This is a genomic window from Chloroflexota bacterium (assembly GCA_015478725.1).
Lineage (GTDB): Bacteria > Chloroflexota > Limnocylindria > Limnocylindrales > CSP1-4 > C-114.
The window spans coordinates 57,672-109,568 of the sequence record JADMIG010000008.1 but is presented as its reverse complement, the minus strand read 5'-3'; the positions used below and the strand labels follow the sequence as shown (position 1 = coordinate 109,568).

At 71.8% G+C, this 51,897-nt stretch carries 45 protein-coding genes and 2 pseudogenes (1 of these 47 cut by a window edge); 16 read left to right on the top strand and 31 right to left on the bottom strand.

Translation table 11 applies throughout. From position 1 onward, the window contains the following. Positions 1-203: 203 nt before the first annotated feature. The 12 genes from IVW53_07770 to IVW53_07715 all read right to left on the bottom strand — a co-directional run bounded on the left by IVW53_07770 (position 204) and on the right by IVW53_07715 (position 12,368). A complete protein-coding gene (locus IVW53_07770; GenBank protein MBF6605462.1) occupies positions 204-1,298 on the bottom strand; it encodes a pilus assembly protein in 1,095 nt (364 codons plus the stop codon). A gap of 9 nt (positions 1,299-1,307) precedes the next feature. Next, complete coding sequence (locus IVW53_07765) at positions 1,308-1,853, bottom strand: pilus assembly protein (protein MBF6605461.1); 546 nt, start codon at positions 1,851-1,853, stop codon at positions 1,308-1,310. 8 nt (positions 1,854-1,861) lie between these two features. Continuing rightward, positions 1,862-2,929, bottom strand: a complete 1,068-nt coding sequence (locus IVW53_07760) for a pilus assembly protein (GenBank protein ID MBF6605460.1) — start codon at positions 2,927-2,929, stop codon at positions 1,862-1,864. Positions 2,930-2,980: 51 nt separating this feature from the next. Further along, positions 2,981-3,562 (bottom strand): hypothetical protein, encoded by a 582-nt coding sequence (locus IVW53_07755; protein MBF6605459.1) that lies wholly within the window; start codon positions 3,560-3,562, stop codon positions 2,981-2,983. A 212-nt stretch (positions 3,563-3,774) separates the two neighbouring features. Further along, entirely contained in the window at positions 3,775-4,368 is a 594-nt protein-coding gene (locus IVW53_07750) for a sigma-70 family RNA polymerase sigma factor (protein MBF6605458.1), read from the bottom strand. A 156-nt stretch (positions 4,369-4,524) separates the two neighbouring features. After that, positions 4,525-5,349 carry a class I SAM-dependent methyltransferase gene (locus IVW53_07745; GenBank protein ID MBF6605457.1) on the bottom strand — a complete coding sequence of 275 codons (825 nt, stop codon included), beginning with the start codon at positions 5,347-5,349 and terminating at the stop codon, positions 4,525-4,527. Further along, complete coding sequence (locus tag IVW53_07740; GenBank protein ID MBF6605456.1) at positions 5,346-5,993, bottom strand: non-canonical purine NTP pyrophosphatase; 648 nt, start codon at positions 5,991-5,993, stop codon at positions 5,346-5,348. The genes IVW53_07745 and IVW53_07740 overlap by 4 nt, the downstream gene beginning before the upstream one ends. Before the next feature lie 17 nt (positions 5,994-6,010). Further along, positions 6,011-6,748, bottom strand: coding sequence for a ribonuclease PH (rph, locus tag IVW53_07735; protein ID MBF6605455.1), 738 nt, complete (start codon positions 6,746-6,748; stop codon positions 6,011-6,013). Positions 6,749-6,761: 13 nt separating this feature from the next. Continuing rightward, on the bottom strand, positions 6,762-7,895 hold the full coding sequence (mazG, locus tag IVW53_07730; GenBank protein ID MBF6605454.1) for a nucleoside triphosphate pyrophosphohydrolase: 1,134 nt from the start codon (positions 7,893-7,895) through the stop codon (positions 6,762-6,764). Between the two features lie 10 nt (positions 7,896-7,905). Further along, entirely contained in the window at positions 7,906-9,660 is a 1,755-nt protein-coding gene (locus IVW53_07725) for a peptidylprolyl isomerase (GenBank protein MBF6605453.1), read from the bottom strand. Positions 9,661-9,801: 141 nt separating this feature from the next. Beyond that, positions 9,802-11,091: a nucleotide sugar dehydrogenase gene (locus tag IVW53_07720; GenBank protein ID MBF6605452.1), complete on the bottom strand. Its 1,290-nt coding sequence runs from the start codon at positions 11,089-11,091 to the stop codon at positions 9,802-9,804. After that, entirely contained in the window at positions 11,088-12,368 is a 1,281-nt protein-coding gene (locus IVW53_07715; protein ID MBF6605451.1) for a glycosyltransferase family 4 protein, read from the bottom strand. The genes IVW53_07720 and IVW53_07715 overlap by 4 nt, the downstream gene beginning before the upstream one ends. 26 nt (positions 12,369-12,394) lie before the next feature. Between IVW53_07715 and IVW53_07710 the strand changes: the two genes are divergently transcribed. Together IVW53_07710 and IVW53_07705 are read left to right on the top strand one after the other, a co-directional pair. After that, positions 12,395-13,261: an ABC transporter permease gene (locus IVW53_07710; protein ID MBF6605450.1), complete on the top strand. Its 867-nt coding sequence runs from the start codon at positions 12,395-12,397 to the stop codon at positions 13,259-13,261. Further along, positions 13,261-14,181 (top strand): ABC transporter ATP-binding protein, encoded by a 921-nt coding sequence (locus IVW53_07705; protein MBF6605449.1) that lies wholly within the window; start codon positions 13,261-13,263, stop codon positions 14,179-14,181. The genes IVW53_07710 and IVW53_07705 overlap by 1 nt, the downstream gene beginning before the upstream one ends. A 43-nt stretch (positions 14,182-14,224) precedes the next feature. Here IVW53_07705 and IVW53_07700 read toward each other — a convergent pair whose 3' ends face one another. The 9 genes and pseudogenes from IVW53_07700 to IVW53_07660 form a co-directional block, all read right to left on the bottom strand. Further along, the gene (locus IVW53_07700; protein MBF6605448.1) at positions 14,225-17,548 is read right to left on the bottom strand and encodes a glycosyltransferase; all 3,324 of its coding nucleotides are present in this window, start codon (positions 17,546-17,548) and stop codon (positions 14,225-14,227) included. Then, complete coding sequence (locus IVW53_07695; GenBank protein ID MBF6605447.1) at positions 17,545-18,807, bottom strand: glycosyltransferase; 1,263 nt, start codon at positions 18,805-18,807, stop codon at positions 17,545-17,547. The genes IVW53_07700 and IVW53_07695 overlap by 4 nt, the downstream gene beginning before the upstream one ends. Positions 18,808-18,844: 37 nt before the next feature. Continuing rightward, entirely contained in the window at positions 18,845-20,203 is a 1,359-nt protein-coding gene (locus IVW53_07690) for a glycosyltransferase (GenBank protein ID MBF6605446.1), read from the bottom strand. Next, positions 20,200-21,345 (bottom strand): UDP-N-acetylglucosamine 2-epimerase (non-hydrolyzing), encoded by a 1,146-nt coding sequence (gene wecB, locus IVW53_07685; GenBank protein MBF6605445.1) that lies wholly within the window; start codon positions 21,343-21,345, stop codon positions 20,200-20,202. Before wecB ends, IVW53_07690 begins: the two co-directional genes overlap by 4 nt. Positions 21,346-21,362: 17 nt before the next feature. Then, positions 21,363-22,799, bottom strand: a complete 1,437-nt coding sequence (locus tag IVW53_07680; GenBank protein ID MBF6605444.1) for a nucleotide sugar dehydrogenase — start codon at positions 22,797-22,799, stop codon at positions 21,363-21,365. Continuing rightward, a complete protein-coding gene (locus tag IVW53_07675; protein ID MBF6605443.1) occupies positions 22,796-23,854 on the bottom strand; it encodes a Gfo/Idh/MocA family oxidoreductase in 1,059 nt (352 codons plus the stop codon). The genes IVW53_07680 and IVW53_07675 overlap by 4 nt, the downstream gene beginning before the upstream one ends. Beyond that, the gene (locus IVW53_07670; protein ID MBF6605442.1) at positions 23,851-24,999 is read right to left on the bottom strand and encodes a DegT/DnrJ/EryC1/StrS family aminotransferase; all 1,149 of its coding nucleotides are present in this window, start codon (positions 24,997-24,999) and stop codon (positions 23,851-23,853) included. Before IVW53_07670 ends, IVW53_07675 begins: the two co-directional genes overlap by 4 nt. Positions 25,000-25,145: 146 nt before the next feature. Next, a pseudogene (locus IVW53_07665) lies at positions 25,146-25,661 on the bottom strand (N-acetyltransferase). Between the two features lie 119 nt (positions 25,662-25,780). Beyond that, positions 25,781-26,317, bottom strand: a complete 537-nt coding sequence (locus IVW53_07660) for a hypothetical protein (GenBank protein MBF6605441.1) — start codon at positions 26,315-26,317, stop codon at positions 25,781-25,783. A 143-nt stretch (positions 26,318-26,460) separates the two neighbouring features. Between IVW53_07660 and IVW53_07655 the strand changes: the two genes are divergently transcribed. Beyond that, entirely contained in the window at positions 26,461-27,654 is a 1,194-nt protein-coding gene (locus tag IVW53_07655) for a DUF3048 domain-containing protein (protein MBF6605440.1), read from the top strand. On the opposite strand, the gene IVW53_07650 is transcribed toward IVW53_07655, so the two are convergent. Both IVW53_07650 and IVW53_07645 read right to left on the bottom strand, forming a co-directional pair. Next, positions 27,643-29,244, bottom strand: a complete 1,602-nt coding sequence (locus tag IVW53_07650; GenBank protein MBF6605439.1) for an MFS transporter — start codon at positions 29,242-29,244, stop codon at positions 27,643-27,645. The two genes, IVW53_07655 and IVW53_07650, sit on opposite strands and share 12 nt — an antisense overlap. Positions 29,245-29,430: 186 nt before the next feature. Further along, on the bottom strand, positions 29,431-29,769 hold the full coding sequence (locus tag IVW53_07645) for a zinc-ribbon domain containing protein (protein MBF6605438.1): 339 nt from the start codon (positions 29,767-29,769) through the stop codon (positions 29,431-29,433). 325 nt (positions 29,770-30,094) lie between these two features. Between IVW53_07645 and IVW53_07640 the strand changes: the two genes are divergently transcribed. Genes IVW53_07640 through IVW53_07630 form a run of 3 tightly spaced genes read left to right on the top strand, consistent with a single transcriptional unit; the run spans position 30,095 to position 34,354 of the window. Further along, on the top strand, positions 30,095-31,264 hold the full coding sequence (locus tag IVW53_07640) for a DNA repair exonuclease (protein MBF6605437.1): 1,170 nt from the start codon (positions 30,095-30,097) through the stop codon (positions 31,262-31,264). Positions 31,265-31,301: 37 nt separating this feature from the next. Then, complete coding sequence (locus IVW53_07635; protein MBF6605436.1) at positions 31,302-33,494, top strand: AAA family ATPase; 2,193 nt, start codon at positions 31,302-31,304, stop codon at positions 33,492-33,494. Positions 33,495-33,502: 8 nt separating this feature from the next. Further along, positions 33,503-34,354, top strand: coding sequence for a DMT family transporter (locus tag IVW53_07630; protein ID MBF6605435.1), 852 nt, complete (start codon positions 33,503-33,505; stop codon positions 34,352-34,354). An 83-nt stretch (positions 34,355-34,437) separates the two neighbouring features. Here IVW53_07630 and IVW53_07625 read toward each other — a convergent pair whose 3' ends face one another. Next, positions 34,438-35,292, bottom strand: a complete 855-nt coding sequence (locus tag IVW53_07625) for a Rieske (2Fe-2S) protein (protein MBF6605434.1) — start codon at positions 35,290-35,292, stop codon at positions 34,438-34,440. Between the two features lie 92 nt (positions 35,293-35,384). On the opposite strand from IVW53_07625, the gene IVW53_07620 reads away from it, so the two are divergent. Continuing rightward, positions 35,385-36,623 carry an MFS transporter gene (locus tag IVW53_07620; GenBank protein MBF6605433.1) on the top strand — a complete coding sequence of 413 codons (1,239 nt, stop codon included), beginning with the start codon at positions 35,385-35,387 and terminating at the stop codon, positions 36,621-36,623. Here IVW53_07620 and IVW53_07615 read toward each other — a convergent pair whose 3' ends face one another. From IVW53_07615 to tkt, 7 genes are all read right to left on the bottom strand, one after another. Then, complete coding sequence (locus IVW53_07615) at positions 36,624-37,781, bottom strand: citrate/2-methylcitrate synthase (protein ID MBF6605432.1); 1,158 nt, start codon at positions 37,779-37,781, stop codon at positions 36,624-36,626. Next, the gene (locus tag IVW53_07610) at positions 37,778-38,614 is read right to left on the bottom strand and encodes an alpha/beta hydrolase (GenBank protein ID MBF6605431.1); all 837 of its coding nucleotides are present in this window, start codon (positions 38,612-38,614) and stop codon (positions 37,778-37,780) included. The genes IVW53_07615 and IVW53_07610 overlap by 4 nt, the downstream gene beginning before the upstream one ends. A 29-nt stretch (positions 38,615-38,643) precedes the next feature. Further along, on the bottom strand, positions 38,644-39,441 hold the full coding sequence (gene pgl / locus IVW53_07605) for a 6-phosphogluconolactonase (GenBank protein MBF6605430.1): 798 nt from the start codon (positions 39,439-39,441) through the stop codon (positions 38,644-38,646). Beyond that, positions 39,438-40,712, bottom strand: coding sequence for a glucose-6-phosphate dehydrogenase assembly protein OpcA (locus tag IVW53_07600; protein ID MBF6605429.1), 1,275 nt, complete (start codon positions 40,710-40,712; stop codon positions 39,438-39,440). The genes pgl and IVW53_07600 overlap by 4 nt, the downstream gene beginning before the upstream one ends. Next, on the bottom strand, positions 40,712-42,379 hold the full coding sequence (gene zwf / locus IVW53_07595; protein MBF6605428.1) for a glucose-6-phosphate dehydrogenase: 1,668 nt from the start codon (positions 42,377-42,379) through the stop codon (positions 40,712-40,714). Before zwf ends, IVW53_07600 begins: the two co-directional genes overlap by 1 nt. Positions 42,380-42,510: 131 nt before the next feature. Then, entirely contained in the window at positions 42,511-42,969 is a 459-nt protein-coding gene (locus IVW53_07590) for an RpiB/LacA/LacB family sugar-phosphate isomerase (protein MBF6605427.1), read from the bottom strand. A gap of 1 nt (position 42,970) precedes the next feature. Continuing rightward, on the bottom strand, positions 42,971-45,079 hold the full coding sequence (tkt, locus tag IVW53_07585) for a transketolase (protein MBF6605426.1): 2,109 nt from the start codon (positions 45,077-45,079) through the stop codon (positions 42,971-42,973). Between the two features lie 116 nt (positions 45,080-45,195). Here tkt and IVW53_07580 point away from each other — a divergent pair, with 116 nt between their 5' ends. From IVW53_07580 to IVW53_07540, 9 genes and pseudogenes are all read left to right on the top strand, one after another. Beyond that, the gene (locus IVW53_07580) at positions 45,196-46,218 is read left to right on the top strand and encodes a carbohydrate kinase family protein (GenBank protein ID MBF6605425.1); all 1,023 of its coding nucleotides are present in this window, start codon (positions 45,196-45,198) and stop codon (positions 46,216-46,218) included. A gap of 26 nt (positions 46,219-46,244) precedes the next feature. Further along, complete coding sequence (locus IVW53_07575; protein MBF6605424.1) at positions 46,245-47,174, top strand: pseudouridine-5'-phosphate glycosidase; 930 nt, start codon at positions 46,245-46,247, stop codon at positions 47,172-47,174. Between the two features lie 68 nt (positions 47,175-47,242). Beyond that, complete coding sequence (locus IVW53_07570; GenBank protein ID MBF6605423.1) at positions 47,243-48,325, top strand: ABC transporter ATP-binding protein; 1,083 nt, start codon at positions 47,243-47,245, stop codon at positions 48,323-48,325. 68 nt (positions 48,326-48,393) lie between these two features. Beyond that, positions 48,394-49,199, top strand: a pseudogene (locus tag IVW53_07565) (ABC transporter permease). 6 nt (positions 49,200-49,205) lie between these two features. Next, positions 49,206-49,913 carry an ABC transporter permease gene (locus tag IVW53_07560; protein ID MBF6605422.1) on the top strand — a complete coding sequence of 236 codons (708 nt, stop codon included), beginning with the start codon at positions 49,206-49,208 and terminating at the stop codon, positions 49,911-49,913. A 15-nt stretch (positions 49,914-49,928) separates the two neighbouring features. After that, the gene (locus tag IVW53_07555; GenBank protein ID MBF6605421.1) at positions 49,929-50,477 is read left to right on the top strand and encodes a hypothetical protein; all 549 of its coding nucleotides are present in this window, start codon (positions 49,929-49,931) and stop codon (positions 50,475-50,477) included. A 20-nt stretch (positions 50,478-50,497) separates the two neighbouring features. Further along, positions 50,498-50,653 carry a hypothetical protein gene (locus tag IVW53_07550; GenBank protein ID MBF6605420.1) on the top strand — a complete coding sequence of 52 codons (156 nt, stop codon included), beginning with the start codon at positions 50,498-50,500 and terminating at the stop codon, positions 50,651-50,653. Between the two features lie 92 nt (positions 50,654-50,745). Beyond that, on the top strand, positions 50,746-51,672 hold the full coding sequence (locus tag IVW53_07545) for a DMT family transporter (protein ID MBF6605419.1): 927 nt from the start codon (positions 50,746-50,748) through the stop codon (positions 51,670-51,672). After that, positions 51,672-51,897, top strand: partial view of an HAD-IB family phosphatase gene (locus IVW53_07540; protein ID MBF6605418.1) — the start only. Its footprint extends 533 nt past the window's final position; the window shows 226 of its 759 coding nt (coding positions 1-226); its start codon is at positions 51,672-51,674; the stop codon falls past the right edge of the window. Before IVW53_07545 ends, IVW53_07540 begins: the two co-directional genes overlap by 1 nt.

Genomic DNA, 51,897 nt, shown 5'->3' with positions numbered 1-51,897 from the left:
GGCGCCCGCGACCTCGGCTCCGACGCCCGCTCCAGCCGACCAGAACGGCGGCTCCACCTCGACCTCGGCGCCCGCGACCTCGGCTCCGACGCCCGCTCCAGCCGACCAGAACGGCGGCTCCGGCTCAACGTCGGCGCCGCCCAGCCCGACCCCGTCTGGCCAGAGCGGCGGCTCAGGCTCGGGGCAGTAGGCCGACCTTCGCGCTAGCGGATCAGCTGCACGCCGAGCTGGAAGCCGCCCGGTCCGGGGGTGTCCGTGACCGGCCCGACCGTCATGAGCCGACGCCAGACGCCGGTGATGTCCTTGCCTCCGAAACAGTCCGTCAGCTGGAAGCCTGCGAACCCGATGATGTGGTACCAGGCGTTGGCGCCCGTGCCGCCCGCCGTGTCCCAGACCGGGACGGTCACGACAACGTTGTTTTGGATGTAGTTCGAGCAGTCAGCGCTTGCCTTGTTGCCGGGCAGGCTCCCGATCTTGTCGGCACTCCCGGACAGTCCGACGCTCGTGCAGCAGCCGTAACTGTTCATCGGCGGGCCGATCTCGCTCTGGAGGAACGTCGCTGATTCCTGACACCCGTTGTTGGGATCCATCCCCAGCCCGAAGCCGCTGCACTTGCCGGTGGCTCCGAACTTGAGCCACCCGAAGCCGCCGGGGACATTGAGATTGCCTGGCGTCAGCCGCTGCGCGTAGCAGGGATCGGAGGGTGTCGTGGTGTTGATGGGGCCCGAGCAGTACGGATGGGTCGAGAAGAAGCTCGACGCGATCCCGGCCGGAAAGATGGCCCCGCTCGGCGGCGCGGTGGACCAGCCTCCCCTGGCCGTCGCATCAGCCGCGGCCGACCAGTTCCTGATCCCGGCGATCCCGAGGAAGAATGGCGTCCACGTCCGGCCCGAGGTCACCGTCACGCCGACGGCTCCGACCGGGATGGTCCCGTTGCCGACGTAGCTCGCGGCCGCTCCGGCACTTGGGACGATCGTCCCGTTGCTGTCCACGTACACGGGCCCGCCCGCTGTCCCGAAGGTGATCGGGGCCGCGCCGTTGATGTTGAGCGTGTTCGTGATGGCCAGCCTGACGTTGGCGTCCGTGCCGTTGGCCGTGTCACCGCCGATCCACTCGGCGATCACGCGTGCACCCGCGAGCGCCGCGAAGTCGGACGCGTTCTGGGAGGCGCGCCGCTGGGTCAGTGCGTAACCGCCATCGATGACGAGGCCGAGGGCGAGGATGATCGCCGTGGCCGAGAGGGCGAAGAGCGCAAGGATCTGGCCGCTGGAACGTGACCTGACGCCTCGACGAAGCATGTTCGACTCCTAGTTGATGACCATCGAGGCCGACCCGTAGATGGTCGTCGGTCCGATGACCTGTCCGACGATCGGGGTGAGCGGCTGGTAGGTGAGGGCGACGCGCACCGAGATGACATTGCCGGTGACGCCGGTCCCACCCGTCCCGGCGGTGCACGCGGTGCCGCTGGTCCAGGCGCCGCTGGGCACCGTGCTCGGTGGATCGCAGCTGATGTACATCTGCGAGCTCACGATGTTCGCGAAGGGCGTGACCATCCGATCCGCGGCGGAAAGAACATCCGCCTTGAGCGTCGCGGCCGTGGCCGGGCAGGTGGGACCGCCGGGCTGCCCGCAGCTCGGGTCGACCTTGCCAAGCCAGCTCGCCTCGACCGATCCTGTTCGCGCCCCCTCGCGGGCGGCCTGCGACAGGACACTGCTCATGTAGACGAACCGACCGCCGTCGATGATCCCGAAGACCATCAGGAGAAACACGGGCACCACGAGGGCGAACTCGACGAGACCCTGTCCGGACCGGCCGGCCCTCCGGTGAGCGTCGGAGGCTGATCGATGGCGCACGGCGATCGTCACTGGAGCGTGATCGTCTGTGTGGATTGGCCGCTCCCGGCGTCGTTCGAGACGGTCAGCCGGACGCGAACCGTCGTCCCCGGCGCGGAGTGCACGTACTGGTGCGTCGTGGTCGGGGCGTCGGGTCCCGTGGCGCCGTCGCCGAAGTCCCAAGTGTAGTGGGGATGGCAAGCCTCGACTCCCATGTTCGTGCTTGCCGAGGCGTCGAAGCCGAAGATCGTCCCGCTCGAGCCGGCGCTCCCGGTCGGCGGCGCGATCGAGAATGCCGCGTGCGGAGCAAGGCAGGTGGTCGACAGGGGGACCGTCACGGTCGAAGTGGTCGTCGCCGTTCCGCCCTGGTTGGTCACGGTCAGGGTCACCACATAGACGCCTGGAAACGCGTACGTGTGGACCGTTCCCGTGGCGTAGCTCACGTCCGTCGTGCCGTCGCCGAAGGACCAGTTGTAGCCCGAGATGTGGCACAGGCCGCTCGAGGGCTGGGACGCCGAGCCGTCGACGTCGATCGTCAGGCCGGAGCCGGCCACGGACATGACCGCGCTCGATGGGGCCGCACAGCCGGGCGGCTGCGTGGCCGAGCTGTTCGGCGCGAGGCCGAGGGCCACTGCGGATGCCGAGGTGGACATCGTGAAGTTGTTGCCGAGGAGCCCATTCATCCACGGCGTGAGGAAGCTGAACACCTCGCTCGCGGTCACGGTCACCGTGTAGCCCGGGCCGCCCCCGCCGGGGGCGCCGCTGCACGGGATCGTCGCTCCGGTCGTGTCGACGCACGCGGTCGTCACCGCGATCGGATGCTCACCGCCCTGGGCCTGGGAGTTGGCCTCGGCGGTGGCGCGGGTCGTGATAGCGGCGAGATTCGTGGGATCGACTGCCGCATAGGCGGCGCCTTCGCGTGCGGCGTTGGTTATCTGGATGTAGGAGAAGAAGAGACGCCCGAAGTCCACCGTGACGAGGAGCAGGAGCATGAACAACGGCAGCAGGACCGCGAACTCGACGACCGACTGCCCGGCCCCGCGTTCGAAGGCGAGACGTGCCGAGGATCGTGAGTCAGACCGATGGATAAGGGCCACGTTGCTGCTAACGAACGACGTGCCCTCCCGTTATGAGGGCCGTGCCTCGGTTCAGTGCGCCTTGGCGTGTCCGTTGGCGGCGGCGTTGCCGTTCCCGGGCGGGCTCGCCGTCGGCTTGCCGTTCCCTGGCGGGCTCGCCGTCGGCTTGCCATTGCCTGCGTCGGCGGGCTTCCCGTTCCCGGGCGGGCTCGCGGGCGGCTTCCCGTTCGCGAGCGAAGCAATGAGTCGGTCGAGGTCGCTCGTGAGCTGGCGGAACAGGTTCTCGTTGGCGGCGGGTATGACGCTCGCCATGGTCGACAGTTCGAATGCCTGGGACCGCAGGAGGATCCCCGCCGTCACGAGATCTGCGCCGGGCATGTGGAGCTCTGCCTCGAGGGCGGCCAGATCGGTCCCATACCTCATCAACACCGCAGCGAGCGCCGATGGGTCACCGGATCGAGCAGTCGTGGTCACGCTCTGGAGGTCGGCGGCAGATCGATCGAGATACGCCGTGATGCTCGCCGCCGTGGCGGCCACCGGACTGCCCAGTCCTCCAGCCGCGAGGCTGCTCGCTGGCGACGGCTCGCCCGGCCGGACGCCGGTCGCGACCAACCCGACGATGATGACCATCGCGAACGCGACGACCACCGGCATACTTCGCCGCGCTCGAGCGCCGGTTCCTCGAACGGAAGCGACTGTTACCGGCGCGAGAGCCGAACCCGCGATGAGTACCTGCGCGCGGACCCTCGCGATAGCATCGGGGTCGATACGAAACGCTCCGTCGATCCGCCTTGCAAGCTCACGCTCGGCGCGCTGGTGGGCGAGCCTGGCCAGGGCTGATCCGAACGGGAGGGATGCACGCCAGCTCATGCGCCGGCTCCCTCCGCGCCGGCAAGCTCGATCCGTAGTGCGAGGCTGCTGCGCAGCGTCTGCATCGCTCGGAACTGGAGTGCGCGGATCGTTCCCTCGCGCTTGTCCATGAGCAGGCCGATCTCGCGGGGCGAGAGGCCGGCGAAGAACCGATACACGATCACATCGCGCTGATCCGGCGTGAGCAGATCGAGGGCGGCGCGAACCGCGTCCATCTCTGCCGCCGATTCCGCAAGTTCGGCTGGTCCCAGCTGGGCATCCGACAGGTCAAAGACGTCGTCGAGCGAGGCGTGGTCGTGACGGGTCCGCTCGTAGTCAATGACGGCGTTCCGGGCGATCCGGAAGAGCCACGCCTTGAACGGCATGCCACGGGCCTCGTAGCGTGGCAATGCCTCGATCATCTTGAGGAAGATCCGCTGGAGGAGGTCCTCGGCGTCGGATGACCTGCGAAGCCGCTGAAGCACGAACCGGTAGACCCGACCGGCATACAGGTCGTAGATCTCGGCAAGCGCGGCAGAGTCACCCGCACGCGCCCGCGCGACGATTCGATCGACAACAGCCTCATGTACAGCATCAACGACTCGGAACACGAGTCGTTACGCTCGAACCGGGGCTTGCCGATCGATGTCGAGGACGGGCATCGCCTTTTCTCTGTCGGGGGACGGGCGGTCGGGGCGCAGGGAGGCCCGCGGATAGTGCGCCTCGGACCTTGCGCCGGACCTTTCGGCGGGGCCGGAACGCACCGCTCAGGACGGGCGCCGGAAGAGGAGGATCTTGCCGGACGGGGCCGCGCCCGTCCGCATGAGGGGGCGATCGACGAGCGAGAGGATCCGCCCGACGAGATCCGCCCGACGCGGTCCCTTGCGGGCCTCCCGGACCGCGGTCTTCCACGACCGGGCGAACCGTTCGATGTGCGGAAGACCGTGCTCGATCGGATTGTTCGCGACGACCGTGCTCGCCTCCGCGGCGACGAACGCGAGCCCGCCGGCCTCGAGCGCCTCCCGATATCGCTCGAGCGGGCGCGCCGTGGAGCTCGCACCGTCGCGGAGCGGGCGAACGGATGTGTCGAGGAGGAGGGCTGGCTCCACGAGCAGGACGTGGCCGCCGGGCGCCACGGCTCCGGCGACGTTCCGGGCGGCAGCCGCGAAACGGTCTTCGTCGATGATGTGGAGGAGGACGTTGATGATGGTGACGAGATCGTACGGGGCGTCCGTCGGGATGACGCCGCCATCGGCGATGTCGCCGGCGACGAACATGCCGTCCGGGAATCGCTCGCGGAGCCGCTCGACCGCCGACGCGGCGAGGTCGCAGCCGTCCACCCGGTCGGCGCCGAGTCGATGCCAGAACGCGGTCCAGTAGCCGGTGCCGGCCCCCACCTCGAAGACGCGCTTCGGCACCGGCCTCGCGAGTCCGTGGCGCCGGACGAACGCCTGGAGGTTCCGCTCGAGTACGCGATAGAGCCACACGTTGAGCTCGACCGGCAGGGCGGATTGGCCGACGGACCGGAGGGACCCCTCCGCGTGGAGGCGCGACCAGTACGCGCGCGGGTCGTACGCCTCCGGCGGCGTCACTCGAGGCCGTCCCGGAGGTGGCGGGCCATCCGCCGAGCGGCTCGGGCGCGGTGCGAGATCGCGTGCTTCTCCGCCGGGCTGTACTGGCCGAGGGTCCGGCCGCCTGGCGGCTCGGCTGCCGGCTCGAAGATGGGATCGTAGCCGAACCCGCCGCTGCCGCGCGGCAGCGAGGCGATCCTGCCGCGGCACGTGCCGCGCGCGGTCCGTACCGCCATCCCGCCCCGCGGCCCGGTCCGTGCCGGATCGGCGAGCACGAGGACGCAGACGTAGCGGGCGCCGCGCCGCCCCGGCGGCAGCCCGTCGAGCGCGGCGAGGAGCCTGGCGTTGTTCTCCGCATCCGTCGCGTCGTCGCCGGCGTAGCGCCGCGTCCGGACGCCGGGCCCTCCGCCGAGCGCGTCGACCTCGATCCCCGAATCGTCGGCGAGGGTGGCGATCCCGGAGCGTTGGGCGTAGATCCTGGCCTTGAGCCGGGCGTTCGCCTCGAACGTCATCCCGGTCTCCTCCACCTCGTCGGCGATGCCGAGATCGTCGAGGGAGACGAGGGTGGGCGCGATGGGCCCGAGGAGCTCGCGAAGCTCGCGGAGCTTGTGGGCGGAGCGTGTCGCGACGAGGAGCCGGCCGCCGCCGACGGTGTGGTCGGCGATGCCGGCGCGACCGTGCGTCACCGGCGGACCGTGGCGATCGCCTCCGCCTGGGCGGCGAAGAGGCGGTCCAGGCCGCGTCCGGCGAGGTCGAGCAGCCCGTTCATCGCCGCCCGATCGAACGGTTTCCCCTCCGCCGTGCCCTGCAGCTCGACGTACGTCCCGGCGTCCGTGCCGACGACATTGAAGTCGACATCCGCCCGGGAGTCCTCGCTGTAGTCGAGGTCGAGGAGCGGTCGCCCGTCGACGATCCCGACGCTGATCGCCGCGATCTTGGCGACGAGGTGGCGCTCCATGCCGTGGCTGATGAGGGCGGCCGCGAGGGCGACATAGCCCCCGGTGATCGAGGCGGTCCGCGTGCCGCCGTCCGCCTGGAGGACGTCGCAGTCCACGGTGATCGTCCGCTCGCCGATCCGGGCAAGGTCCACGACGCCGCGAAGCGAGCGGCCGATGAGCCGCTGGATCTCGTGGGTCCGGCCGCCGATCCGGCCCTTGACGGACTCGCGGTCCGTCCGCTCGGACGTCGCCCGCGGGAGCATCGCGTACTCGGCGGTGATCCAGCCCGTGCCCTTGCCGCGGAGATGGGGCGGGACGCGGTCCGCGATCGTGGCGGCGCACAGGACCTCCGTGTCACCGACGCGGATCCGGCACGACCCTTCTGCCCACTTCTGAACGCCCAGGGTGAACGTCACCTGGCGCGGTTCGTCCGGTCCGCGTCCGTCCGTGCGGATCGTCGGCGGTCGGTTCCCGATCGTCATCGTCGTATCTCCCTCATCCGGTCGCCGCCTTGGCAGCGTCCCACAGCGCATCGAGCGCGTCGAAGTCCAGGTCGCGGAGCGCGACGCCCCGCTCTCGGGCGAGCCGTTCGACCTCGCCGAACCGCCGCCGGAACTTGCCGTTCGCCTCGCGCAGGGCGGCCTCCGCCTGGATGCCGTGCTTGCGGCCGACGTTGACGAGGACCATGAGGAGGTCGCCGAGCTCCTCCCGCCGGTTCGCGTCCGAGTCGGCTGCGAGCAGTTCCCCGAGCTCTTCGTGGACCTTGTCGATGACGCCGTCGATCGTGGGCCAGTCGTAGCCGAGGTTGGCCGCCCGCTCCTGCATCTCCTGGCTCGCGGCGAGGGCCGGGAGGGAAGGGCTGATCCCGTCGAGTGCGCTCTTTGGGGCCTCGGCTGCCTCGGCCGCCTCGGCGCGCTCGGCGGCCTTGATCCGCTCCCATTGACGGTTCACGTCGCTCGCCGTGCGGGCCTCGGCGTCGCCGAAGACATGGGGATGCCGGCGGACGATCTTCGCCCCGATCGCCGCCTCGACATCCGCCAGGTCGAAGACGCCGGCCTCTGCCGCGAGCTGGGCGTGGAGGACGATCTGGAGGAGGAGGTCGCCGAGCTCCTCGGCGAGGGCTGGCGAGGCGCCGGACGCGAGGGCGTCGTACACCTCGTACGTCTCCTCGAGGAGATGGCCGCGGAGCGAATCGTGGGTCTGCTCGCGGTCCCACGGACAGCCATCCGGCGCCCGGAGCCGATCCGAGAGCCATGGCAGGGACCATGGGCTCGCCGGGGCGAGCTCCGGCGGGACCGGGGCGAGGTAGAGGGGTGCCGTGAGATCGTCCGGCACGAGGTCTCCGACGACGGTTCCGACCGCCACCCCGAAGCGCCCGACCGAGTGGTCGGCGGGATACAGGCGGCCGACGACCGCCAGCGGATCCTGGCCGCGCGGACCGTGGCGACCCGGCAGCGGTCGGACGGGGCCGTCGTTCGCGGTGCCGAGGATCACCGCCGGCACGACGAGGACCGGCCGCGTTGGATCGATCGGCGTCCCGACGAGTCGCTCGGCGATGACGACCTGGAGCCCTGCGGCGGGGTCAAGACCCCAGCGGACCCGCGCCTCCGCGACGAGCGCGTCGAGCATCGGAGGCCGGTCAGCCGCCGGGGATGCTGGAGCCGGAGCTGGAGACGGTGAACGCCGGATCCGTGGTGATCGTCGCCTTCGCCCGCTGGGCGTTGTACCAGTTCTGGAACGCGCTCGACTTGAGGGTCGCGATCTGGCTCGCGTCGGGCAGGCGCGTCTGCTCGTCGACCACCTTGTAGAGGTAGACGTTGTTGCCGTCCGTCACGACGGCGGAGACCTTGCCGACCGCGGTCGCGGTGATCGCGTCCTCCAGCTTCTGGCTCAGCTGGTACGGTGCGACCCAGCCCATGTCGCCGCCAGTGCTCGCGTTCGCCGCCGTCGAGTTCGCCTTCGCGAGGGCGGCGAAATCGGCTCCGGGTTTGGCGAGCTGGAGGGCCAGGCCGTTCATCGCGGTGAGCGCCGGCGGGCGCCGGCCGAGGAACTCGATGACATGCCAGCCGAACTGGGTCTGGACGGGGGGGAGGATCTCGCCCTTGACGAGGCCCGGCTTGAAGATCGCGTCGCCGAACGGCTTGACGAGGCCGTTCTGGCTCAGGTAGCCGAGGTTGCCGCCGTTTGCCGCCGAGCCCGTGTCCGCGCTGTCGCGCCTGGCGATCGCGGCGAACTGCGTCGGGTCCTTGAGGAGGGCGTAGTACGTCGCGAGCGCCCGCTGGTGGGCGACCTCCCAGCCCGGATCGCCGGACGGCACGGGCGAGCCATTGCCGCTCGCGCTGTACGGGAGGTAGAGGATGTGGGCTGCGTCCACCTGGTCGGTGAGGATCGGCGCCTTCGTCGTCTGGTCGATCTGCTGGGTCATCATGATCTCGAGGACGTGGCGCTGGAGGGACGGCTTCGTCGTGGCGTCGGCGACGATCCTGTCCGAGAGCGCCGTGCGGACGAGGTCGCCCTCGGCCGCCACGCGGTAGGTATCGAGCGAGATGCCAGCGGCCGTGATCGACTGCTGGTAGTTCGGGTCGATGGACTGCGGGATGATCTGGGTCACCCGACCGATGCGGAACGTCCCGTCCGCGCCCTTGATGACGCCCGTGAACCCGTTCGCCGGCAGCGCGAAGAGGGCGTTGAGGAGGGCCGCGTCGATGACGCTGCCGTCCTTCTCCGTGAAGCCCTGGTCGCCGGCGGTCGTGTCGTTGGGAGTCACCTGCTTCGCGACGGTCTCCCAGGTGGTTCCGGCCTTGAGCGCTGCCTCGGCGGCGTTGATCGTCGTCTGCGCCGTGGTCAGCTGGAGCGGAGTCGGCGTCGTCGCCGGGGCGGTCACCTGGGGCTTCACCTCGAGGATCCAGATGTGGCGGGCCTCGGCTGTCGTCGCCTCGAGGGCGAGGCGAGCGTCGATCTGGGCCGCCGTCACGGCGATGCCCTTCTGGCTCGCGAGTTCGTTCATGAGCTCGTTGTCGATGAGGCTCTGGAGCGACTGCGCGACAAACGTGTTCGTGTTCGTCTTCACCCGCTCGAGGGAGGCGATCTGCTGGTCCGAGGTGGCCTTGGACAGTCGACCGCTGCTCACCGCGTTGCGGAGCTGCGATTCGAGCGAGTTGATCCGCCAGGTGTCGATCGCGATGCGAGCGCGAAGGTCGTCCTTGGAGATCGAGTGGCCGTTGACCGTCGCCACGGGGGCGAGGTGGTCGCTGTAGTAGCTCACCCCGGCCGCGACGGCGAGGATGACGAGGGCGATGACGAGGATCGCCCCGAAGGCGAGGTTCGTGTAGAGCGTCCGGCGACTGCCGTGGCGTGAGCGATCGATCCGACGCGAGGCTGATCGGAGGGTCATGCGGGTTCAGTGATCCTTGTCAAGGAAGAGGGTCGACATCAGGGGGGTGGGTCGACGGCCGGTCGGCCGGACCGGACGGTATGCTACCGCATCGCTCCCCGGCGGCCCGGATCATGCCCCTGCCCTGGGGCGCGAGTCGTATCAGTCCGTCCAGCCGGCACCGAGCCGAAGCACCTGCCGGGAGCGCGTCCGCCGCCCGCGCGAACTGTCCGTCGTGTCGACGACGAGCGGCGCCCGCTCATAGACGGCGGCCCAGTCGATCGCCGCGTGCGGCGTCACGACGACAACGACATCACGGTCGGCGAGGATGGCGTCGAGGTCCACGGACTCGAGCTCCGCCCCGTCCGAGGCGGTGAAGCGGGCGACATGAGGATCGTGGTAGGCGACGACCGCCCCCCGCGCCCGGAGGCCGGCGATGATGTCCGCGGCCGGCGAGTTGCGTGGATCCCGGACGTTCGGCTTGAAGGCCACGCCGAGCACGCCCACCCGCGCGCCGCGGAGGGCTCGTCCGCGATCGTTGAGGGCCTCGGCCACGAGGTCGACGACGTGGCGCGGCATGGCGAGGTTGATGTCGCCGGCGAGCTCTACGAAGCGGTCGACGAAATCGAACTCCCGGGCACGCCAGGCGAGGTAGTAGGGGTCCACCGGGATGCAGTGACCGCCGACGCCGGGGCCCGGCCGGAACGGCATGAATCCGAACGGCTTCGTCGCCGCGGCGTCGATCACCTCCCATACGTCGAGACCCATCCGTTCGCAGAGCAGAGCGAGCTGGTTGACGAGGGCGATGTTTACGTTGCGGAACACGTTCTCCAGGAGCTTCGCGAGCTCGGCCGCGTCCGGCGAGGAGAGCTCGTGGACGGTCGTGTTGATCGTCCGGAGGAGGACCGCCGCGCGGGCCGTGGCCGCCGGAGTGCTTCCGCCGACGAGGCGTGGGACGTCCCGGCGGGCACTCGCCGGGTCGCCCGGGTTGACCCGCTCGGGCGCGAAGGCGAGGTCGAAATCGCGGCCGGCGAGGAGGCCGGAGCCCTCGAGGGCGACCCGGAAGGGTCCGCTGGTCGTGCCGGGGAACGTCGTCGACTGGAGGACGACGAGCTGCCCGGCGCGCAGGTGGGACGCCACCAGGTCGGCCGCGGCGAGGACCGGGCCGAGATCCGGATCCTTCGACTGGGTGATCGGGGTCGGGACGCAGACGAAGATGCTGTCGGCGGCGGCGAGGTCGGCATCCGCCGAGGTCACGATCCGGAACCCGTCGGCGAGGCCACGGCCGAGGCGCGCGTCGTCGATATCGTCGATGGGGGAGCGGCCGGCCTGCAGCTCCTCGACGCGGGGGCCGCTCGCGTCCACGCCGATCACCTCGTGGCCCGCCTCGAGGAAGGCGAGGGCGAGCGGCAGGCCGACGTAGCCGAGGCCGATGATGGCCACCCGGGTCATGGGACGGAGGATAGCGGCGCGGAGGGGCTGGAGGGGGCCGACGGCACGGCTCGGGACGCGAGGCGTTCGATCAGCTTCTCGAGCGCCTCGGCCGAGTGCTCCCACGAGAGCTCCCGGATCCGGGAGAGGGTCGTCGCGACGGCGTGGTCGCGAGCCGCCGCGTCGTCCACGAGGGCGAGGATAGACCGGGCGAGGTCCCCCGCATCGCCCGGCTCGTACGTCGCGACGCCACCGGACGGGAAGGTCCGTTCGACCATCGGCAGTCGCGACGCGACGACGGGCTTGCCCATTGCGCCGTACTCGAAGATCTTCGTGGAGAGGGACGCGTCCGTGAACGGATCGCGGCGGGTGGGGGCGAGGCCGATGTCCGCCCCGGCGATCGCGGCCGGGACGTCCTCGATGGGGATGCGGCCGGGGAAGGCGACCCGTTCGGCGAGACCGAGCTCGGCCGCGCGGACCTCGAGCGTGGCGGCCGAATCGCCCCGACCGTAGACCTTGAGTGCGACGGGCAGTCCGGGTCGGGCGCGCCGGAGGGTCGCGACCGCCTCGAGGACGACGTCGAGCTCGTAGGTCGGCGTGAGCGCGCCGGCGTAGACGAGGCGCAGCGTCCCGTCCGCCATGAAGGCGCGGGCCGGGTGGAGGGCCGGATCGAAGCGCTCCAGGGATGGGCTGTTGAGGAGGACCGTGATCCGGTCGCGGCGGACGCCCCGGGCGACGAGTCGATCGGCGAGGGCGTCGTTGACCGTCATGACGGCACTCGCGCAGCCGATCGAGATCCGCTCGGCGAGGAGGAGGATCCGATAGGAGGCTGGGTTCGCGAGGCGCCGGAATCGCATCCGGAAGAAATCCGGCATCGCCTCATGGAGGTCGAGGATGACCGGCACGCCGGCGAGGCGAAGAGGAAGCGCAGCCGCCACGAGGAAGTCCGGCAGGGTGTGGACCTCCGCGACCGCGTAGCGACGACGGCGGTGGGCCCTGGTGGCCGTCCAGCCGGCCCGCACGAGGAACGAGAGGTACTCGCGGAGATAGGTGACGATCCCGGCGCCCTGGTGACGCTGGACGTCGAGGCGAACGATGCGGACCCCGGCGAGCGTGCCGGTCGACGGATCGCCGGGACGGCGGAGGGAGTAGACGTCCACCGGTCGCCCGCGCGCAACGAGGGACTCGGCCTGGCGCCGGACGCGCGAGTCCTCGTCGTAATAGGCGTGGACGATCATGCAGACGGGCCGGGCGGGGGCCGGTCTCGGCCGTCCGTCGGCCTCGGGGCCGGAACTCACGGGAGCATGCTACCCTCCGGACGCGCATGGACATCACCAACGACATCCCGGTCGCATACCGGACGACGGCCACCCGTCCCGGACCGATCGGACTCGTCGGCGAGGCGCTGGCTGAGGTCAGGTCGCGCCGCCGCCTCATCGCCTACCTGGCCCGGGCGGATCTCAAGAAGAAGGGCACGGACACCCTCTTCGGGAACATCTGGTGGATCCTCGATCCGCTCCTCCAGATGGCCGTCTACGTCGTCCTCGTGACGCTCGTCTTCCAGCGCACGACGCCTGCGTATCCGCTCTTCATCTTCGCGGCGATCCTGCCGTGGAAGTGGTTCTCCACCTCCATGAGCGACTCGATCAGCTCCGTGAGCGGCCAGGACAAGCTCATCAAGCAGATCCAGTTCCCCAAGGTGGTCCTGCCGCTGTCCGCGCTCCTCAGCGCGGTCGTCCAGTTCGCCTTCGGGATCATCCCGCTCACCGGGATGCTCGTCCTGCTCTATCCGGACCGGATCCACATCACCCTGCTGTACATCCCGCTCATCGCCGCGGTCCAGTTCGTGTTCACCCTCGGGATGGGGTTCGTCGTCTCCGCGCTCAACGTCTTCTTCCGCGATGTCGGCAACCTCGCCCGACATCTGCTCCGCCTGTGGTTCTACCTGTCGCCGGGGCTGTGGGGCCAGCCGGAGTTCGCGTCCCTCGCCGACAAGCACCCCACGATCTTCCACCTCATGCAGCTGAACCCGTTCTTCTGGCTGTTCGACTCGTACCGCAACGCGATCTACTACGGGACCGCCCCCGACTTCGTGAACCTCGGTGTCGTCCTCGTCGGGAGCGCCCTCCTCCTCGTCGTCGCGACGATGTTCTTCAAGCGCCTCGAGCCCGCCTTCGCGAAGGTCCTCTGATGGGCCTCCGGAACGGCGGGTCGAAGAACGGGTCAGGAGCGGCCGCCGGGTCGAAAAACGGGGCCCTTGCCGGCCTCGCCGCGCCCTATGCGATCGATGTGCAGGACCTCGGCGTTCGCTACAACCTGCGGCTGACGAAGAAGAACACCTTCCGCCAGACGCTCGCGACGATGCTCCACCGGGGGGAGGGCGATCGGACGTTCTGGGCGCTCCGCAACGTCTCGTTCCGTCTCGTCCAGGGCGAGTCACTCGCCGTCATCGGCCCGAACGGCGCCGGCAAGAGCACGCTCCTCCAGGTCCTCGCCGGCATCATCACCCCGTCCGAGGGCGCGATCGACGTTCGCGGCCACATCTCGAGCCTGCTCATGCTCGGGGCGGGCTTCGACCAGGAGCTCACCGGCCGCGACAACATCCACCTCGCCGGTGCGTTCATGGGCATCGAGCACGACCAGATGGTGGACGGCATCGATCGGATCATCGATTTCGCGGACATCGGCCAGTTCATCGATGCGCCGATCAAGACGTATTCGTCCGGCATGCGGGCCCGCCTCGGCTTCGCGATCGCGACCTCGGTCGACCCGGACGTCCTCCTCCTCGACGAGGTGCTCGCGACCGGCGATCAGGTCTTCCGTGAGAAGAGCAGGGCGCGGGTCCTTGAGCTCGCCCGGGCAGCGAAGGCGATCGTCCTCGTCACCCACGATATGGAATGGGTGACGGCGTTCTGCAACCGGGCGATGCTCATCGAGCTCGGTCACGTGGTCGCCGAGGGCGACCCGGCCGAGATCGTGCGGATCCACCGTGAGCGCTCGGACGCGGAACGGGCGCGGAAAGCCGCCGAGGCGGCCACGTTCCTCGGCACGAGCGCGGAGACGGCAGCGGCGCTCGGCGTGCCACGCAGCGCGGTCGGGACGCGGCGGTAGCGGCGGAGCGGCGGAGCGGCGGGAACTCGGCCGGGCGCGACCTCTAGTGGTCCACCTCGTCCCAGCGGTCCGCGAGGGCGCGGAGGGTCGTCGGTTCGAGGGGCACCCCGTCATCGAGCAGCGGCGCGAGCGTCGCGACATCGTCGGCCTCGAGGGCGAGCAGCGGGCCGCGCTGCAGGCCGCGGGCGACGCGCTGGTCGAGGACGGCGGCCACCGCCGCAGCGCGGTCAGCCGCGATCATCCGGACGCGCCGGCCCGCGAGCGCGCGGAGGCGGATCGTGCGCATCGGATGGAGGACCAGGCGAAGCATGCGGCCCGCGGACCCGGTCGGGCGAACGGGCCCACCGGCAGCGACCACGGCGGCGCGGTGGGAGGCCTCCGCGTCCACGTCGTGCCACGTCGCGGCGGGCAGCGCATCCCCGCCGTGCGCGGCGGCGATGGAACTGACGATCTCGAGCTCGTCACGGAGGTCGACGGGCAGTGCCGCGATCCGCGTGAGCGCCGCGCGCCGATTGAATCCGACGACGAGCGGCAGTCCGCGGCCGGGAACCGAACCCACGGAACCTTCACCTGCCCGCGGTAGCCGGCGCTGCGGCGGGCGAGGCCTGGGCGTCGCCCCGTCCCGCTCGGTCCGGCCGAACTCGGCCCCGCCGAGCAGCCGCCGGTATTCGGCGATCGTCGCGACGGCGACGGCGGTCGGATTGAACGTCTCGGCGCGGGCCCGGAGTGCCGCCGCGTCGTACGTCAGCCGGCGATCGAGGGTCCGGCCGATCGCCGCGGCAAGGGCGCCGGCCGTCAACCCGTCGGCGACCGTCCCGCAGGTCCCATCCGTCCCGACGATCGATTCGACGCCTCCCGACGGGGTCGCCGCGACCGGCAGTCCCGACGCGAGCGCCTCCGCTGCCACCACCCCGAACGTCTCGCGCGGGCTCGGGTGGACGAAGATCGCTGCGTGCGCCATCGCCGCCGCGACCCCCGCCCGGTCCGTGGCCGGCTCGAAGGCGATGGCGTCGGCGAGCCCGAGCTCGCTCGCAAGGCCGCGGAATCGCGCCTCCTCGTCCGCTGTGGGCGCCGCACCGACGAGCCTGAGGCGAAGGAGCGGCCGTTCGGCGCGCGCGATCGCGAACGCCTGCAGGAGGGTGTCCGTGCCCTTGCTCGCCTTGCGCGCGCCGACCCACAGGAGCTCGTCCGGATCGCGACCGGCGGGCCCCGTCGAGGTGAAGGCGACGAGGTCGACGGGGTTCGGCACGACCCCGATCCGGGCCGGATCCACGACGAGGACCCGGGCCAGGTCGTCGCGGAGCGATGGGCTCACCGCGACCACCCGGCGTGGCCCTTCCAGCAGCGGGCGGTACGCATCGCGGAGGCGCCCGTCGGCAAGGCGGCCGACGATGAGCGAGTCGTGCTCGGTCACGAGGAGCGGGAGGCCGAGCCGATCGGCAAGCCGGCTCGCGGCGAGGCCGTCCGGGATCCCCGTATGGGCGTGGATCAGCGCATAAGGTCGTCGAGCCGCGACCGCTTCGCCGTACGGAACGAGCGTCGCCGCCTGCAGCTCCGCGAGCTCGAGCGGGTCACGCTCCACGCCCGCCACGCTCGGCACGATCGCCGGCAGGCGGACGACCGGCACGCCGGGTGATCCCCAGGAGCGCGGTCGAGCGGCGACCGCCGAACCAGCGACCGCAGCCCACCGCTCGCGCGCCGCCGCGACCGTCGTCGCGGCCTCCGCCGGCCCGTTCACGCCACGGGCGAGCGCCGGTTCCCACGACGCGATCTCGATGTCGATGCCGGCTTCGGTGAGCGCCGTGGCGAGGTCGGCCACGAAGATGCCACGCCCCGGATCGTCGTGGGCCGGGTACCAGCGCGCGGCGAAGAGCACCCTGGAGGGGATCGCGCTCGCCGCCGGCGACGCGATGGCGCCGCTCGCGGGGGATGGCACGACCTGGCCCGCCGGCGAGCTCGCGGTGGCCACGGGAGCAACGACCGTCGACGGCAGGTCCCGGTAGAGGGCGAGGAGTCCCGCCACCTCCGTCTCCCAGTTCCAGCGCCGATGCGCGGCCTCGAGACAGCGAGTCCGGAGTGCCGCACGGTCCGCCGGCGCCAGGTCGACCACCGAACGGATCGCCCGGGCGACATCGTCGACGTCGTCCGGGACGCACGTCGCTCCGAGGGGTCCCGAGGGATCGTCGAGGACGATCCGGTGCATCTCGTCGAAGTCGCTCACGACGACGGGCAGCCCGGCCGCGAGGCACTCGAAGAGCTTGTTCGGGGTGGAGAGACGATGGTTGCGGGTCGAGGCCTGGATCGCCATCACGCCGACGTCGGCCGAGGCGACCCACGGCAGGAGCTCGTCCGGTGGGACGGCGTCGAGGATGTGGAGTCGACCCTCGTACAGCGGGTCGAGGACCATCCGGTCGAGGAGCGCCCGCTGGGAGCCGTAGCCGAGGAAGACGGCATGGACCCGCTCGAGGCTCGGGCGGAGGATCGCCGCGGCGAGCTCCTCCAGGCCGCGGTGGGCCGCGAAGCTTCCGTGGTAGAGGGCGATCGGCGCGTCGACCGGGATGCCGGCAGTCGTGCGGATGAGGTCGGGTCGCGGCGTCGGCGGGTCCCACCTCGCCGGACAGTTGTGGACGACGACCGTCCGGCTCGGTCCGTACCGCCGACCGAGATCGTCCGCGAGCGACTCGTTCACGGTGACGAGCGCCGCGGCCTGGCCCACCCAGCGCCGCTCGCTCCGGGCGAGCCACGCCTTGAGGATCCGTGGCCGGCCGGCGTTCGTGCCGGACTCGAGGAAGATCTCGTGGCTGTCGCAAACAAGCGCTCCGCCGTTCCGGCGCTGCGCCCGCCCGGCCGCCTCGAGTCCGCTCAGATCGTGTCCGTGATAGACGTCCGCGGGCGGCGCCTCGTCGGCCACGCGGTCCGCCCAGCCGAGAACGCTCCATCGCCAGCGGACCGCCCAGTCGATGTTCGACCCGCCCGGCGGGACTCCTCGACCCCGGGCGGCGAGGTGGAACGGGGCCCGGATCGCCGCCCAGACGAGCGTCAGCGCGGCGGCCGCGGCGAGCCCCACCAGCTCGGCGGCGCCCGTCGGGAGGTGGTGGATGGCGCGATTGACGCGCCCGACCCACCAGCGCCGCATCCGCCACGGATAGCGGGCCCACGTCCAGAAGAATCGCCACCGATGGGGGACCGCCACCCGGACGATCTCGAACCCGCCGCGGACCTCTCGATCGCCGACGACGGCGACGGGGTCGCGAGGCCGGGCCATGATCGTGACGGTGTGGCCGGCGGCAACGAGACTCGCGGCCTCGCGGAGGACGCGGGCGTCGTTCCGACAGTCGTTGAAGACGAACATGACGACCCGGCTCATCGGGACGGCACCAGGGTCCGGACGAGCTCGAGGTACGACTGGACCGCGGACTCCCAGTTGTACACGTCGCGGGTGATGGCGAGACATCGCTCCCGCATCGCCGCGACCTCGGCGGGCGCACCGTCGAGCACCTCGCCGAGGGCGCGCGCAAGGTCCGCCGGATCGGACGGGTCGGCGACGGATCCGAGCCCCTCGGTCTCGACGATCCGGCGCATGACGGCGAGATCGCGTCCCACGACGACCGGCGTGCCCGCCGTGAGGCTCTCCCAGAACTTGTTCGGCGTGGAGAGGCGCTGGTTCAGCGAGCGGCCGGGGACGGCGATGATCGAGGCATCGGCGGAGGCGCTCCAGAGCGGGACGTCATCCGGATGGACGGGCGGCAGGGTGAAGTGGCGTCCGACGAACCGGGGGTCCGAGTCGCGAGCGCGAAGCCGATCGGTCCACGGCCCGAATCCGACCATGACGAGCGCCGCGTCGTGGAGGCGCAGCACCGCCTCGGCGGCCTCGTCGAGACCGCGATCGCGACCGAGACGGCCAAGGAACAGGACGATCCGCCGCTCGACCGGGATCCCGGTCGCCGCCCTGATGAGATCCGGCTCCGGATCCGCCGGCACCCATCGCGGCTGACAGTTGAGCAGGACGGTCGGCCGCGCCCCGAGCCGCCACGTCCGGACGAGGTGGTCCGCGATCTCCTCGTTGACGGTGACGACGGCGTCCGCGGCGGCGGCCCAGCGACGCTCGCGGATGCGGTCGGCGAGGAGCAGCGGACGCGGTATCCGCTCCACATTGTTCGACTCGAGGATCACGTCGATCACGTCGTACACCACCCGTCCCGCTCGCCCGTGTCGTCGGGCGTCCCGGGCCAGCGCGATCGCCACCGGCACGGTGAGGATGCCGAAGGCGTGGTAGAGATCGGCCGGCGGGAGCGTCTGCCGCAGGGTGCGCCACCAGCCCCGGACGTGGGCGGGCCAGGCGAGCGCCCGCACCGCGAGATCGGGGATCCGGCGGATCCGGTCGAGCACTCTGCTTCCGCCCGCCTGCTGCCGGCGATCGCGGGCATACCGCGCCCAACCGCCGGAGGGTGCGTAGCGTTCGATCCGCACCGCGCCGTCCGTCCCGGATCGCGGATGGTCGGCATCCGCGACCGCCGCGATCTCCACGTCGTACCCGGCCGCAGCGAGGCTCCGGGCGACGCGGAGCCCGCGCGAATACGGATCGGCTGCGTTCGCGACGAGGAGCACGGCCCGCGGCGGAGTCATGAGCGACCGGTCCGCCGACCGTCGCGAACGCGGCCGATCACCAGGGCCGTCCGGTCAGCCGCCCGTACTCCCCGAGCAGGATCGCGGCCTGCGACTCCCAGTTGTAGCGGGCATGGGCGACCGCGAGCGCCTGGCGAGCCATCGTCGTTCGCACGTCCGGTTCGAGGATCCGCCGGAGCCCGGCCGCCATCGCCGCCGGATCGGCCGGATCCACGACGAGACCAGCCCCCGTACCGAGGACGATCGGAGCCATGCCGGGCAGATCGCTCGCGAGCACCGGGACCCCGGCCGCCAGCGCCTCGAAGAGCTTGTTCGGTGTGGTGAGACGATGGTTCAGCGTCGACGACTGGATGGGCATCGCGACGACGTGCGCCGCCGCGACCCAGGCGACCAGATCCCCGGGCGGAACCGGCGGGAGCACCCGGACACGGCCATCCATGGCCGGATCGGCAGCTGCCCGTTCGATCGCCGCCTGGAGCCCGCCGTAACCCATGAGCACGAGGACCGCATGCGGAACGTCCGGGATCGCAGCGATGAGCTGCTCGATGCCGCGGTCCGGCGAGAAGCCACCCTGGTAGAGCACGATCCGCGTCTCCGGCGCCAGTCCGAGGCGCTCATGGAAGCGGCGGATCGGCGGGTCCGGGGGGTCGAACCGATACGCGCAGTTCATGACGACGAGCGGCCGCTCGCCCCACGCCCGGGTCATGACGTCAGCGTACGCCTCGTTCACCGTCACGGCCCGATCCGCTCGGCGGGCCCATCCGCGTTCGAGTCGCCCGACGAGCCAGCGGAGCGGCCCTGGGAGGCGGGCGAGGTTGCCGGCCGAGACATAGATGTCGCGAGCGTCGTAGACGACCCTCCCGCCGCTCCGGCGTCCGAGCGACAGCGCGACAGGGATCCCCATGTAGGCCATGCCGTGGTAGAGCTCGGCTCCCGGGTCCACCGTCCGACTCGCCCGGACCTGGGCCCGCACGGTGAGGACGATCGCGGCGATCCGGATCGTCGACCCGACCGCCGCGCGCCCGCGACCGACGAGGTCCGATCCGCGACCGACGAGGTCCGATCCGCGACGAAGCGCGGGCCCCGCGCCGGACACCCGGTCCGCTGCCGCGGCGCCGGAGGTGGCGGCTGACCGCTGGTGGACTCGTCGCCGGAGCGCCCGCCAGAAGCTTGGGAATGGGAGCGCATCCACCGGGTCGACGGCCACCCGGACGATCCGATAGCCGCTCGGGTCGGTCTCCTCGCTCGGCAGTCCGGCTCCGGCGCGGGCGAGGACCGTGACCGTATGGCCCCGACCGGCGACGGTGCTCGCGATGCGGTAGGTCCGCGAGTCGAACGCCCCGCTCGTCGGCAGGACGAGGACGAGTCGCTGCGGGTCGGCCGATCGATCGGTCACGAGCCGCGGGCCGTTTCCAGCCTGGCCACGATCGCCTCCGCCACGCCCGCGGATCGCAGATCGATCGTCGCCGCCCGTGCCCGTGCCCGCGCCGGGCTCGCCGTCGCCGGAGCCACCCGGCCGAGTTCGGCCGCGGCCCGCTCCCGGTCGAGCCCCACGAGCACCATCCGTCCCTCGGATGCCGCGACCGCCTCCACCCATTCCGTCGTCTCGCGGAGGATCAGGCACGGGACGCCGAGCCAGGCGGCCTCGCGCTGGATCCCACCGGAGTCCGTCATGACCGCCGCCGCGTGCAGCTGGAGGGCGAGTGTCGTGCGATAGCCGAGCGGTTCGACGACGTGGACGGTCGGTGGCAGGGCGACGCCCGCCGTCTCGAGTGCCGCCCGGGTGCCCGGGTGCAGGGCGAGGACCACCGTTCGATCCCGTCCGGCGTCGCCGAGGATCGCCGCCCACGCGGAGAGTGCGCCGGCTCGACGGTTCTCGGCCCGATGGATCGTGGCGAAGACGTACGTGCCAGGGTCGAGGGCGCGGGGTTCGAGGCCGAGCCGCGATCCGATGGCATCCAGGACCGCCGCGTCCCGGACTTCGGCGCTCGTCCGCGCAGCGAGTTCCCGCATGAGGTCGCCGACGAGGGTCACCCCGGCGACGATCCCCTCGGCGGCGAGGTTGGCGACCGCGGCCGGTGTCGGCGCGAGGCACCACGTCGCGAGATGATCGGCGACGATCCGGTTCGTCTCCTCCGGCATGGTGCGATCGAAGCTTCGCAGGCCGGCCTCCACGTGGGCGAGGGGGATCCCGGCCGCCGCGGCCGCGAGCGCCCCGGCGACCGTCGAGTTCGTGTCGCCGAGGACGACGACGGCGTCCGGTCGCTCGGCGGCGAGGATCGGCTCGAGGGCCACGAGCATCCGACCGATCTGCTCCGCCCGACCGCCGCCGCCGACGCCGAGCGCGTGATCCGGCCGAGCGAGACCGAGCTCCGTGAAGAAGTCGCCCGCGAGGGCATCGTCCCAGTGCTGGCCGGTGTCGACGAACACCTCATCGTGGCGTTCGCGGAGGACCGGCTGGAGGGCCGCCGCCTTGATGAGCTGGGGGCGGGTCCCGACGACGGTGACGATCCGCAGGCGCGGCGATGGATCGTCCATCCGGTCCGGCGCCGGGATCAGCGTGCGCCGACCCGCGACCTGCCGCGGTCCGGGGTCTGGACGCCGACGCCGTGATACGCGACGCCCGTCGGGAGATCGATCCCCCGCAGACTGTTCCGCCCGTCGTAGAGGATCGCGAGCTCCGGGAAGCGGTCCCAGGCGAGCGAGCCGAAGAGCACGTCCGCGGTCTGGGTGACGATCGCCCGGAACGGCCCGCCGTCACCCCAGCGGTACGGGGTCACCGACAGCCGCTCGACCTCCTCCGCCGAGAGGAGCGGATCGAAGGCCGAGACGCGGGCGCCGTGGAAGGCGAGTCGCTCCATGAGCGGGAGCGCCCGCGAGTAGGCGAGCTCGCGGACACCCTCCCGGTAGGTGAGGCCGAGGACGAGGACCGGCACACCCTCGAGTCCGCCGAGCGCCTTCTGGATGGACCGGATCGCGAGGCCCACCTGGCTGTCGTTCACGCGTCGCGAGACCGCGACGAGCTCCATCTCGGGCGCTCGCGACAGGAGGAAGTGCGGATAGACGGGGATGCAATGGCCGCCGACGCCGAGCCCGGGCTGGTGGATATGGCTGTACGGCTGGCTGTTCGCCGCCGCGATGACCTCCTGGATGTCGACGCCGACACGGTCGGCGTACCGGGCGAACTCGTTGGCGAGCGCGATGTTGACATCGCGGTAGGTCGTGTCGGCGAGCTTGCTGAACTCGGCCGCTTCGGCCGTGCTCATGCGGACGACCTCGGCGTCGAGGACCGACGCATAGAACGCGGTGGCCCGATCTCCGGATGCGTCGCCGATGCCGCCGACGAGCTTGGGGTAGGTGGCGAGGTTGCGGAGCGCCGCCCCGCTGTACAGGCGCTCCGGGCTGAACGCGACGAAGAACGACGCACCCGCCACGAGGCCGGAGGCCGCCGCGAGGCGCGGCGTGAACCGGTCGCGGGTGTCGCGGACAGGAAGCGTCGTCTCGAAGATGACCGTCGAGCCCTCGTGGACGCCCGGCGCGATCGAGGCCACGGCCGCGTCCATGTACCGGTAGTCCGGCTGCTGCTCGTCGTCGAGCATGACCGGAACGATGAGGACGACGACGTCCGCCTCTCGCGTGGCCGCCGTGCCGTCCGTCGTGGCGCGGAGTCGGCCCGCCTCGTGGGCGGATCGCACGAGGTCGGCGAGCCCCGGCTCCTCGGCGACATGGCTGACCCCCGCGTTGATCGCATCGACGACCGCCTGCTGGACGTCCACGGCGATGACAGACCAGCCGTGGCCGGCGTACTGGGCGCACAGCGGCAGACCCATCTTGCCGGCTCCCACGACCGCGACGGTGCCGACCGTGCCCGGTTCGCCCGTCCAGGGCGCGACGGGCCGCGCGGTCGGGTGACGGCAGATGTTCGCGGCGAGCTCGATCGAGCCGCCGAGGAGGCTCGGGCCGCTGGAGGAGGGGCGGGTCGTGATGGTCATCTGACGGGAAGCCTCGCGGTGGGATCGGACAGGTCGATGGGACTTCGCCGCGCTGCCGCGGCGAGGAGAGCGTTGGCGATCGTCACGGCCCACAGGCCGTCCTCGCCGTTCACGACGGGCCGGCCGCCGTTGCGCACGACCCGCAGGAACGCGTCGAGCTCGGCGGCGAGCGGTTCGGCATTGCTGACCGGGAGGACGGCGACATCCCCCTCGAACGTCGGTGCGTAGCCGGCGATGAGGTGCGGGTGCTCGAGGCCGGCGGCCTTCGTGAACGTCAGGCGCTGGGTGAGATAGTCGAGCTCGAACATCCCCTCCTCGCCGACGACCGTGAGCTGCCGCCGCTTCGCGGGGGTGAGCCAGTCCACGTCGAGATGTCCGACGACTCCGGACGGGAAGTGGAGGAGCCCGAAGAGCAGGTCCTCGTGGGTCGCATGGATCCGCTGGGCGGTCTCGGCGTAGACGCGGACCGGCCGCTCGCCGGCGATCCAGCTGAGGATGTCCACGTCGTGGGTCGCGAGGTCGACGGTCACCCCCACGTCGCGGATCCGGGCCGGGAACGGACCCGCCCGACGGCTCGAGATCGCATAGATCGTCGAGAGCCAGCCGGCCGCGAGGAGCCGGCCGAGCTCGAGGACGGCCGGGTTGAACCGTTCCACATGGCCGACCTGCACCGGGACACCGGACGCCCGGCTCGCGTCAACGATGCGGCGCGCCTCGTCCTCCGTGCCGGCCAGGGGTTTCTCCACGAGGACGGCGATCCCGCGCTCGAGCGCTGCGAGCGCGAGCGGTGCATGGCTCGTCGTCGGCGAGGCGACGATGACGGCGTCGAGGTCCGCCTCGCCGATCATCGCGAGCGGCTCGGCGAACGGCTGTGCCCCCGTCTGGGCCGCGGCGGCCGCGAGCGCGTCCGTTGCCGGGTCGGCGATGGCCGTGAGCCGGACGTCCGTCCGTGCCGAGACCACCCGGAGGTGGTTGCGGCCCATCGAGCCGATGCCGGCGAGGCCGAGCCGCAGCTCCCGCTCGCCGGCCGGACGCCATGCGCCGGAGGCGGTCACCGCGCGAGCGTCCCCGCCCGCTCGCGCGACTCGCCGGCGACCGCATTCGTCCGGGCCGGACCCACGTGGCGCTCGACGGCGGCGCGCACGGCCGCGATGACCGTCCGCTCCTCGTCTTCCGTGAGCCCCGGATACATCGGCACGCTCAGGCAACCGGCGGCGATGCGATCCGTCACCGGCAGGTCCGCCTGGATCCCGAGCTCGAGGACATACGGCTGGCGATGGACGGGGATCGGGTAGTAGATCCCGACCCCGACGCCGGCCGCGGCGAGATCGGCGACGACGACGTCGCGAGCCGGGCCCACCCCGATCGTGTACTGGTGGTAGATGTGCGTTCGGCCGTCGGGGGTGATCGGCAGCTGGATCGGCAGGTCCGCGAAGGCCGTGTCGTAGCGGGCCGCGAGCGCCTGCCGCTTCGCCGTGTTGCGCTCGAGCTTGCCGAACTGGACCAGGCCGATGGCCGCGCCGATGTCCGTGAGCCGGAAGTTGTAGCCGAGGATCTCGTGGTGGTAGCGCTCGCGCATGCCCTGATTCCGGTAGAGCCGGATCCAGTCGGCGAGCCGATCGTCGTTCGTGGTGACGAAGCCACCCTCGCCGGTGGTCATGTTCTTCGTCGCGTAGAGGCTGAACGCGCCGTGGCCCCAGCTGCCGGATCGTCGCCCGCGGAACGTCGCCCCGTGCGCCTGGCACGCATCCTCGACCACCGCGATGCCGTGGCGGTCCGCGATGGCCATGATCATGTCCATGTCGGCGACGAGGCCGAACAGGTGGACCGGGCAGATGGCCCGGGTGCGGGGCGTGATCGCCGCCTCGATCCGCGACGCGTCGATGAGGTACGTGTCCGGCTCGATGTCGACGAAGACGGGCGTCGCGCCGGTGTAGAGGATGGAGCTGACCGTCGCATTGAACGTGTGGCCGACGGTGATGACCTCATCGCCGGGCCCGAGCCCGAGGCCGGCGAAGATGCACATCTCGGCGATCGTCCCGTTCGAGACCGCGATCGCGTGCTTCACCCCCACGTACGCAGCCCAGCGCTCCTCGAGCTCCGCGACCCGGCGGCCCATCGCGATCATCCCGCTCGAGAGGACCTCGGCGACGGCCGCCGCCTCCTCGGGGCCGACGTCCGGACGGGCGGGTGGGATCATGCTGGCACTCCTTGTTCGGTTTGGACCGGCCGCTCCCGCAGACCGTCCTCGTCGGGAAGGTATCGGTAGCGGCGTCCGCAAGCCGGGCAGTCCAGGTCGTGGGCCGGATCGGGGGCGGGCGGGGCCGGGGAACCGGTGTCCGGATCCGCAAGCCGGGCGCCGCAGGCACAGACCCAGCCGAGTCGACGGGCCGGATTCCCTGCGACGAGGGCATGGTCCGAGACCGTCCGGGTGACGACCGCCCCGGCACCCACGGTCGCGAATCGGCCGACGTCCACCCCGGCGACGACGATCGCACCCGCGCCGATCGAACAGCCGTGATGGAGGACGATCGGGCTCACCTCCCAGTCGTCGCCGCGGGCGAGGGTCCCGTCCGCCGTCACCGCGCGCGGGTAGCGGTCGTTGGTGAGGATCGCGTTCGGCCCGATGAAAACGGCATCCTCGACCGTCACCCCGTGGTACACGAGCGCCGCGTTCTGGACCTTGACGCGGTCGCCGAGGACGACGCCCGCGTCGATGAACGCGTCACGACCCACGATGCAGTCGGCGCCGATCCGCGCGCCCGACCGGATCGCCGCGCGGTGCCAGATGCTCGTCCGTGGCCCGACGGTCACGTCCGACTCGAGGTCCGCGGTCGCGTGGACGCGCGCGGAGGGGTCGATCACGGATCCGCGGGCTCCTCTGCGTGGATGGTGGGCCGGGCCGGTGAGCGACGGCGATGGACGAGTATACCGGAGGGTCCCGGAAGGTCGGCCGACGGCCGCCCAGAGCACGGTCGGGCTCAGCGGCGGGACCGCCGTCCGGGTCGCAGGATCGCAAGGACGAGACCGAGCGCCGCGCCGAGCGCCAGGCCGCCGCGCCAGTCGAGGACGGCCCGCATCTCACCGTCCACCCGCCGGGCGATGACGATGAGGGCACCGCTCCCGCGACCCATCGTCACGTGCTCGGCCAGGATGGTCTGGGCTCCCGCCTGCTCGAGGTGGACGTCGCGGGCGATGAGGGCGCGGACGCCGCTCTGATGGATCGCCGCCCGCCCGGCGAACACGGCCCCGATCGCGCCCTGCTCGATCGAGAGTGCGTCCACACGGGCGGCTCCGACCGCACCCTGGGTGACCGTGACGGATCCCGCGTCGAGCCGGCGGACCGCGCTCCGCTCGATGGTCATGGGTGCGGCCTGCGTGGTCTGGAGCGGCGCGGCCTCGATCGGGGTCGTCCTGGGCGTCCTGGTCGGAGCCGCGGAGGCGGCGGAGGCGGCGGGCGTTCGCCGGCGCTTCGGGCGCGCGCCCTCCACGGGAGTCGGCGGTTTCGGTTCGGGCATTCGCGAGGTCCTCGTGGTGATCGTCCGCGGCACGGCGGCGTCGACCACCAGCCTACGCCTCGGCCGGGCGAGCGTCGAACCGCTATCCTCCGCTCGGCCGCGAACGCGCGGCATTCGCCTCGTCTCTCGAGAGAGGAGTCCGTGTGAGCCGCCGCATCGTCGTCGCGGTCGCCATCGTCGCCGTCATCGCGATCCCGCTCGGCGCCGTCGCCCTCGGCGCGGCGGTGCAGATCGGCGGGTCGGGGCCCGCTGCACTCGGAGCTCCACCGAGCGCCGCTACCGCCTCTCCGGCGCCGTCGGCCGCGCCCACCCCGGCCCCGACGCCCACCCCGATCCCCACCCCCGTCCTCGTGCCCGGTCCGCTCGACGGGCTGCCGATCACCACGCAACAGGCCCTCGCCCACCCGATCGCCGTGATGATCGACGACCTCTACCCGGCCCGACCACAGTCCGGCTTCACCGACGCGTCGGTCGTCTGGCAGGCGCCGGCGGAGGGCGGCATCCCGCGCTACATGCTCGTCTTCCAGGAGGGACTGCCGAAGGACGTCGGGCCGATCCGCAGCGCCCGCTACTACTTCATCGCCTGGGCAGCCGAATGGGACGCCCTGTACGTCCACGCCGGCGGTTCGCCGCAGGCGCTCGAGACCCTCGCGGCGCAGGGCGGCGGGCAGCTCGTCTACAACGCCGACCAGTTCTTCAACGGGACATATTTCCGGCGGACGACCGACCGGTTCCCGCCGCACAACCTGTACACGACCGGCCTGCAGCTCCGCGAGCTCGCGACGAAGCTCGGGGCGACGGCCGCCCCGCCGGCCGCGGCCTGGCAGTTCGGTACCGACGCCCCGCTCGCCGCACGCCCGAGCGGCGGCTCGATCGAGGTCGACTACCCGGCCAACACGATCGTCTACCGCTACGACCAGGCGACGAACACGTACGCGCGGTACGTGAGCGGCGGCGTCCGCCAGATCGACGCCGGCACCAGGCTCCCGGTCTCGCCCAGGAACGTCATCGTCATGCGGATGGTCTTCGGGCCGCTCAACGACGGCGAGCCCGCGAAGCACCGCCTGGAAGCGACGGTGGTCGGCAGCGGCACGGCGTGGATCGCGACGAACGGCGTCACGATCAAGGGGACCTGGCGCAAGCCGTCGCTTGCCGCGCCGACGAGGTTCTACGATGCGGCGGGCAGCGAGGTCGTCCTCACGGCCGGCCAGACCTTCATCCAGGTCATGGAGCCCACGGATCCGGTCAAGATCGTCGCCGGGATCGCGGCCGGCCAGAGCGCGTCCCCCGGGAGCGGCTCGCCCTCGGCGTCGTTCCAGACGTCCTCAGTCCCGTGAGTCGGGGTCCGGGAGGGCGCCGCCGCCCGCGTCAGACTCGATCTCCGGGTCCGCCGCTCGCCGGCCGCGAAGGCCGACCAAGTTCACGGCCGCACCGGAGAAGAGGAGCACGGCCCCGACCGTGACGGCGAGGTGGAAGGCGTCCGTCGACGCCTCGCGACTCGCGAGCGCGACCTCCGGCGGGACGGCCCCGATCGGCGGGTTCAGCGGTGGAACGCCGCGACGGATCGCGGCCGAGTTCGGGTCGAGACCAGGCACCTTGGCGGCGAGCGTGGCGTAGAAGGTCCCGCTCACGACAATGAAGATGACCGCGGCGAGGAGCGGCTGGCCGACCCGCGAGATGGCGTTGTTGATCGCCGATGCGAGCCCCGAGTTGCGGACGGGCACCGAGCCCATGAGCGTCGTCGTCAGTGGCGCGACGACGAGGGCGATCCCGCAGCCGAAGAGCAGGGTCGCCGGCAGGACGTCCGTCAGGGTCGAGATCGGCGGGATGAGGCTTGCAGGGTCCGTGAACAGCGCGCGCCACGGGAGGCTCGTCGCCGGGATCCGCGCATACCAGAGAAGGGCGATCCCCATGAGCGTCGGGCCCATGACGAGGAACGGTCGCGCTCCGACGCGGGCCGCCACCGTGCCCACGCGCGTGGAGAGCAGCGTGAGGAGGATGCCGGTCGGGAGGCCGACGAGTCCCGCCGCGAACGCCGTGTAGCCGAGGACGCCCTGGAGGAACAGGCCGAGGAACCCGAAGGTCCCGTACAGAGCGCCGTAGATGAGCAGCGTCGAGAGGTTGATGACGGCGAACTCGCGGACCCGGAACAGGGACAGCGGAACGAGCGGGTTCGGCCGGACGGCCATGAGGATCGGGAACGCGATCGTGCAGACGATCCCGATTCCGAGCGCGGCGAAGGCAAGTCCATCCGCCCACTGCTTCTCCTGGCCCCGGATCGCACCGAAGGCGAGGCCGCCCACCGCGAGGGCGACGACGATCGCCCCGAGCCAGTCAAACCGGCCATTCGCCGCTTCATCCCGGGACTCCGCCATGTACCGCCGGGTGACGACGAAGGCGAAGAGGAGGATCGGCACGTTGATGAGGAACGCGAGCCGCCAGCTCAGGGTATCGACGAGGATTCCGCCCACGAGCGGACCGAGGATCGACGTCGCCGACGTCGCGGCGGCCCAGATCCCGAACGCGCGCCCACGATCCGGCCCGTCGAACGTCGCCGTGATGATGGAGAGCGAGCACGGCACGAGGAGTGCGCCCGATGCGCCCTGGAGGACCCGGAAGAGGGCGAGGATCTCGAGGCTCGGGGCGAGGCCGCACAGGGCGGATGTCGCGGCGAACGCCGCGAGGCCGATCGAGAAGACGCGACGTCGGCCGTAGTAGTCGGCCAGGGCGCCGGCGAGGATGAGGAATGCGGCGAGCGTCGCGAGATAGCCGCTCGTGATGTACGTCTGACCCTCGAGGACGCCGACGAACGTCGCCGGCAGCTGCCGGCCGATCGTGGGCAGCGCGACGTTGACGACCGTCGCATCGAGGAAGATCGCCGAGGATCCGAGGACCGCCGCGACCATGGTCCAATCCTGGCGTCGCATCAGGCGATCGGGACCGCGTGGGCCGCGCGCGACAAGACGGATTCGAACCTTCCGCCGGCCCGACCGGTATGGATGGTCAACGAGTCGATTCGGCCGGCACCGGACCGATATCGTGCGCGATGGCCGGACGGGAAGCCCGCTTCATCAGCGGATGGGGGGTCCCGGCCGGCCGCTCGCTCGCCCGGGTCAGCTCGGCTTGACGGTCCGGAAGCAGTCTGAGCAGTACACCGGCCGGTCCATTCGCGGCTTGAACGGCACCTGGGCCTGGTTGCCACACGAGCTGCAGACGACGGCGAAGTACTCCCGCATGGGGCGGTCGTCGCCGCGCTCGTAGCCGCGCGGGCCGCCGATGTCGCGGACGTCGTAGCCGCCCTCGCGCGCCGAGCGCCGACTGGCCCGGCAGCTCGTGCACCGCTTCGGCTCTGCGACGAAGCCCTTCTGGGCGTAGAACTCCTGGTCGGCAGCGGAATGGATGAACTCGACCCCGCAGTCCACGCAGGTGATCGGTCGGTCGGTGTAGGTCACGGGTTGCCTCCCAGGCGCCAGTCGTTCGGTACGTGCGCGTCGCACGGGTCGGACATCGGGACGCGTCGGCGGGGAGAGGCCGGGTGCGACGCGCCCCAGGTGCCGATGTCGAGGACCCGAAACGGGGCGCACCGGTGATCCGGCCGGAGGATAGCACCGTTTCGCGAAGGAGCCCGTTCGGGCGTTCCGTTCACGGCTCGCCTGTGTGCCACCGAACCTGTCACAATGCCCGCCGAGACTCGACCCGCGGGCGAGGGCACGGGGGCACCTCGCTCGCCCGACCGGGCTCGACGTCGACGGCCGATCAGCGGGAGCCTCACCGCGCGTGTTGCGACTCCTCCACACCGCAGATGTCCACCTCGGGGCGCGTCACGGGGACCTCGGCGAGCAGGCGGCGGCGCAGCGCGAGCGACAGTTCGCGGCCTTCCGGGCCACGGTGGATCTGTCCCTTGCCGAAAAGGTCGACCTCGTCCTCATCGCGGGCGACCTGTTCGACACGAACACGCAGCCGCGACGCAGCGTGGAGCGGGTCGCCGCCGAACTCAAGCGCCTCGCCGCGGCGACGATCCGGACGGTCATCATCCCCGGTACGCACGACGTCTACGACCGCTCGTCCATCTATCGCGCTCATGACCTGGCGGCACTGGCCGGAGTCGCGGCGGACAGCGACCTCGTCGTGGTCCTCACCCCGGACCGCCCGGAGGTCGAGTACCCGATCCTCGACGCGATCGTCTACGGCCGGGTCTTCGCGACGAAACGCGCGCCGCGCAGCCCGCTCGACGGGTTCACCGCCGCTCTCCCGGAACGCCGGACGTGGCGCATCGGGCTCGTCCATGGATCCGTCCTCATCGCCGGCAGGACGGAGCACGACGAGGTCGTCGTTTCGACCCAGGAGATCGCGAAGTCCGGACTCGACTATCTCGCCCTCGGCCATTGGCATTCGTCCCAGCAGGGCCGTGCCGGCGCGACGACATGGGCCTATGCCGGAGCGCCCGAGCCCGTCGCCGTCGACCAGGACCGGGCGGGCAAGGTCCTCCTCGTTTCGCTCGATGTCGATGCCCGCGGCGCCCGCTCGGTGACGGTGGAGGAGCGGCAGGTCGGGCGGACCCGATTCCAGCGACTCGACGTGGATGCGGCGACGATCGAGACGCAGCCGGCCCTCATCGAGCGACTATCGGGGCTCGCCGATCCGGATGTCGTCCTCGACGTGCGGATCACCGGGGTGAAGCCGGACGAGCTCGACCTCGACGTCGACGAAGTCGAGGCCGCGCTCGCGCCCGCCGTCCTCAAGATCCGCGTCCGCGACGTATCCGTCGCCGCCCTCTCGAGCGGTGCACTCCCGCCGGAGGACACCATCCTCGGCGCCTTCATCCGGGACACGGAGGCCAGCATCGCGGAGCTCGAGGCGGCGGACCGCGACGCCGAGGCGGCCGAGATCCGCGACGTCCTGCGCCTCGGTCGGCTCCTGCTCACCGGGCACGAGGTGACGCTGTGAGCTGCCGCACGCGCCGCGCCGGCGGGCGGTCGCGACGATGAGGATCACCCGGCTCCAGGCGCGCGACATCCGCCGGCATCGCGACCTCGACATCGAGCTCGCCCCGGGCCTGACGGTGGTCCGCGGTCCGAACGAGGCCGGCAAGTCGACGATCCAGCGGACCGTGGAGATCGCGCTCACCCGCAAGGTGACCTCGGCGAGCGGCGACATCGACGGCCTGCGGTCGTGGGGCGCGAAGGACGAGGCCCGGCCGTGGGTGCGACTCGAGTTCGTCTCGGAGGATGAGGACGGGCTCCGTCACGGCCACCTCGAGAAATCGTTCCGCGGCGCCAAGGGGACGGTCGCCCTCGACATCGAGGGTGAGACGACGACCGATCCGACGGAGGCGGACCTCCGGGTGGCGGCGCTCACCGGGATCCCGAGCGAGGCGTTCTTCCACTCGACCGCGTCCGTCCGGCACCATGAGATCGCGGACCTCGCCCTCCACGAGGGGGCGCTCCGCGACCGCCTCCAGGCCTCGATCAGCGGCGCGGACCGCGGGACTTCAGCGGCCCGCCGGACGCTGGACCGGGCGATCCGCGACCTCGCCAGGAGCGGCGAGAAGAACCCCGGCCGGCTCAAGGTCGCCGATGAGGCGATCAAGCAGTCCGCCGCTCGTCTCGAGCAGGGTGAGGCGGCCCTCGCCCAGCTCGAACGCGATCGCGACGTCCTCGCCGTGGCACGCGAGCGTCGCGCGGCGGTCGAGTCGGCGCTCGTCGAGGGTCGCTCACTCCTCGAGAAGGCACGCCAGGCGGAGCGCCTCATCGCCGAGCGGACGGCGGCCCAGGAACGGTTCGAGCGGTACCGGACCGCGGTCGGAGTCCGCGACGAGATCGCGACGCTCCGCACCTCGCACCCGTCGATCCATCCGCTCCCCGTCCTCCGCCCGACCGTCAACCGGATCCGCTCGCTCGACACGCAGATCCGCGAGCTGCGGGCGACGCTCGGAGGCGAGGTCGACGTCGACTACGAGGTGACGACTCCGGAGCCCACCTGGGTCGCGCCGGCCGCCGTGGGGCTCGTCGTCGTCATCGTCGGGTTCGTCCTCGCCGGCACCTCGCAGCTCTTCCTTCGCGACTCGCCGCTCCTCCTGCCGGTGGGCCTCGGCCTGATCGGTCTCGGCGCGCTCATCGCCGCGTTCGCCCGGCGGCAGCGGATCCTCGCCCTCGACTTCCGGCGCCAGCGGCAGCTGGCGGATGTCCAGATCGACCGCCGACTTCGCGGCCGCTCGCTCCTCGAGGAGGACCTGAAGAAAGCCCAGGCGGACACCTCCGCGCAGCTGGCGGGCCTCGGCCTGGCGGATCTCGCCGCCGCCGAGGCGCTCCTCGAGGCGGAAGAGACCCACGTGACCCGGATCGACGCGCTCTCGGCGCAACTCGACGGCCTCGTCGGCAAGGAGCCACCGGACTCGTTGCCGGAGCTTCGCGATGCGGCCGCCCTCGAGATCGACCAGAAGTCCGGCGCGCTCGAGGCGCTCGGACCGATCGCGAAGGAGCCCCGCGCGAGAGAGCGCCTCGAGACGGAGGTGCGCGATTCGGAGGGCGCGCTCGAGCGCGCCCGCGACGACGAGGCGGGCGCCCGGGCCCGCGTCGAGGCGAACACCGTGGACGCGGAGGCGGTGAGCGGCGAGGCCGAACGTCTCGCGATGTGGCGCGAGCAGCTCGCCGCCCTGCAGCGGCGGGCCCGCGTCTATGAGCAGACGCTCGCGGCGATTGACACGGCCGAGCAGGCGACGATGCGGACGGCGACCCGCTATCTCGAGAAGGAGATGGTGAAGAGCGTCGCCGACATCACCGGCGGTCGCTACCGGCGGGTGCGCGTGGACGATCGGACCCTCGACATCGCCGTGTGGGCGCCCGAGAAGGCGGACTGGGTGGACGTTCGCGAGCTCAGCCAGGGCACCCTCGATCAGGTCTACCTCGCCGCCCGCCTGGGGCTCGTTCGGCTCGTGACGGGCGACCGCCGCCCGCCGCTCATCTTCGACGATCCGTTCGTCACGTTCGACGACGTCCGTGCCGCCAGGGGCGTGGCGCTCCTCAAGCGCCTCACGGCGGACTTCCAGGTCGTGTACCTCACGACCTCCGACCGTTACGACGCGGTCGCGGACGCGGTGGTCGTCCTCACCGAGCCGGAGGGTGCCGACGAGGAGCGGGTCGCCGAGGGTGCAGGCGCCGCTCCGGCGCGCCGCTGACGGGCCGGATGGTCGGTGATGGACCGTCGCTCACGGTCGTCTACGGGTTGCTCTCGGCTCTGACCTGGGGATCGGCCGACTTCGGCGGCGGGATGGCCGCGCGCCGCGGACCGGTCTTCGGGGTCGTCCTCGTCTCCCAGGCCGTCGGCATGGCGATCGCCTTCGGCCTTGCGCTCGGCCGCGGCGAGTCGTTCCCGCGGCTGGACGATCTCGGCTGGGCGATCGCGGCGGGCGTCGCCGGCTCGGCGGGCGTCGCCGGGCTGTATCACGGCCTCGCGACCGCCCGGATCGCCGTCGTGGCCCCGATCACCGGCGTCCTCGCCGCGACGCTCCCGGTCGTCGCCGGCTGGTTCCTCCAGGGCACGCCCCTCCCGGGCCAGGTCGTCGGCATCGCCCTGGCCCTCGCGGCCGTCGTGCTCGTCTCGACCTCGGCAGGACCGGCAGAGGCCCGCCCGGCCGGCGTCCGCTTCGGCCTCCTCGCCGGCGTCGGGTTCGGCTTGTTCAATGTCTTCGCCTCGCGGTTCGCCGCCGGCTCGGTGTTCGGGCCGCTCGTCGTCGTGCGCGGCGTCGAGGCGATCGTCATCTGCGCGGTCGTCCTCGCGACGGGGAGCGCGTGGCGGCTTCGCGGCGCCGCCGTGCCGATCGCCGTCGCCGTCGGCCTCGGCGACATGGCCGGCAACGGCTTCTTCATCCTCGCCGCCCAGGCCGGACGGCTCGACCTCGCCGGCGTCCTCTCGTCGCTCTATCCGGTGACGACGATCGTCCTCGCGAGCGTCATCCTCCGCGACCGCGTGACGCGCCGACATGCGGCCGGCATCGGCGCCGCGATCCTCGCGATCGTCCTCATCGCCGGCGGCTGACCGACGACCGCCGCGGGAGGCATGAACGCGGCGGGTCTCCACCGCGCCAGCGGCGCTCAGGGTGGGTCTGGAGGATCGCGCGCTCAGGCGCCCGCTCGGCGGGCCTCCCAGCCGTGCTCGCCGCGCCGGACCTCGTAGGAGGGCTGGTCATACAGCGCCGGACCGCGGCGGAGACGCCCGTCTGCCAGGCGGAACCGCGAGCCGTGCCACGGGCACTCGATGCAACCGTCGATCACGGTCCCGCCGGAGAGCGGACCGCCGGCGTGGGCGCACTGATCGTGAAGCGCGTGGATCGTGTCGCCGGAGCGGATGAGCACGAGCGTGTTCGCGCCAAGCTTCGCCTTCGTCGGCGATCCTTCCGGGACGTCGTCACCCGGGACCTCGAGCGGCAGCCACTTCGCGCCGCCGGTCCGCCAGGCGTGGCGGTCCACCATGTTGCCGAAGCGGAAGACCAGGTCGCCGCCGACGAACCCTCCGGCGAGGAGGACGACATAGCCGACGATCACGAGGACGACCGGTACCGACCGATCCGCGGGCCCGTCCGCCCGGATCGCGAGCGAGACGATGAAGGCGACGAGGCTCACGACCATGAGCGTCGCGTGGAGGGTCGCACGCGCCCGGGCCCGACCATCCGTGTCCGTGTAGTCCGCCACTCCGGCGACCGCGGCGGCGATCATCGAGAGGATGCCGAGGACGAGGGCGACGTCGGCCGCCGCCGGGTAGCCGAGCACGTCGAGGACGACGACGACGGTGAGGATCCCGATCGGCGCATCGGACAGTGCGGCGTGGACGGGATGGCCGAGCCAGGTCCCGTTGAGGAGGTCTTTGAGCGGTCGGATCGGCCTGAAGAGGGCGCTGAGCCAGCGGTGGTTGAACTCGCCGAACGGCCGGGCCCAGCCATCCTGGGCGGCCATCAGACGTTCGAGGAAGTGGGCCATGACGACGTCCTCCGATCGTGGCGAGTCTATGCCGGCGCGCGACGGCCCGGATGCCGCGGGCGCGCGTGGTGCTCCGCTACCATCCCCGTCTCATGACCGATACGCGCCGCCAGGATTGGCGGATCCTTCTCGCGATCTTTTGGATCACCTCGTGCGTCGAGGGACTCGGCGTGAGTCAGGTCTTCGCCTTCGTCCCGACCTACCTCGAGGGGATGGGAGTCCACGGGTCGGACCGCCTCCACTTCGTCGGCCTGTTCGGGGCGCTCATCTTCGTCGTGGGCATGCCGCTCGTCCCGCTGTGGGGCGTCTGGGCGGACAAGTACAGCCGCAAGGCGGTCATCGTCCGAAGCGCCGTCGTGGAGGCGGTCGTCTTCGCCTGCGTCGCCCTGTCCCGCGAGCCGTGGCAGCTTGCGGCGAGCATGCTCCTCGTGGGCTTCCAGCTCGGCAACACCGGGATCATGCTCGGGGCCATCCGTGATGCCGTGCCGCGGGCGCGGATCGGCATGGCCATGTCGCTGTTCGGCAGCTCGTCGCCGATCGGGTTCGCCATCGGTCCGGTCATCGGCGGGATCGTCGTCGATCGGCTCGGCTGGGGTCTGCCGGCGGTGTTCGCCCTGTCGGCGGGCCTGTCCGTGGGTACTGCCCTCCTCGTCGCGGTCCTCTCGCAGGAGGTGCGGCCGGAGGTGATCCCGCGCGGCCGAACGCTCGATCTCGCGTTCGGGGCGCTCCGCGGCGTCCTCGGCGATCACCCGACTCGGCGGATCTTCGCGATCTTCTTCGTCGCCTTCCTCGCCAACCAGGTGACCCGACCGTACATCCCGATCCTCGTGTCGCGGGTGAACGGGTCGCTCGACGAGACGAGCGCGATCGGTCTGGTGAACGGCTCGGCCGCGCTCGTGGGGGCGCTCGTGGCCCCGATCGGGGGTTGGCTCGGCGACCGGATCGGCTATCGGCCCGTCCTCGTCGTGGCCTTCCTCGGCGCCGGGGTCGCGAGCCTCGCCATGCCCCTGGCACCCACCGTCCCGCTCCTCGCTCTCGTCGCGTTCGGGCTGGCCGCGTTCTACGCGATGGTCGCGCCGATGGTCTTCTCGCTCCTCGGCACGGAGGTCCCGGCGGACCGGCGGTCGCAGACGCTCAACCTCGTCTACCTGCCGCTCTACCTCGGCGGGATCGTCGGCCCGATCCTCGCCGCGGTCGTCGTCGGCTTCGGCGTCGGCGTGCCGTTCGTCCTCGCCGCAGCGGTCTTCCTAGCCGGCGGGCCGCTCATCGTCGTCCTCAGTCGGCGGGCGCCCGTGCCGCCGCCAGCGGCGCCCGTGCCGCCAGCGGCGTGATCAGGCGGGCAGGTCGCGGTCGGCGGGTCCGGTGTACCGCATGTCCGGCCGGATGAGCCGGTTCGCCGACGACTGCTCGATCACGTGGGCCGTCCAGCCGGCGTGGCGGGCGAGGGCGAAGATGGACGGGAACAGCTCCGGTGGGAGGCCGACCCCCTGGAGGACGGCCGCGGCGTAGTACTCGACGTTCGTCTTGAGGATCCGCCCGGGCTTGAGCTCGGCGAGCACGCGGAGGACGACATCCTCGACGACGACCGCCATCTCGAGCCACTCTGCCGTCGTCGACATCCGCTCGGCCACGGTGCGGAGCGCGGCTGCCCGTGGGTCGTAGGCCCGGTAGACCCGATGGCCGAAGCCCATGATCCGATCGCCCCGAGCGACCGCCGCCCGGACCCAGGCCTCCGCCCGCTCCGGTGAGCCGATCTCGTGGAGCTGATTCACGACCTCCGACGGGGCGCCGCCGTGGAGCGGTCCCTTGAGCGCCCCGATGGCGCCGCAGACGGCCGAAGCCATGTCGCTCCGGGTGGAGGTGATGACCCGGGCGGTGAACGTGGAGGCGTTGAGACCGTGCTCGGCGCCGACGATGAAGTACGCGTCGAGGGCGCGGGTCGCCGCCGGGTCCGGGGTGGTCGCCGTGAGCTGCTGGAGGAAGCCTGCCGCCAGACCGAGCGACGGATCCGGTTCGACGGGCTCGAGGCCCTGGCGGAGCCGACTGAAGGCGGCGAGCGCCGACGGCGAGAAGGCCGTGAGCGCCCGCGCCTGCTCCGGCGTGGGCGGCCAGGTCAGATGCTGCGTCGTGCCCCAGACGGAGACGGCCGTCCGGAGGGCGTCCATCGGCGAGGCGTCCCGTGGCAGTTCGCGGAGCACCGCCATGACCGCTGGCGGGACCGGGGTCGGCGCCAGGATCGCGCCCGGATGCCACTCGCCGGTCCACAGGAGGTCCGCGACCTCGGCGTATGTCCCGCGTTCGACGAGCTGGCCGATCGGGTAGCCGCGATAGAGGAGCCGCCCATTCCTGCCATCGACCAGGCCGATGGCGCTCTCGGCGCCGACGACCCCTTCAAGGCCCGGTGAATACGGACGATCGTCCGCAGGCGCGGAGGCCGCGAGCGCCGCGGCGGCGGGAGACGCGAGACCGGTCGCGGATCGTTCTGTCATGTCTCGATGGTAGTCCTCCGGCGCGTCCGACGCCCATCGAGGAACGACTCGACCTCGGCGACGAACCCGTCCGCCGCGTCGTGATGGGCGGCGTGCTTCTGGCCGGGCAGCAGGACGACGCGACCGTCAGGGAGGGCGGCATCGAGGGCGGCCGTGGCGGCCGTGAACAGCGCGCCGCTCGCGCCACCAAGGAGCTGGAGGACGGGGATCCGGACGCTCGACGTGATGGCCTCGAGACGCGCCGGCTCCGGCGCGTGGCCGCCGGCAGTCAGCTCTCGGATCACGGTCGAGGCCGCCGCGAGCCGGTCCGCGTAGACCGGCGATGCCTCGAACCGCGCGATCTCCGCGGGGGTCAGCCCGACGACCCGCACGAGGAACGACCGCAGGAGCCCGGCGTCGTCGCCGGTGGCTTCGAGCCGACGGAGATCGCGGACGATGTCGACCGGCGGTGCGGCGAGGCCTGGCACGGCCGGCGCGCTCTCGTACAGGATGAGGCTGCCGATCCGCGGCGTCAGGCCGGCGGCACCGAGCGCGACCGCGCCGCCGAATGAGTGACCGAGCACGTCCACGGTCAGTCCGGCCTCGGCCGCGATCGCTTCGACGACGGCAGCGACGTCCTCGAATTCCCGCTCGATGCGATATGGCGGCTGGTCGCCGCTCGCGCCGCGGCCGCGGCGGTCCATCGCATGGGCGGTGCGGCGGGCCGCGAGGATCGGGCCGACGACCCGGAACGTCGTGTGGTCGGCGGTGGTCCCATGGACGAGGAGGAGCGGCGGCCCGGTGCCCGATCGGAAGACAGCGAGCCGCGCGCCGTCCGGCGCAATGACGTGCAACGCCGGCTCCGGGCCCGCCCAGTGGCCGATCATCGCGGGTCGCGAGGCAGCTCCGCGGCGGCGGCGGCATCGAGGAGCCAGGCCGCTCCCGCCCGTCGCGCGAGCTGGGCCGGCCAGCGGGTCGGGTCGCGCAGCGGGCCGAAGATCGCGCCGATGACCGGCGCCTTCGCCGTGCCGTGGGTGATCGCGAGGATCTCTCGCGCGGCGCCGAGGATCGCCGGATTCAGCGTCACTCGCTCCACGTGCGGCTCGACGTGTGTGGGGGCCGGGATGGCGAGGGCGAGGAGATCCGACCCGAGGGCGAGGCTGCCGGGAAACACCGAGAGGAGATGGCCGTCCGGCCCGATGCCGACGAGGACGAGGTCGAAGACCGGCCAGCCCGCCGCGTCCGCTGGAACACCCGCGGCGACCTCCGCGGCGTATGCGGCGGCGCACCACGCGGCGCCGCGCCGCTCCTCGATCGCGCGCCCGCACGGGAACGGATGAAGGCGATCCGGGCCGAGCCTGACGCCCGCACCGCCCAGGAGGACCCGATCGACCGGGAACACGTTCGAGAGCGGGTCATCGCGTGGCACGAGCCGGTCGTCGCCGAACCAGATGTCGATCCGCTCCCACGGCACGCGATCGCTGAGAGGGGGGATCGCCAGATGCCGATAGATGCCGGCCGGGCTGGACCCGCCGGTCGTCGCGAGATGGGCTCGTCCGCGCGCCGCGACCGCCGCGGCGAGCGAGTCCGCGATCCGCTCGGCCGCGGCGAGTGACACCGCTGCCGAATCCGCGAGGACGATGACGCTCGGTTCGCTCGCCGACCCTTCCGGAGCGGTCATCCGCCGGCGAGCCGTGCGGCCATGCGGATCGTGTCGCGGGCGATCGCCGGATCGCGGCCGCCCGCCTCGATCGCGTCGCCGAGGAGGTCGACCTCCGTCCTGCGGGCGGCGAGGAAGGAGCGCTCCAGCGCCGCGACGCCATCGAGCCAGACGCGCACGTGGACGGTCTCCGCCTCCGCCGTGACGTCGGCGCGAAGCTCTGAGCCGCGACGCTCGGCGAGGAGCTCGACCCGGAGCGTCGTCCCGGCGGGCATCGCCGAGAGGACCGGTCGGATGACGACGGCGACATCCGACCGCTGGGCCCGAAGACTCGCGACGAGCCCACGATGGAGTGCCGGCGAGCCGCCGGCACCGGTCCGGACTCCGAGCCGACCAGGGGCCCGCGTGGCGGCCCTCGCGCCGTCGACCGGTCCGAGCGGGCGCTCAACGGTCATCCCGAGTCGGGAGGCGAGCCAGGCCACGTGGTAGACGGGCTTCACGACGTTCGTCGAGCCCGGCGCACCGGTCTCGTCGTGCGTCCCGTAGGTGAGGGAGATCCGGCGGATCGAACGGAGATACGGGGTGAACTCCGGCAGGTCGAAGACGGAGGCGATCGCCTCCCGCCAGCGACTCTGCCGGATGAGCGCGAAGTCGTTGACGGCGAGCCGATCGCGATCCATCGCCGCGGCGAGCTCGCCGAGGCGGGCGAGCCCGTCGCCGGTCCAGCTCGATCCGTCGACGATGAGCCGATCCGCCATCGCGAGCAGGTCGCGGGCCGCCCCGGAACCGAACGGTATCTCGGACGGCCACCACAGGGTGACCGGGAGGTCGTGGATGAGGAGCGGGGCGACGATCGCCTCGAGGTGGCGCCCGGCCGCGCCGCCGGCGCGGATGTGGATCTCCTCGGCGCACGTCTCCGCCGCATCGGCCCGTGGCAGGACGCAGAAGGCCTGGATGTTCGCGTCGAGCCAGGAGCGTCCCTCGGGATCGGCCGAGGTGAGGATGAGCGTCCGCGAGGGATGCCGGCCGGTCAACTGGCGGATCACGGCCGCCGCGTGCTCGCCGAGCTCGTCGCGGCGGGCGACGACGACGAGGTTCATGACACTCGTGCGGGCGGCGACGTGTCGCTCCTCGACTCCCTCGACGACGGCGGTGAGCTTGGGAACGGCCCAGATCTTCCCGAGCTCCTGCTCGATCTCGGCGATCGAATGGGCGCGCGACGCCCAGCGGAGGGTCGGCTCTCCCGGCGTTGCGGGCCGATCCGCGACGGCGACCCCCGAGCCGCCTGCCATCAGATCCGCCGCCAGCGCCGCCCGTCCCGGGCGAGCAGATCGTCGGCGGCGGTCGGGCCCCATGAGCCGGCCTCGTAGCTCGGGAAGTCCGGAGGTGGCGAGTCGGCCCAGGCGTCGAGGATCGGGGTGACGATCCCCCACGCCTCCTCGACCTCGTCGGCGCGGGTGAAGAGCGACGCATCGCCGAGCAGGGCGTCGAGGATGAGCGTCTCGTAGGCATCGGGCGAGTCCACATTGAACGCCGAGCCGTAGGTGAAGTCCATGTTCACGGCCCGCACGTCGATGCCGAGGCCCGGCACCTTCGCGCCGAAGCGGAGGAGGATGCCCTCGTCCGGCTGGATCCGCATGGCAAGGAGGTTCGGCTCCGGATCCGTGCCGGCCCCGGTGAAGAGACGGTGGGGGACGGCCCGGAACTGGATGGCGATCTCCGTCGCCCGCTTCGGCAGCCGCTTGCCCATCCGCAGGTAGAACGGCACGCCGGCCCAGCGCCAGTCGTCGATCTCGAAGCGCGCGGCGACGAACGTCTCCGTCTCCGACTCGGGATCGACGTCCGGCTCCTCCCGGTACGCGGGCACCTCCGTCGCGGCGACCCAGCCGCGGCCGTACTGGCCGCGGACGATGTCGCTCCGGATCGCGTCGGGCTCCATCGGCGCGATCGCCCGGACGACCTTCACCTTCTCGTCGCGGAGGGCGTCCGCGTCGAAGCTCGCCGGCGGTTCCATGGCGACGAGGCTGAGGAGCTGCATGAGGTGGTTCTGGAGGAAGTCGCGGCTCGCGCCCGTCTCCTCGTAGAACGATCCGCGGCCCTCGATCCCGATCGACTCGGCGACGGTGATCTGGACGTGGTCCACATAGCGCCGATTCCAGATCGGCTCGAAGATGCCGTTGCCGAAGCGGAAGACGAGGAGGTTCCGGACGGTCTCCTTGCCGAGGTAGTGATCGATGCGGTAGACCTGCGACTCGCGGAAGACCTTGCCGACCTCGCGGTTGAGGCGGAGGGCGGACTCGAGGTCGCGACCGAACGGCTTCTCGATGACGATCCGCCGCCAGCCACCGCCATGGACCTCGTGGTCGAGGCCCGCCCGGCCGAGCTCGCCGATGATCTCGGGGAACGAGGAGGAGTGGGTGGCGAGGTAGTAGAGCCGGTTGCCGCGCGTGCCGTGGTCCGTGTCGCACGCATCGAGGCGAGCCGAGAGCCGGGCGTAGGTGTCGGCGTCGTTGAAGTCACCGCTGTGATAGACGATCCGTTCGCGGAACGCGGCCCAGACGGCTTCGTCCACCGGCAGGACCCGGCTGAACCGGTCGAGCGCGGCGCGGATATCCGTCCGAAAGCTCTCATCGTCATACGGTCGCCGGCCGATCGCGACGAGCATGAACTCATGGGGCAGGAGGTTGGTCCGCCACAGCTGATAGAGCGCCGGCACGACCTTGCGGTGGGCCAGGTCGCCGGTGCCGCCGAAGAGGACGAAGACGAACGGATCCGGCATCCGCTCGAGGCGGAGGCCCTCGCGAAGGGGGTTCTCCGCGCGCCTCGAGTCCCGGCGGTCCGTGCGACGCCTGCCGGACCGGGCGAGCCGCAGGTCACGGATCGTCCGCGGTGCGTCCTTCGCCGGCCTTGTGGCGACCGGGTTCGGCGAATCGATCGCGGGCGATGCCTTCGTCGTCATTCGTCGCGCATCCTACCGCCGTGGGCCGCCCCGTGGGATCGGCGGGCTCCGCTGCGGCGTACCATCGCCGAGGATCGGCAACCCGGACAACTACATCCCGACGGTCTGGCTCAGCCCCGCGTTCGGCCCGCTCAGCCTTCCGCGGCTTCGATGGCGAGGACCTTCCTCAGGCGTCGGACGTGGCGCGGCTCACCGGAGAACCGTGCTCCGAGGAACGCCCGGCAGCACTCGAGGGCGAGCTCGATCGCCACGATCCGTGCTCCGAGGCAGAGGATGTTCATGTCGTCGTGTTCGACGCCCTGGTGGGACGAATACGTGTCGTGGCAGACAGAGGCGCGGACGCCACGCATCTTGTTCGCCGCCACGGAGGCGCCCACGCCGCTGCCGCAGATGAGGATCGCCCGGTCCGCCGCCTCGTCCTGGATCGCTCGGCCGGCCCGGACGCTGAAGTCCGGGTAGTCGTCCGCCGGGTCGCTGCCGTCCCCGCCGAGATCGATGAACTCATGCTCGGTCGCGGTGGTCCGCAGGACGCGGAGGAGCTCTCCCTTGAGCGCGGCTCCGCCGTGGTCCGCCGCGAACGCGATCCGCACCTCAGTGGCCGCCGCGGCCGAGCCCGAGGCCGGCCGGCTGATGACCTGGGTCGACGGTGGGTACTCGACCGCGGATCGTCCCGGCGGCAACGCCGCGGGCGACCTCCGCGATGTGGTCCACCGTGAAGCCGAAGTGACTGAAGATCGTGGCCGCCGGCGCCGAGGCGCCGAAATGGTCGATCCCCACGATCGCGCCTTCGTCGCCCACCCAGCGGTCCCAGCCGAGGGTCACTCCTGCCTCCACGCTGAGCCGCCGCCGGACCGCCGGGGGCAGGACGGCCTCCCGGTATGCTGCATCCTGGCGCTCGAACGCCTCCCAGCACGGCAGCGACACGACCCGTGTCCGGACCCCGTCCGCTTCGAGGCGGACGTTCGCCTCCATGGCGAGGCCGAGCTCCGAGCCGGTCGCCATGACGATGAGGTCGATGCCGGACGCGCCGCCGGACGACTCGCGGACGACGTAGCCGCCCCGCCGGACGCCATCGCGCGCGCGGTCCGCGGTCTCGGCGTAGGTGGTGAGCTTCTGGCGGGTGAGGGCGAGCGCCACGGGGCCGTCCCGACGCTCGAGTGCGAGCACCCATGCCGCGGTGGCCTCGTTCGCGTCGCCCGGTCGCACGAACCACAGGTTCGGGATCGCGCGGAGTGCCGCATAGTGCTCGATCGGCTGGTGCGTGGGACCGTCCTCGCCGAGACCGATCGAATCGTGGGTCCAGACGTAGACGATGTGGATCCCGGCGAGTGCGGCGAGGCGGACCGAGCCGCGCATGTAATCGCTGAACTGGAGGAAGGTCCCCACGTACGGGATGAAGCCGCCGTGATAGGCGATCCCGTTCCCGATGCCTCCCATGCCATGCTCGCGGACCCCGAACCTGAGGTTCCGTCCGGGTTCGTCGGCCTCGAAGTCGCCGGCCTCGGCGATGTCCGTGAGGTTGCTCTCGGAGAGGTCCGCGGCGCCGCCGAAGAGCTCCGGCACCCGGTCCGCGAGCGCCTGGATCGATCGCTGACTCACCTGACGGGTGGCGTAGTCCTCGCCGACGTCATACGTCTGGAGACCGTCCGCCCAGCCGGCGCGGAGCTCGCCGGCGATCCGTCGTCGCAGCTCGGCGGCCTCATCCGGGAACGCCTCGGCGTAGCGAGCCAGCCGGGCCTCCCAGGCGGCGACGAGCCGCTCGCCCCGCTCGACGGCCCCGCCCATCGCGACGCGCACCTCGTCCGGCACGTAGAACGATCGATCCGGGTCCCAGCCGTACGCCTCTTTCGTCAGGCGGACTTCTTCCACGCCGAGCGGCGCGCCATGGGCCTTCGAACTGTCCTGCTTGTTCGGGCTGCCGTAGCCGATATGCGTGCGGACGGCGATGAGGCTCGGCCGCTCGTCGATGAGTGCGGCATCGATCGCCGCCTCGATCTCCGCGGTCGCGTTGCCGTCGTGGACGCGCTCGGTGTGCCAGCCGTAGGCGTCGAAGCGTTCGAGGACGTCCTCGCTCCACGCCATGCGGGTCGGCCCGTCCAGCTGGACGTGGTTGTCGTCGTACAGGTAGATGAGCTTGCCGAGGCGGAGGTGGCCGGCGAGGCTCGCCGCCTCCGAGGAGATCCCCTCCTGGAGATCGCCGTCCGAGCAGATCGCGAACGTCCGATGGTCCACGACGGTGTGGCCGGGCCGATCGAACTCCGCGCCGAGCCGCCGTTCGGCGATGGCCATCCCGACGCCGTTGGCGAAGCCCTGGCCGAGCGGACCGGTCGTCGCCTCCACGCCGGCGGTGCGGCCGTGCTCCGGGTGGCCCGGCGTCCGCGATCCCCACTGCCGGAAATGCTCGAGGTCGTCGAGCGTCACGTCGTACCCGGTCAGATGGAGGAGCGAGTAGAGGAGCATGCTCGCGTGGCCGGCGCTCAGGACGAATCGGTCGCGGTCCGGCCAGTGCGGCGTCCGCGGCGCATGGCGCAGGAACCGCGTCCAGAGTGTGTACGCCATCGGCGCCGCGCCCATCGGGGCGCCCGGGTGACCGGAGTTCGCCTTCTGGACGGCGTCGATCGAGAGCGTCCGGATGGTGTCGATCGCGAGCTGGTCGAGCGACGGCTCGGCGGTGCGGGTCGGGTCGGTGGCGGCGGTCATCGGGCATGCTCCGGAGATGGAGGCGAACGTGCCTCGCATCGTACCAGCGCCCGCCGCGAGCGCCCTCGGCCACCGCGCCCGCCCGCGCCGCCGGCGGCCGACCTATGCTGCGCCGCATGTCAGCGGGTCGTCGTCCGGCCGCGCCAGCGAGGGCGCCCTCGGCTCCTCGTTCGCGCCCGACGATCGTCGTCGTCGGCGACCTCATGCTCGACGTCTCGATCGCCCCGGCCGCCCCGCTCCGCTCCGGAACCGATGTGCCGGGCACCGTCCGGTTGCGCCAGGGCGGATCGGCAGCGAACACGGCCCGCTGGGCTGCTCGTCTCGGCGCCCGCTCAGCGCTCGTCTGTGCGGTCGGCCGCGACGCGACAGGACGGAGCCTCGTCCGCGAGCTGCGCATCGTCGGCGTACGCGTCCGCGCCCTCCGTGTCGCCGGCCTGCCCACGGGGCGGATCGGGATCGTCGTCGCGCCGGACGGTGAGCGCTCGTTCGTCGCGGATCGAGGAGCCGCCGACGGGCTCGGCCCCGACCGCCTCGATGCCGCCTGGTTCGCCGGCGCCGACGCGGTCCACCTGCCGGCGTACTCCCTCCTCGGCGAGCCGCTCGGGAGCGCCGGCCGGCGAGCGGCCGCACTCGGTCGGGCCGCGGGGGCGATCGTCAGCGTGGACCTCGCCTCGGCGGGGCCGCTCCTCGCCGGTGGGCGAGTCGCCGCGAGGACGCTCATCGCTCGCATCGCACCCGATCTCCTGTTCGCCACCGCCGCGGAGGCCGAGGCACTCATGGGCGTCTCCGCGCTCGATCGACTCGACCAGCTGGCGGACGTCGTCGTCATCAAGCGCGGCGCACGGGGTGCGTCCGTGCTCGCCCGGACGGCGGATGGCGGCACGCGGCTCGACGTGCCGACGGCGACGATCGCGACGGAGGACACGACCGGGGCCGGCGACGCCTTCGATGCCGGCTTCCTCGTGACCTGGCTCGCGGAGCGTTCCGCAGGCCGCGCGCCGATCCCCGCGCTCCGCCGCGCCGCGGTCGCCGGCAATCGCGCGGCAGCGCGCCAGCTGACCCGGCCGCGTCGCGAGATCGCGGTTGCATCGGGCGCCGGCACACCGGTCGGGCGGCCGTCCGGTACCCTCCGACCGTGAGTCGCAGCGGCCGAACCGCGGGTTCCATCCACGACCGCCTGGTCATCGCGCCCGAGGTGGCCGACGCCCTCGCCGGCGGCGGGCCGGTGGTCGCCCTCGAGTCGACACTCATCAGCCACGGGCTGCCATATCCGGACAACGTCGCGGTCGCGCGCGCCGCCGACGCGGCGGTGCGGGCAGCGGGTGCGACCCCGGCGACGATCGCGGTCCACGACGGGCGCCTCCTCGTGGGGCTCGACGATGGGGCGATCGAGGCGCTCGGGACGGCTCCGGCGGGCACGATCCGCAAGGTCGCCCGCCCGAGCCTCTCCCTCGCTCTGCTCGCCGGCGGATGGGCCGCGACGACCGTTTCGGCCACGATGCTCGGAGCCGACGCGGCGGGCATCCGCGTGCTCGCGACCGGCGGGATCGGCGGTGTCCATCGCGGAGCGCTCGGTGGGGCGCGGCCGAGTCTCGATGTGAGCGCGGACCTCGACGAGCTCGGCCGCACTCCGGTCGCGGTCGTGTGTGCCGGGCCGAAGGCGATCCTCGACGTGGCCGCGACGCTCGAATACCTCGAGACGCGGGGCGTGCCGGTCGTCGCGATCGGCCAGGCGGAGCTGCCGGGCTTCTTCAGCCGGACGAGTGGCCTCCTCGCGCCGGGCCGGGTCGCGGACGACGTCGCCGCGATCGAGCTCGTCCGGACTCACCTTCGGCTCGGACTCGGCTCCGGGATCCTCCTCTGCACGCCCGTTCCGGCGAGTGACGCGCTGCCGGAGGCCGAGGCGCGGCAGGCGATCGAGACGGCCGTCGCGGAGTCAGCCGCCGCCGGCATCGTCGGTCCGGCGCTGACGCCCTGGCTGCTCGCCCGGATCGCGAGCCTCACCGGAGGCGCGTCCGTTCGGGCGAACACTGCGCTCATCGTCCACGATGCCGAGGTCGCCGGTCGGATCGCGAAGGGGCTCGCCGACCGTTGAGCGACCGCTGAGCGGACTGGAACGGGGGCTATACTCAGCGCCCTCCCCGACCTCAGTGAGGCCGAGTCATGCCCGCCCCGCTGCCGAGCCCATCGTCGGCGACGCATCCGAGCTCCCCGCCCGCGATCGACGCCCGTGGGATCCGCCGGATCTACAAGACGAAGCCGAAACCCGTCGTCGCCCTCGACGGCATCGACCTCCTGGTCGCGCCGGGTGAGTTCTTCGGGCTGCTCGGACCGAATGGGGCGGGGAAGACGACGCTCATCAAGATCCTCACCACGCTCCTCCTGCCGTCGGAGGGGACGGCCCGGGTCTTCGGCTTCGACGTCGCGACCCAGACGAAGCAGCTCCGGCGGATCATGAACATGGTCGCCGGCGGCGAGCAGTCGGGCTACGGCATGCTCACCGTTCGCGAGCAGCTCTGGATGTTCAGGCAGTTCTACGGGCTCGGCGTCCGCGACGGCCAGCGCCGGGTCGACGAGCTCATCGAGGCGGTGGGCCTGGAGGAGCAGCGGACCCAGCGGGTCGGGACGCTGTCCACCGGGCAGCGCCAGAAGATGAACTTCGCCAGGGGCCTCCTCAACGACCCGTGGGTCTTCTTCCTCGACGAGCCGACGCTCGGCCTCGATGTCGCGGCCGCACGGGCGGTCCGCGAGCTCGTCGTCGCCTGGAAGGCCGCCGTCCCGGGCCGAACCATCCTCCTCACCACGCACTACATGGCGGAGGCGGACGAGCTCTGCGAGCGGCTCGCCATCGTCGACCACGGCCGGATCCTCGCGATCGGGACTCCGAACGAGCTGAAGCGGCGCGTCCAGCGCGAATCGATCTTCCGACTCGAGCTCGACCACCTCGATGGGGGACCCGCGACCCTTGCCCGGCTGCCCGGCGTGGTCAGCGCCGTCCCCGCGACGGACGCCGATCGGGTCGATGCGGACGCACGCCAGACGGTGACGATGAACCTCGTCCTGGTCGACGATGCCGCGCTCGGCGGCGTCGTGGGTGCGCTCGGCGGCCTGGGCGCCCAGATCGTTTCGCTCCGCAAGTCGGAGCCGAGCCTCGAGGATGTCTTCGTGGAGCTCGTGGGCCGCGGTTTCGACGACACCTCCGATCCGACCGCGGGGCCGGCCGCCGCCGAGCTGGCTTCGACGTGAGCGCCTACGTCCACCGGCCGACGGCGAGCCCGGCCGAGGCGGCCGCCTGGGAACCACGCCACGAGCTCATGACGAACATCCGCGGGATCGGCGGACGGGCCTACCCGCGCGTCTCCGGCATCTTCCGCGAACGGAGCTGGCTCTTCTTCGAGATCCTCCTCCCGTTCATGACGACGGCCGGCTTCGTCTACGTCTACCGCGCACTCCACGCGCCGCCGGAGTACGTCGGCTTCGTCGTCCTCGGCGGGGCGATGACGGCGTTCTGGCTCAACGTCATGTGGATGATGGCCGCCCAGCTGTACTGGGAGAAGGACCAGGGCAATCTCGAGCTCTACTTCACCGCCCCGGTGAGCATGATGAGCATCCTGCTCGGGATGGCCGTCGGGGGGCTCGTCATGAGCGCGGTGCGCGCTTCGGTCGTGCTCGTCATCGGAGCCATCGCCTTCGACGTCCGGTTCGGCGTCGACCAGTGGGGCCTCCTCGCCGCGGTCTTCCTCCTCACCCTCGCTGCGCTGTACGGCCTCGGGATGGTCCTCGCCAGCCTGTTCCTCCTCTGGGGTCGCGAGGCGTGGCACCTCACCCAGCTCGCGGTGGAGCCGGTCTACTTCGTGTCCGGCCTCAATTTCCCGGTCGGCGGCTGGGAGCCCTCGGCACCCTCGCCATCTCGACGATCCCGCTCGCCGTGGGGCTCGACGCGATGCGGCAGCTCGCATTCGTCGGCGGGAGTGCCTCGTTCGGGACCCCGTCGCCATCGGTGGAGGCGGGCATCCTCGTGGTCATGACCGTCGTCTTCCTCGTCGTGGCTCGCTGGATGCTCGCCGCACTCGAGCAGCGGGCCCGCGCGGAGGGGCGCCTGTCCCTCCGCTGGGGCTGAGCGGCGATGGACGTCGGCAGCGCCGTCGGGCGACCGCGGAGATCCGAGCGCGGCGATGGCTGGCGCGCGTTCGGGACCGCCGCGCGCCTCGGCTGGCAGATGGAGGCGAACTGGACGGACCCGGTCCTGTTCGCCATCTACTCGGTCGCCAAGCCGGTCCTGGGCCGAGGGGTCGCCCGGGTGGGTGTCGGGCTCATCGGGGCGGTCATCGCCCTCGGCGTCGGCTTCGTCTTCCTCGGCGTCGGCTTCGATCCCGCCCGCGTGGACCCGATCCTCAGCGGGGTCTCGATGGTCGTCGGCCTCGGTGCGGTCGTCGCGATCGGGATCCTCATGGCCGCCGTCTGCCTCCAGACCCGGCAGGACTCGTGGCGCTATCCCGAGGCGCTCGCCGGGGCGCTGTTCCTCATCTCGGGCGTGGTCTTCCCGCTGTCCGTCCTCCCCGATCCCGTCCAGGCGGTCGGCCTCGTCTCTCCGCTGAGCTGGTGGATCGAGGGCGTTCGGCGGGGTCTTCTGCCGGACAGTCCGACCGGGATCGGCGGCAGCGGATCGCTCTTCGAGCGGCTCGTCCATGCCGATCGACCGGACCCCGTGACGATCGTCGCCGCCTTGCTGGTCACCGGGGTCGTGGTTACACTCGCGGCGACACTCGCGTTCCGGGTCAGTGAGCGCCGAGCGAAGGATCGTGGCCTCATCGACCAGACGACGGGGTACTGACAGTCCGAGGGCCAGATGCGGATCTACGAGGGCAGCCCGCGCCAGGATTTCGAGGAGGTCTTCCGCTCGATCGGCGCGTTCCTCGATCAGCGCGGCATGAAGGAGGTCCTCCTCGTCGAGGCTCCCGACGGGTTCATCGTGCAGGGGATCGTGGTATCGGCGACGACCGGCGAGGGCGGCTGGTCCGAATCCATGGGTCGGCTCGGCAAGGAGACGCTCACCTTCGTCGACGACGACATCGCCCGGTTCCTCGACGAGGCGATCGCCCGACGCGGTGCCATGGCGAACCTCGATCCCGTCGCCGCGAAGGCCACCTGGGATGCCGCCGGCTACTATGAGCGGGCGTTCCGCGTCCTCGGCCGGTACATGGACGAACAGAAGCCGCGCGACGTGTTCTTCTTCGAGCAGGACGGCGCCTTCGTCGTCCGTCTGCTCATGGCCGATCAGTCCGGCAGCCATCACGTCCTCGCCGAGTTCACCCGGGAGGACATCGACGGGCTCGTCGCCCAGGGCCCGAGTCTCCGGATCCCGCCCAACGCGTCCGGCGGCGCGGCGCCGAACTGACCCGCGACCAGGAGGTACAGATGAAAGCACTGCGGACCGTCGCCATAGCCCTCGGCGTCACGCTCGGCGCGCTCATCGTCATCCCGCTCCTCGTGCTGGCCGGCCTGTTCGTCTGGCTCAAGCTCACCGAAGAGGCGGACGACGAGGCCCTCGAGCTCGACCAGGAAGGCGCCTGATCGAACCTTCCCGCGCCGGAGTCTCCGGCCCGGCCACCGCAGCGACGCCCGCCGACCGCCCGGCGGGCGTCTCCATGTCGGTGGCGCCGATCGTGGAGCGCCGATCTCCGATCGCACCTCGGTCGTCGTTCGAGTTCCGGGCGGCCGAACTCGCCTGCGTCGGCGTCATGGTCCTCTGGGCGGCGAACTTCGTCGTCGTCAAGGCGACGATCCCGGTCCTCAGCCCGATCGGCTACGCGTTCCTCCGCTTCAGTCTGGCGGCGCTCGTCCTGCTCGCGATCTGCCGCCTCCGGGAAGGGTCGATCTCGATCCCCCGTCGCGACGTGCCGGCCCTCGCGGGCCTCGGGTTCCTCGGCTTCGGGATCTACCAGATGCTCTGGTCCACGGCCCTCGACTCGACGAGTGTCGGCAACTCGGCGCTCATCATCGGCTCGACGCCGATCTTCACGGCGCTCGTCGCCGTCGTCATCGGCACCGACACGCTGAGTCCCCCCAAGGCGATCGGGGCGGCCGTCGCGTTCGGCGGCGTCGTGCTCGTCGCCGCCAGTCACGGGCTCGCCCTCGACAGCGCCGGGCTCGGCGACCTCGTCACGCTCATCGCGGCGGTCTGCTGGGCGGGCTACGTGAGCTTCGGGGCAAGCGTCCTGCGGCGGTTCTCGCCCCTCCGGGCGACGGCGTGGACGGTGACGTTCGGTGCGCTGGCGCTCGCGCCGTTCGGCATCTGGCAGCTCGCCGGTGTGGACGTCAGCCGGGTGGGGGTCGCCCAGCTCGCAGGCCTCGCCTATTCCGGTTTCCTCTCGACCGCCCTCGGCAACGTCGTCATCTTCTGGGGGATCTCGCTCGTCGGCCCCACCCGCATCACGAACCTGCAGTTCCTCACCCCGGCGTTCGCGATCGTCCTCGCGGCGATCGTCCTCGGCGAGCCGATCCTCGCCGCCCAGATCGTCGGCGGGATGATCATCGTGCTCGGCGTGTCGATCGCGAGGCGTGATCCGCGGCTTCGGGCGGCGATGGCGTGATGGACGAGCCGCCCCTTGCCATCCTCGTCGACTACGACGGGACGATCGCGCTCACGGACGTCTCGGACATCGTCGTGGCGACCCACGCGCCGGGCGGCTGGGAGCGCTTCGCCGCGCAGTACGACGAGGGTCGGCTCGGCTCCCGTCGGCTCATGGAATGGGAGGTCGCCCGGATGCCGGCGGATGCGGGTCCGCTCCTCGCGACCGCGGCTGCGCAGCCCCACG

Bases quoted from the DNA above. Each gene is read 5' to 3' on its own strand.
- IVW53_07770 (MBF6605462.1), bottom strand. From the start codon at position 1,298: ATGCTTCGTCGAGGCGTCAGGTCACGTTCCAGCGGCCAGATCCTTGCG.
- IVW53_07755 (MBF6605459.1), bottom strand. From the start codon at position 3,562: ATGCCGGTGGTCGTCGCGTTCGCGATGGTCATCATCGTCGGGTTGGTC.
- rph (MBF6605455.1), bottom strand. From the start codon at position 6,748: ATGACGATCGGGAACCGACCGCCGACGATCCGCACGGACGGACGCGGA.
- mazG (MBF6605454.1), bottom strand. From the start codon at position 7,895: ATGCTCGACGCGCTCGTCGCGGAGGCGCGGGTCCGCTGGGGTCTTGAC.
- IVW53_07725 (MBF6605453.1), bottom strand. From the start codon at position 9,660: ATGACCCTCCGATCAGCCTCGCGTCGGATCGATCGCTCACGCCACGGC.
- IVW53_07720 (MBF6605452.1), bottom strand. From the start codon at position 11,091: ATGACCCGGGTGGCCATCATCGGCCTCGGCTACGTCGGCCTGCCGCTC.
- IVW53_07710 (MBF6605450.1), top strand. From the start codon at position 12,395: ATGGACATCACCAACGACATCCCGGTCGCATACCGGACGACGGCCACC.
- IVW53_07705 (MBF6605449.1), top strand. From the start codon at position 13,261: ATGGGCCTCCGGAACGGCGGGTCGAAGAACGGGTCAGGAGCGGCCGCC.
- IVW53_07700 (MBF6605448.1), bottom strand. From the start codon at position 17,548: ATGAGCCGGGTCGTCATGTTCGTCTTCAACGACTGTCGGAACGACGCC.
- IVW53_07695 (MBF6605447.1), bottom strand. From the start codon at position 18,807: ATGACTCCGCCGCGGGCCGTGCTCCTCGTCGCGAACGCAGCCGATCCG.
- wecB (MBF6605445.1), bottom strand. From the start codon at position 21,345: ATGGACGATCCATCGCCGCGCCTGCGGATCGTCACCGTCGTCGGGACC.
- IVW53_07680 (MBF6605444.1), bottom strand. From the start codon at position 22,799: ATGACCATCACGACCCGCCCCTCCTCCAGCGGCCCGAGCCTCCTCGGC.
- IVW53_07670 (MBF6605442.1), bottom strand. From the start codon at position 24,999: ATGATCCCACCCGCCCGTCCGGACGTCGGCCCCGAGGAGGCGGCGGCC.
- IVW53_07660 (MBF6605441.1), bottom strand. From the start codon at position 26,317: ATGCCCGAACCGAAACCGCCGACTCCCGTGGAGGGCGCGCGCCCGAAG.
- IVW53_07650 (MBF6605439.1), bottom strand. From the start codon at position 29,244: ATGCGACGCCAGGATTGGACCATGGTCGCGGCGGTCCTCGGATCCTCG.
- IVW53_07635 (MBF6605436.1), top strand. From the start codon at position 31,302: ATGAGGATCACCCGGCTCCAGGCGCGCGACATCCGCCGGCATCGCGAC.
- IVW53_07630 (MBF6605435.1), top strand. From the start codon at position 33,503: ATGGTCGGTGATGGACCGTCGCTCACGGTCGTCTACGGGTTGCTCTCG.
- IVW53_07625 (MBF6605434.1), bottom strand. From the start codon at position 35,292: ATGGCCCACTTCCTCGAACGTCTGATGGCCGCCCAGGATGGCTGGGCC.
- IVW53_07620 (MBF6605433.1), top strand. From the start codon at position 35,385: ATGACCGATACGCGCCGCCAGGATTGGCGGATCCTTCTCGCGATCTTT.
- IVW53_07615 (MBF6605432.1), bottom strand. From the start codon at position 37,781: ATGACAGAACGATCCGCGACCGGTCTCGCGTCTCCCGCCGCCGCGGCG.
- pgl (MBF6605430.1), bottom strand. From the start codon at position 39,441: ATGACCGCTCCGGAAGGGTCGGCGAGCGAACCGAGCGTCATCGTCCTC.
- IVW53_07600 (MBF6605429.1), bottom strand. From the start codon at position 40,712: ATGGCAGGCGGCTCGGGGGTCGCCGTCGCGGATCGGCCCGCAACGCCG.
- zwf (MBF6605428.1), bottom strand. From the start codon at position 42,379: ATGACGACGAAGGCATCGCCCGCGATCGATTCGCCGAACCCGGTCGCC.
- tkt (MBF6605426.1), bottom strand. From the start codon at position 45,079: ATGACCGCCGCCACCGACCCGACCCGCACCGCCGAGCCGTCGCTCGAC.
- IVW53_07580 (MBF6605425.1), top strand. From the start codon at position 45,196: ATGTCAGCGGGTCGTCGTCCGGCCGCGCCAGCGAGGGCGCCCTCGGCT.
- IVW53_07570 (MBF6605423.1), top strand. From the start codon at position 47,243: ATGCCCGCCCCGCTGCCGAGCCCATCGTCGGCGACGCATCCGAGCTCC.
- IVW53_07560 (MBF6605422.1), top strand. From the start codon at position 49,206: ATGGACGTCGGCAGCGCCGTCGGGCGACCGCGGAGATCCGAGCGCGGC.
- IVW53_07555 (MBF6605421.1), top strand. From the start codon at position 49,929: ATGCGGATCTACGAGGGCAGCCCGCGCCAGGATTTCGAGGAGGTCTTC.
- IVW53_07550 (MBF6605420.1), top strand. From the start codon at position 50,498: ATGAAAGCACTGCGGACCGTCGCCATAGCCCTCGGCGTCACGCTCGGC.